Source organism: Acinetobacter sp. WU_MDCI_Abxe161 (assembly GCF_025514355.1).
Taxonomy (GTDB): Bacteria; Pseudomonadota; Gammaproteobacteria; order Pseudomonadales; family Moraxellaceae; genus Acinetobacter; species Acinetobacter pittii_E.
On record NZ_JAHPTU010000002.1, the window covers coordinates 115,344 to 173,014 of the forward strand.

50 protein-coding genes, 2 tRNA genes and 1 other RNA gene (2 of these 53 cut by a window edge) are annotated in these 57,671 nt (G+C 38.4%); 21 read left to right on the forward strand and 32 right to left on the reverse strand.

Annotated elements, in window-relative coordinates; translation table 11 throughout:
- From KTI78_RS02410 to KTI78_RS02445, 8 genes are all read right to left on the reverse strand, one after another.
- Window positions 1–301 carry the 5' portion of a hypothetical protein gene (locus tag KTI78_RS02410; protein ID WP_262445076.1) on the reverse strand. The gene continues 950 nt to the left of window position 1, outside the view, so only the first 301 of its 1,251 coding nucleotides appear in the window; the start codon lies at window positions 299–301; its stop codon lies off the left edge, out of view.
- Window positions 302–303: 2 nt separating this feature from the next.
- On the reverse strand, window positions 304–3,072 hold the full coding sequence (locus tag KTI78_RS02415; RefSeq protein ID WP_410374412.1) for a DUF2345 domain-containing protein: 2,769 nt from the start codon (window positions 3,070–3,072) through the stop codon (window positions 304–306).
- Window positions 3,073–3,372: 300 nt separating this feature from the next.
- Complete coding sequence (locus KTI78_RS02420; protein WP_262445078.1) at window positions 3,373–3,927, reverse strand: TetR/AcrR family transcriptional regulator; 555 nt, start codon at window positions 3,925–3,927, stop codon at window positions 3,373–3,375.
- 595 nt (window positions 3,928–4,522) lie between these two features.
- Window positions 4,523–5,263, reverse strand: coding sequence for a hypothetical protein (locus tag KTI78_RS02425; RefSeq protein WP_262445254.1), 741 nt, complete (start codon window positions 5,261–5,263; stop codon window positions 4,523–4,525).
- Window positions 5,264–5,599: 336 nt separating this feature from the next.
- Window positions 5,600–6,478, reverse strand: coding sequence for a MetQ/NlpA family ABC transporter substrate-binding protein (locus KTI78_RS02430; RefSeq protein WP_262445079.1), 879 nt, complete (start codon window positions 6,476–6,478; stop codon window positions 5,600–5,602).
- Window positions 6,479–6,919: 441 nt separating this feature from the next.
- Window positions 6,920–7,009 (reverse strand) — tRNA-Ser (locus KTI78_RS02435).
- An 85-nt stretch (window positions 7,010–7,094) separates the two neighbouring features.
- Complete coding sequence (locus tag KTI78_RS02440; RefSeq protein WP_262445080.1) at window positions 7,095–9,125, reverse strand: NADPH-dependent 2,4-dienoyl-CoA reductase; 2,031 nt, start codon at window positions 9,123–9,125, stop codon at window positions 7,095–7,097.
- A gap of 127 nt (window positions 9,126–9,252) precedes the next feature.
- Window positions 9,253–9,591: a hypothetical protein gene (locus tag KTI78_RS02445; RefSeq protein ID WP_262445081.1), complete on the reverse strand. Its 339-nt coding sequence runs from the start codon at window positions 9,589–9,591 to the stop codon at window positions 9,253–9,255.
- A gap of 219 nt (window positions 9,592–9,810) precedes the next feature.
- Between KTI78_RS02445 and argG the strand changes: the two genes are divergently transcribed.
- The gene (gene argG, locus KTI78_RS02450) at window positions 9,811–11,154 is read left to right on the forward strand and encodes an argininosuccinate synthase (protein ID WP_016141838.1); all 1,344 of its coding nucleotides are present in this window, start codon (window positions 9,811–9,813) and stop codon (window positions 11,152–11,154) included.
- A 59-nt stretch (window positions 11,155–11,213) separates the two neighbouring features.
- On the opposite strand, the gene KTI78_RS02455 is transcribed toward argG, so the two are convergent.
- Window positions 11,214–12,476 carry a GGDEF domain-containing protein gene (locus tag KTI78_RS02455; protein ID WP_262445082.1) on the reverse strand — a complete coding sequence of 421 codons (1,263 nt, stop codon included), beginning with the start codon at window positions 12,474–12,476 and terminating at the stop codon, window positions 11,214–11,216.
- A gap of 149 nt (window positions 12,477–12,625) precedes the next feature.
- Here KTI78_RS02455 and pyrC point away from each other — a divergent pair, with 149 nt between their 5' ends.
- The 4 genes from pyrC to KTI78_RS02475 all read left to right on the forward strand — a co-directional run bounded on the left by pyrC (window position 12,626) and on the right by KTI78_RS02475 (window position 16,704).
- Complete coding sequence (gene pyrC, locus KTI78_RS02460) at window positions 12,626–13,660, forward strand: dihydroorotase (RefSeq protein WP_016141840.1); 1,035 nt, start codon at window positions 12,626–12,628, stop codon at window positions 13,658–13,660.
- Window positions 13,645–14,307: a ribonuclease T gene (rnt, locus tag KTI78_RS02465; protein ID WP_016141841.1), complete on the forward strand. Its 663-nt coding sequence runs from the start codon at window positions 13,645–13,647 to the stop codon at window positions 14,305–14,307. The genes pyrC and rnt overlap by 16 nt, the downstream gene beginning before the upstream one ends.
- Before the next feature lie 18 nt (window positions 14,308–14,325).
- Window positions 14,326–14,401: transfer RNA gene (locus KTI78_RS02470), tRNA-Glu, on the forward strand.
- A gap of 182 nt (window positions 14,402–14,583) precedes the next feature.
- The gene (locus KTI78_RS02475) at window positions 14,584–16,704 is read left to right on the forward strand and encodes a TonB-dependent siderophore receptor (RefSeq protein WP_262445083.1); all 2,121 of its coding nucleotides are present in this window, start codon (window positions 14,584–14,586) and stop codon (window positions 16,702–16,704) included.
- A 41-nt stretch (window positions 16,705–16,745) separates the two neighbouring features.
- On the opposite strand, the gene KTI78_RS02480 is transcribed toward KTI78_RS02475, so the two are convergent.
- The 6 genes from KTI78_RS02480 to KTI78_RS02505 all read right to left on the reverse strand — a co-directional run bounded on the left by KTI78_RS02480 (window position 16,746) and on the right by KTI78_RS02505 (window position 26,911).
- A complete protein-coding gene (locus tag KTI78_RS02480) occupies window positions 16,746–17,990 on the reverse strand; it encodes an NADH:flavin oxidoreductase/NADH oxidase family protein (protein ID WP_262445084.1) in 1,245 nt (414 codons plus the stop codon).
- Between the two features lie 187 nt (window positions 17,991–18,177).
- Entirely contained in the window at window positions 18,178–19,773 is a 1,596-nt protein-coding gene (locus tag KTI78_RS02485) for an ABC transporter ATP-binding protein (RefSeq protein WP_262445085.1), read from the reverse strand.
- Window positions 19,748–20,758, reverse strand: a complete 1,011-nt coding sequence (locus KTI78_RS02490; RefSeq protein ID WP_262445086.1) for an ABC transporter permease — start codon at window positions 20,756–20,758, stop codon at window positions 19,748–19,750. The genes KTI78_RS02485 and KTI78_RS02490 overlap by 26 nt, the downstream gene beginning before the upstream one ends.
- On the reverse strand, window positions 20,758–21,810 hold the full coding sequence (locus KTI78_RS02495) for a microcin C ABC transporter permease YejB (RefSeq protein ID WP_262445087.1): 1,053 nt from the start codon (window positions 21,808–21,810) through the stop codon (window positions 20,758–20,760). Before KTI78_RS02495 ends, KTI78_RS02490 begins: the two co-directional genes overlap by 1 nt.
- Before the next feature lie 34 nt (window positions 21,811–21,844).
- The gene (locus tag KTI78_RS02500; protein ID WP_262445088.1) at window positions 21,845–23,677 is read right to left on the reverse strand and encodes an extracellular solute-binding protein; all 1,833 of its coding nucleotides are present in this window, start codon (window positions 23,675–23,677) and stop codon (window positions 21,845–21,847) included.
- A 15-nt stretch (window positions 23,678–23,692) separates the two neighbouring features.
- Entirely contained in the window at window positions 23,693–26,911 is a 3,219-nt protein-coding gene (locus KTI78_RS02505) for a LysM peptidoglycan-binding domain-containing protein (RefSeq protein ID WP_224993176.1), read from the reverse strand.
- Between the two features lie 233 nt (window positions 26,912–27,144).
- Here KTI78_RS02505 and dnaQ point away from each other — a divergent pair, with 233 nt between their 5' ends.
- The 3 genes from dnaQ to nudC all read left to right on the forward strand — a co-directional run bounded on the left by dnaQ (window position 27,145) and on the right by nudC (window position 31,044).
- Entirely contained in the window at window positions 27,145–28,527 is a 1,383-nt protein-coding gene (gene dnaQ, locus KTI78_RS02510) for a DNA polymerase III subunit epsilon (RefSeq protein WP_262445089.1), read from the forward strand.
- Window positions 28,528–28,657: 130 nt separating this feature from the next.
- Window positions 28,658–30,301: a chemotaxis protein gene (locus KTI78_RS02515; RefSeq protein ID WP_262445090.1), complete on the forward strand. Its 1,644-nt coding sequence runs from the start codon at window positions 28,658–28,660 to the stop codon at window positions 30,299–30,301.
- A complete protein-coding gene (gene nudC, locus KTI78_RS02520) occupies window positions 30,301–31,044 on the forward strand; it encodes an NAD(+) diphosphatase (RefSeq protein ID WP_005070517.1) in 744 nt (247 codons plus the stop codon). Before KTI78_RS02515 ends, nudC begins: the two co-directional genes overlap by 1 nt.
- Before the next feature lie 28 nt (window positions 31,045–31,072).
- On the opposite strand, the gene KTI78_RS02525 is transcribed toward nudC, so the two are convergent.
- From KTI78_RS02525 to KTI78_RS02535, 3 genes are all read right to left on the reverse strand, one after another.
- Window positions 31,073–31,936: an alpha/beta hydrolase gene (locus tag KTI78_RS02525; protein ID WP_262445091.1), complete on the reverse strand. Its 864-nt coding sequence runs from the start codon at window positions 31,934–31,936 to the stop codon at window positions 31,073–31,075.
- Between the two features lie 3 nt (window positions 31,937–31,939).
- On the reverse strand, window positions 31,940–32,647 hold the full coding sequence (locus KTI78_RS02530) for a BON domain-containing protein (RefSeq protein ID WP_016141852.1): 708 nt from the start codon (window positions 32,645–32,647) through the stop codon (window positions 31,940–31,942).
- 80 nt (window positions 32,648–32,727) lie between these two features.
- Window positions 32,728–33,129: a YraN family protein gene (locus KTI78_RS02535; RefSeq protein WP_224993171.1), complete on the reverse strand. Its 402-nt coding sequence runs from the start codon at window positions 33,127–33,129 to the stop codon at window positions 32,728–32,730.
- Window positions 33,130–33,336: 207 nt separating this feature from the next.
- Between KTI78_RS02535 and rsmI the strand changes: the two genes are divergently transcribed.
- The gene (gene rsmI, locus KTI78_RS02540; RefSeq protein ID WP_081174889.1) at window positions 33,337–34,173 is read left to right on the forward strand and encodes a 16S rRNA (cytidine(1402)-2'-O)-methyltransferase; all 837 of its coding nucleotides are present in this window, start codon (window positions 33,337–33,339) and stop codon (window positions 34,171–34,173) included.
- 2 nt (window positions 34,174–34,175) lie between these two features.
- On the opposite strand, the gene KTI78_RS02545 is transcribed toward rsmI, so the two are convergent.
- The gene (locus KTI78_RS02545) at window positions 34,176–35,066 is read right to left on the reverse strand and encodes a LysR family transcriptional regulator ArgP (RefSeq protein ID WP_262445092.1); all 891 of its coding nucleotides are present in this window, start codon (window positions 35,064–35,066) and stop codon (window positions 34,176–34,178) included.
- 110 nt (window positions 35,067–35,176) lie between these two features.
- Between KTI78_RS02545 and KTI78_RS02550 the strand changes: the two genes are divergently transcribed.
- Window positions 35,177–35,779, forward strand: coding sequence for a LysE/ArgO family amino acid transporter (locus KTI78_RS02550; RefSeq protein WP_016141856.1), 603 nt, complete (start codon window positions 35,177–35,179; stop codon window positions 35,777–35,779).
- A 50-nt stretch (window positions 35,780–35,829) separates the two neighbouring features.
- Here the strand turns inward: KTI78_RS02550 and KTI78_RS02555 are convergent, their stop codons facing one another.
- On the reverse strand, window positions 35,830–36,474 hold the full coding sequence (locus KTI78_RS02555) for a cation transporter (RefSeq protein WP_224993168.1): 645 nt from the start codon (window positions 36,472–36,474) through the stop codon (window positions 35,830–35,832).
- A 65-nt stretch (window positions 36,475–36,539) separates the two neighbouring features.
- Here KTI78_RS02555 and KTI78_RS02560 point away from each other — a divergent pair, with 65 nt between their 5' ends.
- Window positions 36,540–36,941: a Cd(II)/Pb(II)-responsive transcriptional regulator gene (locus KTI78_RS02560; protein WP_262445093.1), complete on the forward strand. Its 402-nt coding sequence runs from the start codon at window positions 36,540–36,542 to the stop codon at window positions 36,939–36,941.
- Between the two features lie 37 nt (window positions 36,942–36,978).
- On the opposite strand, the gene KTI78_RS02565 is transcribed toward KTI78_RS02560, so the two are convergent.
- The 5 genes from KTI78_RS02565 to KTI78_RS02585 all read right to left on the reverse strand — a co-directional run bounded on the left by KTI78_RS02565 (window position 36,979) and on the right by KTI78_RS02585 (window position 41,926).
- Window positions 36,979–37,230, reverse strand: coding sequence for a hypothetical protein (locus KTI78_RS02565; protein WP_002117665.1), 252 nt, complete (start codon window positions 37,228–37,230; stop codon window positions 36,979–36,981).
- A 207-nt stretch (window positions 37,231–37,437) separates the two neighbouring features.
- Window positions 37,438–38,670: an FAD-dependent monooxygenase gene (locus tag KTI78_RS02570; protein WP_262445094.1), complete on the reverse strand. Its 1,233-nt coding sequence runs from the start codon at window positions 38,668–38,670 to the stop codon at window positions 37,438–37,440.
- On the reverse strand, window positions 38,667–39,875 hold the full coding sequence (ubiH, locus tag KTI78_RS02575) for a 2-octaprenyl-6-methoxyphenyl hydroxylase (RefSeq protein WP_262445095.1): 1,209 nt from the start codon (window positions 39,873–39,875) through the stop codon (window positions 38,667–38,669). Before ubiH ends, KTI78_RS02570 begins: the two co-directional genes overlap by 4 nt.
- Before the next feature lie 31 nt (window positions 39,876–39,906).
- Window positions 39,907–41,229 carry a Xaa-Pro aminopeptidase gene (gene pepP, locus KTI78_RS02580; RefSeq protein ID WP_262445096.1) on the reverse strand — a complete coding sequence of 441 codons (1,323 nt, stop codon included), beginning with the start codon at window positions 41,227–41,229 and terminating at the stop codon, window positions 39,907–39,909.
- A gap of 67 nt (window positions 41,230–41,296) precedes the next feature.
- Window positions 41,297–41,926 (reverse strand): UPF0149 family protein, encoded by a 630-nt coding sequence (locus KTI78_RS02585; protein ID WP_005802891.1) that lies wholly within the window; start codon window positions 41,924–41,926, stop codon window positions 41,297–41,299.
- A gap of 64 nt (window positions 41,927–41,990) precedes the next feature.
- On the opposite strand from KTI78_RS02585, the gene KTI78_RS02590 reads away from it, so the two are divergent.
- From KTI78_RS02590 to KTI78_RS02635, 10 genes are all read left to right on the forward strand, one after another.
- Complete coding sequence (locus tag KTI78_RS02590) at window positions 41,991–42,551, forward strand: hypothetical protein (RefSeq protein WP_016141862.1); 561 nt, start codon at window positions 41,991–41,993, stop codon at window positions 42,549–42,551.
- Window positions 42,548–42,832, forward strand: a complete 285-nt coding sequence (locus KTI78_RS02595; RefSeq protein ID WP_016141863.1) for a cell division protein ZapA — start codon at window positions 42,548–42,550, stop codon at window positions 42,830–42,832. The genes KTI78_RS02590 and KTI78_RS02595 overlap by 4 nt, the downstream gene beginning before the upstream one ends.
- Window positions 42,833–43,022: 190 nt before the next feature.
- Window positions 43,023–43,207, forward strand: a non-coding RNA gene (ssrS, locus tag KTI78_RS02600) — 6S RNA.
- Window positions 43,208–43,356: 149 nt separating this feature from the next.
- Window positions 43,357–44,709: a tyrosine-type recombinase/integrase gene (locus KTI78_RS02605; protein ID WP_262445097.1), complete on the forward strand. Its 1,353-nt coding sequence runs from the start codon at window positions 43,357–43,359 to the stop codon at window positions 44,707–44,709.
- A 302-nt stretch (window positions 44,710–45,011) separates the two neighbouring features.
- On the forward strand, window positions 45,012–45,689 hold the full coding sequence (locus KTI78_RS02610; protein WP_262445098.1) for a hypothetical protein: 678 nt from the start codon (window positions 45,012–45,014) through the stop codon (window positions 45,687–45,689).
- A gap of 131 nt (window positions 45,690–45,820) precedes the next feature.
- Window positions 45,821–46,444: an SOS response-associated peptidase gene (locus KTI78_RS02615; protein WP_262445099.1), complete on the forward strand. Its 624-nt coding sequence runs from the start codon at window positions 45,821–45,823 to the stop codon at window positions 46,442–46,444.
- 74 nt (window positions 46,445–46,518) lie between these two features.
- On the forward strand, window positions 46,519–47,913 hold the full coding sequence (locus KTI78_RS02620) for a PIN-like domain-containing protein (RefSeq protein ID WP_262445100.1): 1,395 nt from the start codon (window positions 46,519–46,521) through the stop codon (window positions 47,911–47,913).
- A 141-nt stretch (window positions 47,914–48,054) separates the two neighbouring features.
- Complete coding sequence (locus tag KTI78_RS02625; protein WP_262445101.1) at window positions 48,055–48,549, forward strand: LexA family protein; 495 nt, start codon at window positions 48,055–48,057, stop codon at window positions 48,547–48,549.
- 2 nt (window positions 48,550–48,551) lie between these two features.
- Window positions 48,552–49,850 carry a Y-family DNA polymerase gene (locus KTI78_RS02630; RefSeq protein ID WP_262445102.1) on the forward strand — a complete coding sequence of 433 codons (1,299 nt, stop codon included), beginning with the start codon at window positions 48,552–48,554 and terminating at the stop codon, window positions 49,848–49,850.
- 40 nt (window positions 49,851–49,890) lie between these two features.
- Window positions 49,891–50,511 (forward strand): hypothetical protein, encoded by a 621-nt coding sequence (locus KTI78_RS02635; protein ID WP_262445103.1) that lies wholly within the window; start codon window positions 49,891–49,893, stop codon window positions 50,509–50,511.
- A 162-nt stretch (window positions 50,512–50,673) separates the two neighbouring features.
- Here the strand turns inward: KTI78_RS02635 and KTI78_RS02640 are convergent, their stop codons facing one another.
- The 7 genes from KTI78_RS02640 to KTI78_RS02670 all read right to left on the reverse strand — a co-directional run.
- Window positions 50,674–51,252: a glycoside hydrolase family 19 protein gene (locus tag KTI78_RS02640; RefSeq protein WP_262445104.1), complete on the reverse strand. Its 579-nt coding sequence runs from the start codon at window positions 51,250–51,252 to the stop codon at window positions 50,674–50,676.
- A gap of 42 nt (window positions 51,253–51,294) precedes the next feature.
- Window positions 51,295–51,684 (reverse strand): hypothetical protein, encoded by a 390-nt coding sequence (locus KTI78_RS02645; RefSeq protein ID WP_000433899.1) that lies wholly within the window; start codon window positions 51,682–51,684, stop codon window positions 51,295–51,297.
- Between the two features lie 140 nt (window positions 51,685–51,824).
- Window positions 51,825–53,420 (reverse strand): hypothetical protein, encoded by a 1,596-nt coding sequence (locus KTI78_RS02650; RefSeq protein WP_262445105.1) that lies wholly within the window; start codon window positions 53,418–53,420, stop codon window positions 51,825–51,827.
- Between the two features lie 139 nt (window positions 53,421–53,559).
- Window positions 53,560–56,049 carry a phage tail protein gene (locus tag KTI78_RS02655; RefSeq protein WP_262445106.1) on the reverse strand — a complete coding sequence of 830 codons (2,490 nt, stop codon included), beginning with the start codon at window positions 56,047–56,049 and terminating at the stop codon, window positions 53,560–53,562.
- A complete protein-coding gene (locus KTI78_RS02660; protein ID WP_262445107.1) occupies window positions 56,046–56,471 on the reverse strand; it encodes a C40 family peptidase in 426 nt (141 codons plus the stop codon). The genes KTI78_RS02655 and KTI78_RS02660 overlap by 4 nt, the downstream gene beginning before the upstream one ends.
- A gap of 24 nt (window positions 56,472–56,495) precedes the next feature.
- A complete protein-coding gene (locus tag KTI78_RS02665) occupies window positions 56,496–57,296 on the reverse strand; it encodes a hypothetical protein (protein WP_262445108.1) in 801 nt (266 codons plus the stop codon).
- Between the two features lie 2 nt (window positions 57,297–57,298).
- Window positions 57,299–57,671 carry the end of a hypothetical protein gene (locus KTI78_RS02670; protein ID WP_262445109.1) on the reverse strand. The gene runs 1,478 nt beyond the window's last position, so 373 of the gene's 1,851 nt are visible here — the last part of the coding sequence; the start codon falls outside the window, past its right edge; the stop codon is at window positions 57,299–57,301.

Consider the following 57,671-nt stretch of genomic DNA (forward strand, 5'->3'; position numbering starts at 1 on the left):
CAATTTTATCTGGAATAATATAGCGACTCATTACTAAACTTTCTTGCCCAGAAGTACCTAGTCGATATAAATTAAGAATAATGACACAATCCCTCAGTCTTTCTAACCCTATTTTTGAACTATCAATTTCAACCGATTTAGTTTGATAGAGCTCATTACCTATTTTCTTAAAAGCAGTATCTTTAAAAAGAATAGCTGTTTCAGCTTGGTTAAGTACTGTGTTGTATATATAAATATTATATTTTAACAACTTAGGACTAACATTTGTTTTTAAGACAACGTATGGATAGAATTTTGTCATGGCTAATCTATATTAATTTCTTCATTGTTATACAAGTGGAGAGATATTTCTTCTGGACGTACTGTTTTAATTAACTGAGTATATCCATTCTCATCAGTGATACCTTCCAGCTTTTTCCCATTTGGCATAAAAGCAATATATTTATGATGGGCAAACGGAATACCTTCTTTATCTTTCAAAAGATACCGCAAATTATGCTGATTTAGCTCCCCCAACACAGGTAACTGAGGACTGTTTGCACTCGCACTTGCTCCCGAAGTAAATAAATGCTGCCTAGCCTTCACTTCAAACTTTCCGCCTGTGACAGGGAAAATTCCCGAGCCATTAATCTTGATTTGAGATCCGCCCGCCGTGATAACAATTTCTTTAGAGGCAGTAATTTCAATTCGATCTTCTGTAGAAATAATCTGAACGCCTTTACGTGCAATTAAGTCTGCTCCGTCAGCTTGGGCTTGTATCTCAACTTTACCTTTACCCGCATAAAGCCTAGCTCCCTGTTGGGCTGCAAAAAGACTGATCTTATTTTGTGCGTGTGCGATTATGTTCTTTTGAGTGCTTAAATTAATACTATCGCCGGCACTTTGGCTTAATTGGCCATCTGCACTTAGATGTATATCCTCGTTACTCGCTATAGCCATGCTATTTGGTGCACTCAACACCATAATAGCTTGCTTAAATACAGCTGCTTTGTCTTTATCTTGCTGTTCAATTTGCTCTAAAAAAGTTTTTAGGTTTTCAAGTATTTCCAGTGGATCAGTTTGCTGATTTTTAGCAATCTCACTAAGTGCCTTAGCATTATTTAAGCCATCTTCTATTTGTTGCTTGGCATCGGCTGCGTCTAAATGTGCGCCTTGGGCTTGATCCTGTTTATGAGTAGTGATGAGTAAACCACTTCCAGCTCGAACAGCACCCCATTGGTCCGTTCTGAGTTCAAAACCTTCACCACGACCCTCACTCTCAGCTTTGTCTTTCGGCTGGCTCAAATTACCAAGATTTAACTGACTTGCAGCATGGCTACTTTGGAGTTGCGCACTAATTTGCCCAGTTGTATCATCAAGACGTAACTGGTTAAAGCCTTTTCCACCCACCTCTTCTGAACGAATACCACTAAGCTTTTTGGTATCGGGTAATTGCCCTTTCTGATCAAATTGGGTTGGATAACGTTCAGCCTCATGAATACGGCCTACCACAAATGGGCGATCGACATTACCATCAAAGAAATTAATAACAACGATTTCTCCTACACGTGGTAAAAATCTTGCACCATAGCCTTTTCCAGCCCACGGAGTTAAAACATCGACCCAAGCCGAATCGGTGTCATTGTCATTACTTCCAGCTCCACCATCGTGGCTGTGGTCATCATTTCTGGTAAACAAGAAGCGAACCTTAATACGCCCCCATTGATCAACATAAATTTCTTCTCCTTCTGGTCCTACCACTCTGGCACGTTGTACAGAAGCTTTTGGTCGATCTTGTAATGGCTGGTATTCTGGTACTATCTTAATTTGACGACGTTGTAAAATCAGCTCATTACCTTGACGTTCTTCTGTATTATCCAACTGCCAATCGCTTTTTTGAACCAAAGCTTGAATTTGCTGATTTAAATCTTTGGGAAAATTGTTTTGATTGTAATAACTCTTACCAATAATTAAGAACTCTTTGTCTGCTCCACTATGCAGATCAATTTCTGGATGTTCATTAAGTTCAAACCAATATCCGACTTGGGTATCCCGTACCGTGGTTTGAGCAATAAACTGCTTAGATTGGGTATCATGGTAAGCGCTGAGGTTCTGATTGAACTTTTCTAGTTGTTGGCCACTAGCTGAGGTAGCCCCATCTTCACCGTTTAAATCCTGCATCCATGCTGGACTAAAATGCCATGCATCTTCTAGACTTAAACTTTGGTTGTCATAGTTGGCACTATGCTGATGTGTACTTTGTACACTGCCTGCCCCATCGGTTTGTTGTAGTACATCTGACTGCCAACGCTGCACAAAAACAGAAGTCGGCTGCAAACGACGTCCAGCGATCAGACTGGTCATACTGTCAAATTGTTCAGTTGCATGACTTCGATGGTAACGGATTGTTCTTCTTGTTAGCGCTTGATATTGGCTATTATCATCAATGAGACGTAGCTTTTGTGCATGAATATGATCTGTATTGCTCTGTACAGTAAGCTCTGCTTCATCAATCAGCCAGTTAATGCCTTCACTACGCCATAATCGTGTTAAAAAATCATAGTCACTTTCGTTCAACTGCATAACGAAAGGACGAGTATCATATTGTTGTTTTAAACCACTCAAATCTAGTGTAAGGCTAGAAGTAAATAATGGACTTTTCCCTTGCCATTCTTTAAACAAAATTTCACTAATTTCTTTTACACTCTTGTTCATAAACACACGACTATTTCTGCGTTTATGCCAGAGATAAGTTGGATCATTTATGGTGAGCTTATATAAAGTTAAAGCACCATCACTTTGCCCCTGCGATGCTCCCGTAATAATACCCGTAGTTCGAAATAATTGTCCTTGATCTGTCACCTGATCAACAGCAATCTGTACACCTATAAATTGTTTGAGCGCAATGTGAGCATTGGTTGATAAACAAATCAGCTCTGCTGTCACGCCCTGATTAAGATGATGTTGCCCATCTATACGTTGTAGAAAAACCTGACTATTCAGGGATGCATCTGAAAATTGAAGGTATACTGAACGATGTTTTGAAAGAAAACCAAAATTCTCTAAAATTTGAAAGATATTATTAAACATCACTTTTTTATAAATCTGAGTTATAAACATCAATATTTTATAAAAAATAGACAGATTTGTCTATTTTTAAAACTATCCTATTTTAGTCGACAATATAAAACCCTATATAATAAAAATTTAAAATCAAAAGCTTACAAAAAAACATCTCACAATAAATAGAAAAATAAATTTTAATTCTCTAAAAAATTGTACTAATTAAAGTAGCTTCTTTAATTATTAATAAAAATCACTAATTATTGATATAGAAAACACTATTGCTATAATCAATGTAGTGACAATAACTTACTTCTCTTCTCACTTCATTTACCCCAAAGAAATTAGAAAATATTCCAATAACCGCTCTCTTTCATCGGGTTTGTTTGGGTCTAAAAGCTGAACCATGGCCCCATCAATAGTAAACAAAAACATGTGTACATCTTGTTTTGAGGCATTTGTATAACTCGCTAAAAGCAATTGATAGATTTCATTAATCAGCCAGTTTCGATAGTCAACAACGACCTGATAGGCCTTTGGATACGTTTTCGCTATCTCGAAAATAGCTTTAAACGGCAAATGATAGAGTCCGTCTAAGTCGGCATGTAAATAGTAAATCTTGCGAAGCTTTTCAAACAGCGTTAAATCTTTTTGAACATAGATAATTGAAAGCACCTCATGTTTAAGCCCATCTTTTTGAAAGGTTAGGCTCATTTCAATAAGTCGTTCTTTTGAGTGAAAGCAATTATAAAAAGTTGCTTTTGAAGTTTTTGAAGATTCAAGAATACGGTCCACTCCAACTTTATGAAAACCATATTTATTAAACAAGAATCTTGAAGTATGAAGCACGCTTAAAGCACGACATGGAAGTTCTGAATGAGGCATATTTTTACCGTTTTAAAATAAGTTCTTGTTGTAAGTGAAATACTTTTTTGGGAGAAAAAAGGCACAGCAAAGCCTATAAAGACTGTGCTTGGCACATCTCAAGCTTTATTGTTGCTAAGTTTTAGTCGTGACGATTTAAAGCCTGAAAACCTTTAGGTAATCAAACTGCTTTAACGTTTAAGTTGTGTCCATATAGACTTTGGCAAAGGCTGCCAAGAAATAATGAATGTGCAAAGCCAACTCCTTTTTATTGGGAGTTCTGCCAAGTCATTAAAATTATGGTGGCAGAACGAAAGGGGGTTCGCAGACTGGAAACAAAGGAACCAGCACACCCGAGGGTGTCCCCCTTCCGCCCTACCGTAGAGAAAAAGGGGGCGAACGAGTTCCCGACACACAAAATAAGAATTTTGTATATCGACTTTGTTTTCACGGTCTGCGACAACCGACTGGCAATGTGGCCAGCAGGCAAAGAATAGTGCTCTACCCTTTTACAGTCAAGCACACAAAATGACATTTGCTTTAAATTAGATCATTAAAAAGTAAGGATAAATAATGAATGAGTTATTGTTAAAGTGGGGTTTAAAAAGGGAAATCATTAGAGTTGAAACCAAGGTTTTTTTGGCTTAGCTCCAGTATATGCTGGGCTAACTTTAATTGGCCCCTGACCTTTTTCACATTCTTGCACACCCCACTCACTCGGGCGAAAACGCGCATTAGCTCCATCGGGTTCAGGTTTACCAAATTCTTTTGCAATATCATAATGAATGACTGGAATTTCAAATAACACGACGTCCCCACGAGAACAAGCGATAGTAGGATGTTTTGTGTCGTAAACCCATTTACCGTAACCATTTTCCTCATTAGGGTCAAAGCGCATAACTGGACCTATTTGCTGATCCCACGCCAATTCCATTCGAGGAGGCTCCATCGCGGTTACCCACATTCCTGCGACTTTTACAGGATGAGGGAAACGTACAGCCTGTAATCCCCGTAAACTAAAGGGTACTTGTGGCTCACCGTTGTCAAAAGCATCATAACGACTGATTAAGCTTCCTTTAGGAATCAACAGTTCTCCGTATTGCGCATCTTGAGATAAAACAAAATGGCTTCGACTTTCCTTATAATGCTGCTTAAGTGCAATCTCATACTTTACCGATGCAGTTATATAAAATAAATAACCTGCCCATAAGTCACATATCAATGCCAACAGCGTAATGAATAATATCTTTCGAGAAAAAAACCTTACAGGATTTTGAGCCTTATTTCGCCAAAAGAGTATTACTTTCACCAACAAGCCTAGTGTTAGAACAACACCAATTAATGGAGCAATAAACAATAGAAAAATTGCGAAAAAAGAGAATGGCTGTACTGGTATCATAATTTTTAAATCTTTAACTTCATATTTTTCTAAGGTGGACCGCTAAGAAAATTATATATATGTATATTAAAAAATAGGCATTGCTATTTAGTACTTACATACAAAACAAGAATAGTTGCTTCCATTTTTACTTATGATTTTTTAAAAATATACATCTTTTCTGAATTTAATATGATTGGCCTGATATGAAGTATAAAAATTAAACGAGCCCTATAACACTAATCTAAATAAAAAAGCTAAGCCCCCATTACCGTGACTTAGCCTTTAAAAATAATTTTTAAATTAAAAAATTACTTATTTAATATCTGTAAACTCAGAAACAGGTTTGTTCACTTCAACTTTTGTGCCACCGAATTTTTCGCTCACAAACTTTTGAACTTTAGGTAAGTGGTAAAGCTCACCAAGTTTCGTATAGATTGGGTCATTTTTATTTGCTTCAGCAACACCCAATAGGTTCACATAAAGCTTAGTAGACTGATCAATAGGCTCACGGAAGATTGCATCTTTCATTACATTTAAGCCACCTTCAAGCGCCAATGTATTACCAAGTACAATCGCATCTACATCGTTTTTAACACGAACTGCCGTAGTCATTTGAATTGGTTTTAATTTCAAATTCTTAGGGTTTTCAGCGATGTCGTTCGTAGTTCCTTTTACAGGGTCAAAGTTCGGTTTAAGTTTAATCAGCTTAGCAGACTGTAATAATGTTAAAGCACGCGCTTCGTTGGCAGTATCGTTTGGAATCGCGATGGTCGCGCCTTGTGGGAATTCTTCAACAGATTTAACTTTATTTGCATAAATACCCATTGGCTCTAAGTAAGTTGTCGCAACAGCCGCAACTTTAGCAGTATTTGAAGAATTATAAGCTGCCAAATAGTTGAATGACTGGAACGCATTTACGTCTTGTTCGCCACTTGCTACAGATGTATTAAGCACAACGTAGTCAGTCAAGTTAGTCACTTCAAGTTTAATGCCCGCGTGAGCAGTTTCAGGAAGCGTTGCAACGTATTTCCATACATCAGTATCTGAACCTGTTGAAACCAATTTAATTGTGCGTACTGATTCAGTTTTGTCTTTAGCTGAAGCTGTATTTTCAGTTTGTGCAGGTTGTTTGTTACATGCAGACAGTGTTAGTACAGATGCGCTGAACAGGACACTAAATAATTTTTTCATAGATATATCCTAAACTAGGAAATGCCTACTCTACGAAAGAGTGAGACATTACCAACCATTGGGTCAAATGCAATTTTTGGGTGGAAATAATATCCAGATATAGGGTTTAGAAGACTGAATTCAGCATTATTCCTTCCTTGAACTTACTCGCTGAACGATAGAATTATGTTTTGAATCAGTTTCTAAATATGGCCTCATCATATATCAATAAATGAATATTCTACAAATAACTTGTTTGATTCTGATATATAGACTTCTTATTGCTAAGATATTGAAAACATAAAACATATTATATAAAGATAGTAATTTTGATTAAAATATACACTCGATTGATTTATATGAAATTTTCGGCATTTATTAGCAATATTTAAACTATATAGCGTTGTAATTTTTATTTTAGGCATAAAAAAAGCCCCTGTTTTCACAGGGGCTTTTTGAATTTGGCGGAAGCGGTGAGATTCGAACTCACGGAGGACTCACACCCTCGTCGGTTTTCAAGACCGGTGCATTAAACCGCTCTGCCACGCTTCCATGTGCGTAAGAATACAAAGCTTATTCATTTTATTCAAGAAAAAAATCACCGCTTTGTGTTCAAGTGCATATTGTTTCATCAATTTTACAGTTGGGCAGCCAATTCTGCTCCTTCTTTGATCGCACGCTTCGCATCTAACTCTGCTGCGAGCTTTGCACCACCAATAATATGGTAGTTCGCGATCGTCGACTCCCCTTCTTTTGGCATCAAGTCTTTTACCGACTCTTGCCCTGCACACACCACTACCGTGTCTACACGTAAAAGCTGGTCTTGACCATTATGCTCAATCCAAAGCCCTTCGTCGGTGACTGCTTTATATTGCACACCACGTAACATACGGACACCATGCTTTTTAAGCTGTGCACGATGGACCCAACCCGAAGTTTTGCCAAGTCCAATACCGAGTGGTGTTGTTTTACGTTGCAATAAATAAATTTCACGGATTGCTGGTTCAACGACTGACGGCTGCATCCCCCCTTCAGAAACATAGTTTGGATCTGGGTCCACACCCCATTCACGTTGCCATTCGGCTAAAGGTTGAGGTTGTGGTTGATGTGGCGGTTTAAGTAAAAACTCAGACACATCAAAACCAATGCCACCCGCACCAATCACTGCAACTTTTTGTCCAACTTCTGCTCCTTTTAGAACTTGAGCATAGGAAAGGACTTGTGGTGCATTACTTCCTTCAATTTTTAATGCACGAGGAATTACACCCGTTGCAACAATCACTTCATCAAACCCTTCGCGTTCAAGCTGCTCACGGTTCACGCGAGTATTTAAACGTACATCCACCCCAGTTTTTTCGAGTTGGACTTTAAAGTAGCGAATTGTTTCGTGGAATTCTTCTTTGCCCGGTACGACCTTGGCAAAGTTAAATTGACCACCTACTTCCGCCGTTGCTTCAAATAAAGTAACCGCATGACCACGGCTTGCCGCAACGGTTGCTGCCGACATTCCCGCTACACCGCCACCTACAACTGCAATTCGCTTAGGCTGTTTGGTTTTTAAATAGACCAGTTCAGTTTCATGACCTGCACGCGGGTTCACTAAACATGACACACGCTTATTTTTAAAAGCATGGTCTAAACAGGCTTGGTTACAGGCAATACAAGTATTAATTTCATCAACACGGTTAGTCGCAGTTTTATTTACCCAAAATGCATCGGCCAATAAAGGACGTGCCATTTGAACCATATCTGCTTTGCCAGTTGCCAAAATTTCTTCAGCAGTTTCAGGCATGTTAATTCGGTTTGACGCAATAATCGGTATAGAAATATGCTGTTTTACATGAGCCGTGTAATCGACAAAAGCTGCACGAGGCACAGACGTGACAATGGTCGGAACGCGAGCTTCATGCCAACCAATGCCGGTATTTAATAAAGTGACACCCGCTTTTTCTAAAGCTTTTGCAACAGTCACCACTTCTTGCATAGTGTTGCCGTCATGAACTAAATCGAGCAACGACAAGCGGAAACAGATAATAAATTTTTCACCAACTTTGGCACGAATAGCCTTGACGACTTCGACCGGAAAGCGCATACGGTTTTCAATATCACCGCCCCAACGGTCAGTACGATGGTTCACATGGCTGCTTAAAAACTGGTTAATGAGATAACCTTCCGAGCCCATAATTTCAACGCCGTCATAGCCTGCTTTTTTGGCAATGTCAGCACAATGTGCATAGTCATCGATCGTACTTAAAATATTTTTTTCAGAAAGCTGACGCGGTTTAAATGGGGAAATTGGCGATTTGATCGGACTAGAAGACACTGCAAAAGGTTGATAACCATAACGGCCAGCATGCAAAATTTGCATTAAAATTTTTGAACCATGCTTATGCACAGCATGTGTAACCAGACGGTGCTGCGGAATATCGGTTAAACCATTCATGGTTCCACCCATGGGTAGTAGCCAACCTTGACGGTTTGGAGAAATCCCCCCGGTCACAATCAGGCCAACCCCACCTTTTGCACGCTCTTCAAAATAAGCTGCCAGTTTTGGGTAATTGTAAAAACGGTCTTCAAGCCCCGTATGCATGGATCCCATCACCACACGGTTTTTAATGGTGGTAAAGCCTAAATGTAATGGTTTTAATAAATTGGCGTAACTTGTCATGCTGCGTCCCAATAATTTTTTGCAACTTGTTGCATAGTACTTTAATACTTTTTTGAAATGTTAGGATGACCACACGTATTTTTTTACGTGTTGAAATTGTCAATTATTCGAGCTTGTGACCCTTCATTTAATTTTTTATGGGCAATTGAAACGTTGAAGCTTTTTCCCATTTAAATAAAGAAAAAAATAGCATCACGACAGCAATCACAGTTCCTACAGGAAACATATTAAGCATTAGAATAGAGATCACTATTGAACCGATACGGCTGCTTGTAGTCCCCGTCTTAACGCTTCTAGCGCATAGGAACTGCATAGCGATTGCGACAATACGCCCTAAAAGACCACCAATAAAGAATTTGGGCATATACACAAATATATTGTAAATCGCATAGATAAGATCTGAAATTAAAATAAACCCCGCGATACGATGCAATGTTGATAAAATTTGATTGTGATGAATTAACATATTTATATTTTTTCCTTTTATAGAATTTCTTCTAAATTGACATACTAATCGTAAAACTTTATATTTTTCCAATATTAATCTATTTTTTAAATGAAAAAAAAAGAATTCCTTTCCTAACAGAAAAAAAATCGATTTGAAAAGTGATATAGTACTGAGCGAATAAATTCTCTTGGTCACCGAAGTATTAGGGTGCCTATTTCGAAATAGTTAGGACTAGCAATGACTGATAATGCAACGATCTTGCAGCATGTACCAGTAGGCAAAAAAGTTGGGATTGCCTTCTCCGGAGGCTTAGACACTTCAGCAGCTTTATTGTGGATGAAACAAAAAGGCGCTGAGCCTTATGCATATACTGCGAACTTAGGCCAGCCAGATGAAGATGACTACGATGCAATTCCAAAGAAAGCAGAACAATACGGCGCTGTAAAAGCTCGCTTAATTGACTGCCGCTTACAACTTGCGCTTGAAGGTATTGCTGCGATTCAGTGTGGTGCATTCCATATCAGCACAGGTGGCGTTCCATATTTCAATACGACTCCTCTCGGTCGTGCAGTAACAGGTACTATGTTAGTTACTGCAATGAAAGAAGATGACGTAAACATCTGGGGTGACGGTTCAACTTATAAAGGTAACGATATTGAACGTTTCTATCGTTATGGTTTGTTGACCAACCCGAATCTTAAAATTTACAAGCCTTGGTTAGATCAAAACTTCATCGATGAACTCGGTGGCCGTGCTGAAATGTCACAGTTCCTGATCGACAATGGTTTTGACTATAAAATGTCAAAAGAAAAAGCGTACTCAACTGACTCAAACATGTTAGGCGCAACTCACGAAGCAAAAGATCTTGAATACCTAAACGCTGGTATCAAAATTGTTGACCCAATTATGGGCGTTGCTTTCTGGAAAGATGAAGTTGAAATTACTCCAGAAGAAGTGACTGTACGTTTTGAAGAAGGTGTACCTGTTGCATTAAACGGTCAAACTTTTGACAGTCCGGTTGAGCTTATTCTTGAAGCAAACCGTATTGGTGGCCGTCATGGTTTAGGTATGTCTGACCAAATCGAAAACCGTATTATCGAAGCGAAATCTCGCGGTATTTATGAAGCACCGGGTATGGCCCTTCTTCATATTGCTTACGAGCGTTTGGTTACTGGTATTCATAATGAAGACACGATCGAACAATACCGTATTAACGGTTTACGTTTAGGTCGTCTGCTTTACCAAGGTCGCTGGTTCGACTCTCAAGCGCTTATGTTACGTGAAACTGCGCAGCGTTGGGTTGCTAAAGCTGTTACAGGTGAAGTGACTCTTGAACTTCGTCGTGGTAATGACTACACCATCATGAACACTGAATCTCCAAACTTAACGTACGAAGCTGAACGTTTAACAATGGAAAAAGGCGATTCAATGTTCTCGCCTATGGACCGTATTGGTCAGTTGACTATGCGTAACCTCGACATTACCGATACACGTGCAAAACTTGGTATCTATACAGATGCTGGTTTGCTTTCAATCGGTCAAGGTTCTGCTGTGCCACAACTCGATAGCAAGAAGAAATAATTTTCTTACTTAATAAAAAAGCCACCGACAAAGGTGGCTTTTTTATTTTAAGTGTCTGTTTAAGCAGGTTCTACTATTTCTAAAGGTTGATAATAAATCTGGTTACGACCAAGCTGTTTAGCCCGATACAAGGCTTGATCCGCAGCGTGAATTAACTTTTCCTGATTTACTTTAAAACCTTCTGTATAAACAGTAAAACCTAGACTAATGGTGACCTGCTTAGAAACTAAAGAGGCGGCATGAGGAATTGCTTGGCGCTCAATCGCTTTATAAATATTTGCAGCGACCGCATAGGCACCTTGAGCAGGTGTTTTCGGCAACAGCACCACAAACTCCTCTCCACCATAACGGGCCACAAAATCAACGTGGCGTATCGAATTTTTAATTGCAGAGGCAATAGATGAGATGACCTTATCCCCCATTTGGTGCCCATAAAAATCGTTATAATTTTTAAAAAAATCGATATCAATAAATAAAACAGCCAATGGACGCTTTTCTTGCTTTGCACGATAGTAAAAAAAGTCGAACATCTCATCAAAAGTACGTCGATTTGAGATGTTGGTCAGTGCATCCTGCTGACTTAAATGAAGCAACTCGGAAGCCTCAATTCGTAAAATCTGTTCATTCAGCTCAGCAAGCTGATTATTTAAAAAAAGGCTTCTTTCTCTAGAGGTGAGCATCGTGCTAATTGAAAAACCTAAAATACAGCTTCCAAACAGCGCTCTTCCCAAAGCAATATAATCACAATTTGCTTGCAATAAAATCAGTAGAGAAAAAACACAAATCGCTGCGATCAACCCCACATAGAGCATATGCAAAGGCTTTATACCGCTTAGGATAAAACCTAGCATATATAAAAAAGAAAGTAGCAACATTGACTGGTTTTTAAGGGCGACATTTTCTACGCTAAGAAGCAGCATTGCATTGATAATAATGGTCAAAAATACAATGCCACAGGCAGCGATATAAAAATATTCACTGAGGCCTTTAAACTTTGCAAAAACCCAAAATAGCAGCAGCGCACAAGCAATATTAACTGCACTTAGTAAGCAGTAAAAAAAGTCCCAAGTAATATTAGGCACCCCGATTACCAAGTAGTCAGTCGGTAAAGCCAGTAAAATAAAAATAAGGTAGGTTAAAATGCCACTTGCTAAAAATTTTGAGATATTTTGTTTAGTTCGCTCAAGGTTTAGGCACCAGAATTTTTTTTCTAATTGATGTGGCAAAGGCGTATTGGCATAACGATGGGTATGTAGAGTTACTAAATATTCTATTTCTTCTTTTGCTTTGAGTAATTCATGTACATTTCCCCTATTCGCCACTACTTGATTCCTGCTTCTTACACATTAACAAAATATAACATTATTTTTTAATGCGTCTGGCGCTTTATTTTGCCATTTGTCCGTAATTCTCGTTACCATTTTCACACTTTATCGATTATCATTTGTTTTATTTCGAAGTTTGAACTGCCTTGGACTCTATTACCCTGCTCCAGCCAGATGATTGGCATGCACATTTACGTGATGGTTTAGCATTAAAACGTACTGTACCTGATTTGGCCAAACAATTTGCTCGTGCGATTTGTATGCCAAACCTTGTTCCACCTGTAAAAACTGTGGAAGAAGCATTGGCTTACCGTGAACGTATTCTTGCTCATGTTCCAGAAGGTCTTCATTTTGACCCGCGTATGGTGCTTTATTTTACTGATTTCACCTCACCAGACGAAGTTCGTAAAATTAAAGAATCTGGACATGTAAATGCTATTAAACTTTACCCAGCAGGCGCGACCACTAACTCTGATAACGGTGTAAGTGACATTCGTAAAGTTTATGCAGTCATTGAGCAATTAGAAGAACACCAAGTTCCGTTATTACTTCATGGTGAAGTGACTCATAACCACGTTGATATTTTTGACCGTGAAAAACGCTTCTTAGATGAAGTTTTATCACCGTTATTAAAACAGTTTCCAAAACTTAAAGTGGTACTTGAGCACATCACAACCAGCGATGCTGCACACTTTGTTTTAGAACAAGACCGCAATGTCGCTGCAACAATCACGCCTCAACATTTATTATTTAACCGTAATGATATGTTGGTGGGTGGTGTTAAACCGCATTTCTATTGTTTACCAATTTTAAAGCGTCAAACTCACCAGACCACTTTGCTTGAAGTTGCAACTAGCGGTAACCCTAAATTTTTCTTGGGTACAGATAGCGCACCTCACTCGCAAAATGCAAAAGAAAATGCGTGTGGCTGTGCAGGCTGTTATAGTGCGCCTAATGCAATTGAACTTTATGCTCAAGCATTTGATCAAGTGGGTAAATTAGAGCGCCTAGAAGGCTTTGCTAGCCACTTTGGTGCAGACTTCTACGGTCTACCACGTAATACTTCTACCATTACTTTGGTAAAAGAAGATAACCTCGTTCCAGAATCTTTTGATTATTTAGATGATCAAAAAATTATCCCGCTGCATGCCGGGAAAACGCTGCAATGGAGAAAAGTGTGACACAAGAAACCTCTGTCCCGGTCATTGGCCAACGTTTTCGTGGCTTCTTACCTGTTGTTGTTGACGTTGAAACGGCAGGTTTTAATGCCCAGACAGATGCATTGCTAGAAATTGCGTGCATTCCAATTGTGTATGATGCTCAGGGACAATTTGTCCCTGGTCCAGCATTTCATGCGCATATTAACCCGTTTGAAGGGGCTAATCTCGACCGCCGTTCGTTAGACTTTATTGGTATTGATCCATTCAATCCGATGCGTATGGCAATGGCTGAAGATGAGCGCACCGCATTACGCCGTATTTTTAAATCGGTGAATGAAGTCCGTAAACAGCAACATTGTACCCATGCAGTGCTAGTTGGTCACAATGCGCATTTTGATCTTGGCTTTTTACAAGCAGCAATTGCACGTACAAGCACAAAAAATCAAAACCCATTCCATAGCTTTTCAGTAATGGATACGGTTACTTTAAGTGCTGTAATGTTTGGACAAACTGTGCTTGCTAAAGCCTGTATTCAAGCTGGAATTGATTTTGACGGTAAAGAAGCTCATTCTGCTTTGTACGATACTCAGAAGACTGCTGAACTGTTTTGCTATATTTTGAACAAACTGTCACCTTACCTCCTTGACAGTTTGGTGGCGGCTTCTTAAGATACCGCCATCCTCAACGTCCCTATCGTCTAGAGGCCTAGGACATCGCCCTTTCACGGCGGTAACCGGGGTTCGAATCCCCGTAGGGACGCCATATTCTTTCTTTTAAGATTCCTTTTTTATTTTTAAACGTTCTGTTTATATTTCTAATTTTCTGTATTCCCCCATAAAATACACTTGTGCAAATATATCTCCGATCCAGTATTTCCTTTACATAGATTTACAATATAATAATTCTTATTTCTATACTGATATTTATTATCAACAAGGTTTTAAATGGATCTTAAGCTTCGCCTTCTCTCCCTGAGCATCGCTCAACTATGCTGTATTTCAAGTACTTTCGCAGAAACCAATAGTTCCTCAACGACGCTTGCTACCATTAAGATTAAAGCCCAACAAGCTGCCGACCAAGCCTATAAAGTCGATAGCTCAAGTAGTGCAACACGTAGCGAAGTCGCATTAAAAGATACGCCACAATCGGTCAGCGTAGTGACCCAAAAAGTAATTGAAGATATTGGTGCGACACGTTTAATCGAAGCGCTTGATTTGGCTGGCGGCGTTACTCGTGCTAATAACTTTGGTGGCCAAGGCTTAACAGGATTTAATCTCCGTGGATTCACTAGCGGTGAGTTTTACCGTAATGGATTCCCGATTAACCGTGGTTATCCAAACGCCCCCGATAGCAATACAATTGAACGTGTAGACGTTTTACGTGGTCCCTCTTCTAGCTTATATGGCCGTGGTGATCCAGGTGGTACGTTTAATCTAATCTCTAAAACACCGAAGTCTGAGCAACAAACTACTTTAGGTTCCCAGCTGAACAGTGAAGGTTTATATCGCACTACTATAGACACTACAGGCACTATTCCAAATGCAGAAAATATTGGCTATCGCCTCAATGTGATTGCAGAAGGCGGTGATAGTTATCGTGATCATGTCGAGTCCAAACGATATGGAATTGCACCAGTCATCCAATGGCAAGCTTCTGATGCAACCAAAGTTACTTTTGAAGCAGATATATTACGAAATCAGCATCCACTTGATCGTGGCCAAACACGTTATGCAGGCCAGAAATCATTTAACAGTTCACCCGAAACCTATTTGTGGGAAACAGGTAAATACAACAACCGACTCTACAATGATAATGACATGACTCAATTACGAGTTGAGCATGACTTGGGAAATGACTGGAAACTTAATGCGGGTGTGCAATATCTACATGGCAAATTATATGGCTATGCGGTAGAGGCAAATGGCATACAGGCCGATGGAGAAACTTTAGACCGAAATTACAACTATCGCGAATTAAAATGGCAAGATACCGATGCCCAAATTAATCTAACAGGTAAATTCCAACTTTTAGGTCTAGCTCATACTCTTGTAACTGGGCTTGAATATGAAAACTACGATTACAAGTCATATATTATTCGTTCGGATCCTAAGTCGAATAACTATCCAATCAATATTTATGATCCAGTTTTAGGCCAACCTCTACCCGAGCTTAAAAATATTACGACCCATGACCGCGAAAATCTAAAAACAACTGCTGTTTTTGCACAAGACCAAATCGATTTAAATGAGCGTTTAAGTGCGCTACTGGGTTTACGTTTTGAGCACTACGAACATGATTACAAAAACCTATTACCAAATACTGCAAACTGGAATACCAGTCATGACGCATTTATTCCACGTTTAGGTTTAGTTTTTAAAGCCCGTGATGATCTTTCAATCTATAGCAATGCTGCAAAATCGTTTAAACCAAATACAGGGGCTAGCCGTAATGGAGAGGGATTTGACCCAGAAGAAGGCATGGCTTACGAGTTAGGCTTTAAATGGCAAGCACTCGACAATATGTTGTCGGTTGACTCTGCTATTTTCTATGCCAATAAAGAAAATGTCTTAACAGATGATCCTTTATACCCAAATCAAAATAAAAAAGTCGCTGCTGGTGAAGTTCGTAGCCGTGGTATTGAGCTAAATATTGCAGGGCAAATCACTCCAGCTTGGAAAATTATTGGTGGATATGCCTATACAGATGCAGAAGTGACTAAAGACAACACTCTGCAAAAAGGAACAGCACTGGCCAACATTCCAAAGAATAGTTTTAATCTTTTAAATATCTATGAATTTCAGGATGGCCCTTTACAAGGCTTAGGTCTGGGCATTAATCAAAAATATATTGAGAAACGTGCAGGACAAACAGCCAATAGTACTTACACCATGAAAGGTTATGCAGTTACAGATTTGGTTTCTTATTATCAGGCAACACCAAAACTTCGTCTTAACTTAGATGTGAAGAACATTTTTGATAAAGTTTATGATGAAAGTGCCTTTAATTTATATGCTTATCCGGGTGAATCACGTACGGTTCAATTGGGTATGAGTTATAAATTCTAAAAAAAATGCGCCATTTCAGTTTTTGAAATGGCGCATCTGGTTTACGCAGACTTACGTGAATTTACTTGTCCTTGTATCACCGCCTTAATATTGCCTTTGGCATAGTTCAAAAACACCACAAGTGGTGAAAGTTTTGGATTTGGTTTTTTACCCTTGCCAATGGTTTTAAATTGAGCGGCATACCAAATAATTTCCATAATTGCCATTTTATCGACAAAAGGTAAACCTGTTTTAATTGGTTTTACTGCATAGCGAACATCTTGCCCTGCAATTAAACGTTCTGTTAAATCCGTTTCCACGGCAAATGGACGAGCAATACCAATAAAGTCACATGCGCCACTTTCAAGTGCAGCGTTCATGCCTTCTACAGTACGGAAACCGCCTGTCACCATGAGTTTACACTTAACATGCTGGCGAATTTTCTCTGCAAAATCTAAAAAGTATGCTTCACGTGCAATCGTACTTGCTTTACGTTTATCCGCCTTAGCTCCAGCCATTGCTGGTGCCTCATAAGTACCACCTGAAATTTCAATTAAATCGATACCAGCTTCATCTACTGCTTTAAATACAGAAATTACATCTTCTTCGCTAATACCGCCCCGTTGGAAGTCGGCCGAGTTAAGCTTCACTGAAATGATAAAATTATCCGAAGTCGCTTCACGTACCGCTTTATAAACCTCGAGTAAAAAACGAGTACGATTCTCAACTGAACCGCCCCATTGATCTGTGCGCTTATTGGTTAATGGCGATAAAAACTGACTAATTAAATATCCATGTGCACCATGTAATTGCACTCCTTCAAAACCTGCTTTCTCACAGATTTGAGCTGCTGTGGCAAAGCGTTTAATAATATCTAGAATTTCATCATGAGTTAATTCACGTGGCGTTCCAAACATGGTTGCTAAAGCTGGGCTAAAAGGTACGGCTGAAGGCGCTACGGTTTCTTTATTTAAACCTTTTGGACACTGGCGACCTGGATGCGATAATTGAATCAACTGAACCATGCCATATTTTTTACCTAATGCCGCCCACTCTTTTAAGCGCTCTAAGTCACGTTCAGTTTCAATAACTACAACACCCGGTTCATTTTTTGCACCGGCATTTACCATGACATTACCCGTAATTGCACAGCCAAGCTCACCTTTTGCCCATGCGCCATATAAACCCAAATGTAAGTCATTTGGTTGGCCTTCATAATTTGCAAGTGCTTCACTCATTGCGCCTTTAATAATTCGGTTTTTAAAGGTGGTATTGCGTATCATGATGGGTTGAGCAATCTGGTTCATGGTTAACCTCTTTTTTTGATTTTTAGAGCAATTACTCTAATTTAAATGAGTTATTGGGCATGTCAAGGCATAATCGATAACTGACAATAGCACATGTCAATTTTAAAGAATATAAAAATATGCAACTTTTTGCACAAAATGCAAATTTTAATTTTTTATTTAAAAACAATTAATTAAGATATTTTTTTTAAAGAGATGATCTAATTAATTGTTTGGTATATTTAGTTTGAGGCTTAGAAAATAGGAGTTCAGTTTCCTGATATTCAACAACTTTTGCATGACGTAATACCATCACTTTATGGCACAGTGCTTTCACTATATTGAGATCATGACTAATAAAAATATAACTTAACTGCTCGGTTTGCTGTAATTGTCTCAACAACTTGATCATAGCTTTTTGCGTGGTCCGATCTAAGGCAGAGGTAGGTTCATCCAAAATTAAAAGTTTAGGCTGAACCACCAAAGCTCTAGCTAAAGCCACGCGTTGACGTTGTCCACCTGAAAGTTCATGAGGATAACGATGTTGAAAATCTTCAGCCAATTCAACCTTTACCAATACAGATTCAACTTGCTGCTTTATCTCTTTTTCATTCACAGCTTTTAACTTTAACCCTTCAGCAATAATCTGCCCTACTGTCATACGCGGGTTTAAACTGCCAAATGGGTCTTGGAAAACAAGTTGAAAATCTGATCTCATCAACCGTAGCACTTTTGGCTGTAGCTGATTCAAATCTTGCCCTAAAAAAACAATCTGCCCTTTACTCTGAATAAGCTGAACCAAAGCGAAGGCTAAAGATGACTTACCAGCACCACTTTCACCAACCACCCCAAGCGATTCACCTAGAGCAAGGTCAAAACTCAAATCTTCTATTGCGGTGAAATATCCTTGAATACGATTTAAAATTCCTTTTCTTATTGGAAACTGTACGCTGAGGTGCTGTACTGATAAAACGTTTTGTTGAGCGGATTTAGGCTCTACACTTCCAAAATCATGATCTAATAACTGTGCTGTATAAACTGTTTTAGGGTTTGTAAAAATTTGGCTCAGTTCACCTTCTTCTACTACACGCCCACTTTGCAATACAATAAGTTTCTCAGCATAGCGATGTACTAAATTTAGGTCATGGCTAATTAAAATAAGTGCCATTCCATATTTGCTTTGCAAAGATTTTAATAGCTCTAAAATCTGTATCTGTAAAACCACGTCCAATGCAGTAGTAGGCTCATCAGCAATTAAAATTTTAGGCTGAAACGCCAATGTCATCGCAATCATGACACGTTGTCTTTGTCCCCCAGAAAGCTCATGCGGATAACGTTTTAAAATTTGCTCTGGTTCAACAATTCCCACATCTTTAAGCAGTTCAACTATTTTTTGTCGAATTTCAAGTTTTGAGAAACCCGATAATATAAGGTTTTCCCCTATAATTTTTTCAACACGATGAAGCGGATTTAATGCAGTAGCAGGCTCCTGAAAAATCATAGCGATTTGGCGACCACGTAAATTTGATTGAGCTCTCTCATTTAACTCAAGCATGTTTTGTGAGCCAATCCAGACCTGACCTGTTATTTCTAATTTTTCTTGTAGCAACCCCATTATTGCTAAGCAGCTCATCGATTTACCTGAACCACTTTCACCCACAATAGCAAGTGTTTCCCCTTCATTTAAGTGGAAATTCAGGTCATCCAATAAAACCTTGTGAGCTTTGGTTTGAACTGCAAGATGCTTTACCTTTAATAATGTTGAAACGTTGTTTAAATTATTTTCTTGGGTCAAACGCATCACGGGCCGCCTCCCCAATATAAATTAAAAGTGAAAGAACAATTGCCAGACTAAAAAATCCTGAAATTGCTAGCCATGGTGCATCTAAGTTATTTTTACCTTGTAGCAATAACTCGCCTAATGAAGCTGCATCGGGTGGCAAACCATACCCTAAAAAATCAAGAGCAGTTAAAGCGCTAATATTAGTCGTTAAAATAAATGGTAATTGCGATAAACTCGAGCTTATCGCATTTGGCAAAATATGCCTAAAAATAATCGCGCGATCAGTCACTCCCAATACTTGGGCTGCACGAACATAATCTAGCTGGCGAGCTTTCAAAAACTCTGCTCTAACGATGCCCACCAAAACGGTCCAGCCAAAAAACAACATAATGAAAAATAGCCAATATACGTTTGGCACAAACATACTGACTAAAATCATGACCATAAAAAGCATGGGTAAGCCATTCCAGACTTCAATCAATCGTTGTCCTAATAAATCGACCCAGCCACCGTAGTAACCTTGAATGGCGCCAACGGTAATTCCAAATAAAGCGGAACAAAAGGTTAAGGCTAAACCAAAAAGCAACGACACTCTTAAGCCATAAAGAATACGGGCAAAAACATCCCTGCCCTGATCATCTGTTCCTAACCAGTTTTGTTTGGAGGGTGGTGATGGCACCGGAACGGCCAAGTCTAAATTGGGCGTTTGATAAGAAAACTTAACGAGTGGCCAAACTGTCCAACCTTTAGCCTCAATAAGTGCTTGTACGGCGGGGTCTTTATAATCAGCTTCTGTTTCAAACACACCACCAAACGTGGTTTCTGGATATGTTTTTAGCACAGGCAAATAGTAAGAACCTTCATACTTCACTAACAGTGGTTTATCGTTAGCGATCAACTCCGCAGCTAATGACAAAACTAAAATCAGACTAAATAAAATAAAGCTGGCCCAGCCCAATTTATGCTGTCTAAAACGCTGTAATCGAGTCCGCACAATTAAAGACATTATTTGCCTCCATGTGCGTCAAAATGAATTCGAGGATCAATCCATTGATACAACACATCACAAACGAGACGTAAAATTAGGCTAAATAAAGTAAAGAAAAATAAGACACCAAAAATAACCGGATAGTCGCGCTGAACAAGGGCTTCAAAGCCCAACAAACCCACCCCATCCAAATGAAAGATAATTTCTACAAACAGGTTACCTACAAAGAAAATACCCGCTAACACTTCTGGCAACCCGGCAAGCACAACTAAAATGGCATTACGAAAGACATGTTTATATAACACCTGTTGGCTATTCAGACCTTTTGCATAGGCTGCCAAAACGTAGGGTTTATTGAGTTCTTCTAAAAATGAGTATTTAGTTAAATAAGTTAAACTGGCAAAACCGCCTAATACCATAGTAATCAGTGGCAGAGTCATATGCCATAAGTAATCAGTAACTTTGCCCCAAAGACTCAGTTGATGAAAGTTATCTGAGACTAAATTTTGTAATGGAAACCATTGAAAATAAGAGCCACCTGCAAAAAAAACAACTAACAAAATGGCAAATACAAAACTTGGTACAGCATATCCTACTACGAGGATTAATGAAGTGGAGCGATCAAACCAAGAGCCCTGCTGCCTTGCTTTTTTTATTCCCAGCGGAATAGAAATGAGGTAAATGAGCAAAGTACTCACCAGCCCAAGTGAAATAGAAACAGGCATTTTTTCCCATAACAATTGCACAACAGGTTTATCTTTAAAGAAACTTTGTCCAAAATCTAAAGTTAAATAGCCTTTTAACATTAAGAAAAACCGTTCAGGAGCAGAACGATCAAAACCATATTGTGCCTTAATTTGCTCAACCATTTCAGGGCTTAAACCTTGGGCACCTTGATAATAAGTTTCTGCACTCAATGCACGACCAATTCCCAAATCGCTTTGTGCCTGATGTATTGCTTGCTCAACTGGTCCACCCGGTGCAATTTGCACAACCACAAAATTAATCAATAAAATGACGAATAATGTGGGAATTATTAAAAGAAGTCGCTTGAGAATATATGAACCCATATAACAGGATTTCCTTTATGGCAGATGCTTTTTATTATTGATGTAAATATTTGGCAACTTTTTTGGCTTTATTTGCATCACTCCACCAATATTCTATCCCAGAAGAAAGTGCTGGTTTAACTTTAGGTTGTTGATACATATTCCAATAAGCATACCAGTTTTCACCTTTACCATAAGTCGGGATTTGATAATATCCAGCTCTAAGCAATCGATCGAGAATGCGAGTATAAATAATCTGTTGTTCACGGCTCTTACTCACAACAAGTTTTGAAATCACTTGATCAATTACTGGATTGCGGATTCCCGCATAATTGTAATTCCCATCCTGAGCTGCGGCTACACTTCCCCAAAATTGAGATTGTTCATTGCCCGGATTGAGAGATTGCGGCAGGTTCATCGTGGTCATGTCAAAATCGTAACGGCGAGTCCGTTCTAAATATTGCGGTGCATCAACCTGACGCAAATTAACCGCAATACCTAACTTTTTTAAGTTACGAATAAAAGGCATGAGTGTTCGTTGTTTACCATCTTGCTGAATCAAAAACTCAAGCTGAACTTTTTTCCCTTCAGGTATAAATAGCTGTCCTTCTTTAACTTTGTAGCCAGCTTGTATCAGTAATTGCCGTGCAGTTAACAAATTCTGACGGTTAAACCCACTCGCATCTGAAACTGGGTATTTCCAGTTTGCTAAAACACCTTGCTGCATGAGTGGAGATAACTTAGGCAATAACGGTTTTAATAACTCTAATTCAGTTTTTGAAGGTCGACCCGTTGCTGCTAATTCACTATTTTCAAAATAACTTTGTAGACGTTGATATTGTCCATAAAACAAAGCTTTATTTTGCCATTCAAAGTCATAGGCATAGGTTAAGGCTTGTCTAAAACGAATATCATTTAAAGGTTTTCGTCGTGTGTTAAACACATAGCTTTCAGTGGCAATCGGGTTGTGGTGACGAAACTTATATTGAGTAACCAGTCCCGCTTTTACGGCTGGAAAACGATAATCTGTTACCCATTTTTTAGGATTAGTCTCTTCATGCAAAGTGTATTGCCCAGATTTAAATCCTTCAAAAGCAATATCCCAATTTCGATAATAAACATATTTTAATCGGTCAAAATTATAACGTCCTTTATTAATAGGCAAATCTTTTGCCCAATAATTTGGGTTTCTTTTATAACTAATGCTTCTACCCGGATCGATTCGTTCAACTACATACGGTCCCGAGCCAATAATTGGTTGTAAAGTAATTCGGCTAAAATCTCTTGTTTGCCAATCTGCTTTTGAATAAATGGGTAAGGTTGCCAAAATGAATGGCATTTTAGGGTTGTGCGTAGATTTAAAACTAAACTTTACTTGATGAGCATTGATCACATCTGTTTTTGCCAAATCAGCAAGGTACATCTGTAAACCTAAATTTGACTTCGTCTGATAAGCATCAAAACTAAATTTAACATCTGCCGCAGTGACTGGCTGTCCATTACTAAAACGAGCCTTAGGGTTTAAATAGAAAGTAACAGACTGCGTTTTTTCTGAGTCATAACTCACTTTCTGTGCCAAAAGTGGATATAAAACCCCGACCTCATCTAACGACTGCGTCATTAGAGTATCAAAAAGATAATTAACACCTTCCGTCGTATTCCCTTTCCCATTCATACTATTGAGGTTATCAAAAGTTCCTTGGGCTGCCTGACTTAACAAACCACCTTTCGGAGCGTTAGGGTTTGCATATGGCATAGCCATCATTCCCAAATATTTAGGCTTGGAATGAATCGCTATATATGAGGTGGTTTGCTGTGCAGAAAAAACTGCATGCGAAATGACACTGAGCCCGACTAGCAGGCTCAGTTGAAAAGATGATTTATGCATAAGTTGCTAATTATTTTATAAATTAGGCACTTTAATTACATCACCAATGCGAAGCTGAGTAGAAGGCGTTAAATTATTCAGCTCAGCCAAGAAATTGGTTTCTAAACCATATTTGCTAGCAAGGCCAATTAATGTATCACCACGCTTCACTTTGTATTCCACAACAGTTTTTGGAATCACAATATTCTGGCCGCGCTGTAAATTAGCATTCGCTTTTAATGCATTCATTTCAGCAAGTTCGCGCACTGAAATACCTGCACGGCTCGCAATACTATTTAAAGACTCACCAGATTTCACAGTATATCTTTCAGTATTTTTACCAGCCGCAACTGTTTTAGTTGAAGACTTAGTATCTACTTTAGCTGTTTCTACTGTAGGTACATCACCTGTTAGCTTTAAACGTTGCCCTACACGAACGCTACTGGTACGTGAAAGACCATTTAATGAAGCAAGGTAGTCCAACTGTAAATGGTAGCGGTTAGCGATATTACCTAAGCTATCACCAGATTTGACTGTATAAGTTTCTGGTGTTTCTTCTTTGGTATTTTTAGAAGCTTTGCTTGGTTCTTCTTCTTCCACTGTACCTGTGAGTTTTAAGCGTTGACCAGCGCGTAAGCCAGCCGTACGAGACAAACCATTTAAGTCAGCCAAATAGCTTGTTTGTAAATTATATTTACTCGCAATCGCATTTAAACTATCACCAGACTGTACAACGTATTGTTCAGGAACACTTAAGCCTGCTGGTACTTTTAAAGTTTGACCAAGCTGTACATGGCTATTTGCTTTTAAGTTATTTAACTCGGCTAACTCAGCTAGGCTAATTTTTGATTTGGTTGCAATACTCGATAAAGTATCACCACGTTGTACTTTATAGCCTTCTGTTTTATAAGAAACATTTGCTGACGCTTTCTCAGTTTTAGTAGAGGTCTTAGTTTCAGCTACTTCATCTACAGTAATATCTTGTGTAGGCACATTAATTTTTTGGCCGACCAACAAATTACTACCTGCCGTTAAACCTGGGGTTAACTCAGCAAGTTCCTGATTCGAGAGCGCATAACGATCTGCAATTAATTTCAGGTATTCACCACGCTTCACAGTATAGCTCTTAGTTGCTATACGTTTTGCACTTGCCTGAACTGCTTTTGGCTCGGCTTTAGTACTTGAGCGGCTATTCTTTGGTTCTTTTAACTGTAGTTTTTGCCCTACAAATAAGCCATCTGTCACTGATAAATCATTATATTCAGCCAATTGTCTTACTGACAAATTAAACTGGTTGGCGACACCACTTAAGCTATCGTTAGCCTGAACAACATATACATCAGGTTTAGCTGTGCTTTTCGAAGTCGTTTGAGTTTCTTGTGGCTTAGCGTCATAAAGATAAAGCGTTGAACCAACATATAGCGTTTTTTCAGGGTCAATCTGGTTCCACTTCGCAACATCGCGCCAGTTTACGCCGTTTTTCATCGCGATAACGGCTAAAGTATCACCCGGTAAAACTGTATAGGTACTACGTTTGCCTTTAGGCTGCACAACCACTACATCTGTATCAGTTTTAATGTAAGGCTTATCTTTATTGCGCTGGCCATCTTCAGAGTTAGCTACGGTCACGTCTTCAGCTAAAGTTTTTGGATATGCAAAACCTTTACTTACTTCTTTACCTTGTTGCTCTGCAACCGATTGGCTCGTTTGAATCGCAGTTAACTTAATTTTGCCGTCATAAGGATCAACAATTTCTGTTCCTTGCGGGGCAAGAGCTTTCAACTCAGCAACCACCTGATCTTTTTCAGCCTGTGTTGGCTGTGGTTCTAAAGCTTGCTGAACTGTCTCTTTCTCACCTTCAGCTCGAACTGCCGCTAAAATCTTCTCACGCTCTGCAGCCGAGATTGGTGGCTCCGTCTTCACTTGCTTAATGTTTGCCGCTGGTGTCACAGCGACAGGAATACGTGGAGCACTCGGTACATCAGCTGAAGCTGCAAACGCGGCTAAAGCATCAGACCCGCGAGGTGTTGAAGTTTTTACTGTGCTAGAGCTGCTTGTTGTTTTAGTAGGTGTTGACGGTTTAACAGGTTGAACCTGATTTGCAGGTGTTGTCTTAATTGTTACCGAGGTTGAAGCATTTACATCTGGCTTAGATGGTGAAGTCGCGTTTGCCCACCAGCCTGAACCACCACCCGATTTAAGACGTTTTAATTTATTGTCAATTGAAGGACTTAAATCTGCTGGAATCAAGATACGCATTGGACTTGCAGGGTCCACCATTTCACCACGATATCCCGGGTTTAAGGCATAGAGTTCCGAACGACTTAATCCAGCTACAGAAGCAATTTCGCTTAAAGATAAAGGCGCAGATAAAGTCACTTCACGGAAATGGGGTCTATTTGCAATTGGTGGTAAAGAAATACCGTAAGCTTTTGGGTTTTTAATAATTTGGGCAACAGCCAAGAAACGCGGAACATAATTCATGGTCTCTTGAGGTAATTTTAATGACCAATAATCTGTTGGTAGACCAGCTGCCTGATTTCGGTTAATCGCCTGTTGAATACGTCCAGGACCTGCGTTATAGGCTGCTAAAGCGAGTTCCCAAGAACCGAATTGGTTATATAAGCTTCCTAAAAACTCATACGCTGCACGGGTCGACTCAACAACATCTCGACGCCCATCATACGTACCTGTTTGCTTTAAGCCATAAATACGACCAGTACTCGGAATAAACTGCCATAGACCTGCTGCAGCTGCACTACTTGTTGCAGCTGGGTCATATGAACTTTCAATTACAGGTAATAATGCAAGTTCTGTCGGCAATCCGCGGCGTTCAGCTTCTTTAACTGTATGATATAAATAACGACTTGCGCGGGCACTTAATCGATCAAGGTAAGGCTGACGAGAAATAAACCAACTACGCTGAGCTTCAATACGTGAATCCCAATGGTTCAGATCCATTTTGAACCCCACAGACATACGCTTCCAGACATCACCGTGCTTTAAAATAAGCAGACGGTCACCCTCTACAGCACGCATATCAGTTGCTGAAAGTAAGTCTTCCAACGAATCAAGACTACTCGCATCTAAATAACCTGCACCACTGACCTGTTTTGATTTTGAGGTTTTTGCAGATTGCGGAGTCGATGAACAGCCTGTTGTAATACCCAACGCAGCTAACGCAGAGCTAAGTACGGTAATTTTGAACAATGATGCTGCAGATGGCTGCCACACAAATGTGGTTGGTTTATACATAAAAACTTCCAAACAACTCGCGTAATATTTTTTTGGGGTCTGCCCACAAACCCTGGGTCTTCGATGCCATTGTAGTAAAGCATGCAAGATAGACAAGGCAATAATTTAATGTCATTTGCATGGAAATGTTACAAGAAATTAAAAAAACCTTGCTTTGATACGATGGAACCGAACTTTTTGCGTATACAATACACCATATTCAGTTCTTTTTCTTTTAGTTTAGGTTTCGATTTATGTCTCAAACAATCACACTGTATGTTGATGGTGCATGTCGTGGCAATCCGGGTTTAGGTGGTTGGGGCGCATATGTCATTACTGAGCAGGGTGAACATAAATTATTTGGTGGTGAGCCTGATACGACCAATAACCGTATGGAACTCACTGCTGCCATTGAAGGTGTTTCATTTTGCCCAGCCGATGCTCACTTAATTATCTGGACAGATTCAAATTATGTGAAGCAAGGTATTACTGAGTGGATTCATGGCTGGAAAAAGAAAAACTGGAAAGATGTAAAAAATCCTGACCTTTGGCAGAAATTAGATGCTGTCTGTGCAGGTAGAAATATAGAATGGAACTGGATTAAAGGCCATGCAGGACATCCGGGCAATGAAATGGCAGACCAGTTAGCTAATTTAGGTGCAGACAAAACTGCTAAAGAACTCAAGCAACCACAGCCTGCCACTGTACCGCAAGATATAAAAAAGCCTGAACAGGACTGGTTACTAGACGACCCTTTCGGATTTGATCTGGCAGAAGTAACTGAAGAGGAAAATATTCACCTTGAGGCAACTGAAGAAGTTGAGATGATTATTGAAGATGAAGAAGAAGTTATCGAAGTTGAAACTGCCGAGCAAGAAAGTAAGCAGCTAACCAAAAATATTCATCCTCAAATCGTTGTGACCGAAGCCAAATTAAAATTACAAGGTCCTCGCCAACTGATTCTCGATACGGAAACCACTGGTTTTTATTTCCAAGATGGCGACCGTATTATTGAGGTGGGCGCGATTGAGATGATTAACCGTAAGCTTACGGGTAGCTCAATTCATATTTATATTAACCCACAAAAACCAGTGGGAGATTCAGAAAACGTCCACGGGATCAGTGATGATTTCTTAAAAGATAAACCGCTCTATGCGGATATTGCAGACACCTTGTTTGATTATCTCAAAGGTGCAGAGATTATTGCCCATAACGCAACCTTCGATATGAACTTCCTTGATATGGAGTTTAAACGCGCAGGACTTCCTGCGCTTTCTGAAGTATGTGAGGTAACGGATACTTTAGCTTTAGCGAAGAACAAACATCCAGGGCAAAAAAACTCTCTTGATGCGCTCGTAAGACGTTATGAAATTCCGGCACGTGACCGTACTTTCCACGGCGCATTACTCGATGCTGAAATTCTTGCTGATGTTTATTTAGCAATGACTGGTGGTCAGGTTTCTTTTGATATAGATGCCTTATCTCAGAGTGAAAATAGCCAGCAAACAACCAATAGAAGCAGAGTTCAAATTGACCTTCCTGTAATTTACCCTTCTGAGGAAGAGTTAAATACACATGAGACTTGGGTCAAAGAATATGAGGAAAAACACGGAGAACCTTGCCTTTTTGCAAAATAAATTTTTGATTCTTTAGTGTTTTTAGCTTTTCCCCTTTGCAAGTTAAGTTATATTAGTCGCATAGATTTTTAGCTCAATTTAATGAGCACTACGAATATAACAATTGATTTTTTTGCAAAGGGGAACGTTTATGTCTGAGCATACGTCGATTCATTTCGATCCAACAGCCTTACTCATCATTAAACATGAAATTGATCGTTCAATAAAACTGGTTGAAGGTGCTGTAAGTACCTTAATTGAAGAACAAACTCTCCCTTTTGGTATTGATGATGCATTAGAACAGTTTAAGCAATGCACTCAAGTACTACGCTTAATTGATATCCCCTATCTTGCAAAAATCACTCAATATTCAACTGAGTTGATGCAAAAAATTATTGCGAATCCAGCACAAATTAATACTGATGATGTCGTTGCCTTAAGCGAAGGCACGACTATGGTAAAACGTTATATTGAATTTATCTGTTTGCGCGAAATACAAGTTCCACAGTTTCTTCTTACGACCTTAAATAATTTAGAATTAGCTTTAAATAAACCACTGACTACATCAGGACAGGCTCTTGTTCCCTTACTTGCAGATACTTCGCTCGAACTGCCTTCGCCTGAAATATTAATTAGTGAAAAAACTCAGTTCATCCATCAACTCTATAAATTATCTCTACATCAATTTTTAAAAAAGACAGCATCAGCTCAGAATTTTCAAGCCTTTAAACTTATTGCAACCTATTTGCTCAGCATGGCTAACACTCAGCCAAGCCAACAATATTGGCAGCTCGTCAATTATGCTTTTAACCATATTGATGACCTACCTTTAAATGATTCACGCCTACGTGTACTCATTAATATCGAAAGTCAGATTGGTCAGTTCCTAGCAAATCCAGAAACTTTCAAGCCTGATTTAGCTGCACTTGCAGATGTTTTAAGTATTGTCATTGCTCAAGAAGATGAGATTGCCCACCATATTCGCACCCAACTTCATATAGGTGAGGAAACACCAACAGACACTCAGTTACTCGTTCTCAGCCGCCATCTTTTTGGTCCCGACTTTGACACGATGCACACCGTCAGCCAATTAATCTTGGATGAAATGAATAAGGTGCGGAACGATATTGAGTACAACTATCAAAATATGTCGTCTGAAAAAGCACAGCAACTCCAAGCGAGCCTTTTACAGCTGGCCTATACCTTTAAACTTCTTAATCTAGATGACGCCTCATCTGCACTTTCTCAGCAAGCTACTAGTTTAAGTCAACTTAACATTTTAAGTGATGAGAACTATGCGCAGCAGCTGATGAACAGTATTTTGTCGGCCATGAACTCAATTGGTATTTTAGTACGTCAATTCACCTCGAATCGTTTACAACTTAATGTGAACAATACGGATATTTCTTTAGATCGTCTTGATGAAGCACACCAAGCCTTGCTTATTGAGACAAAAAATTTAATTGATTTTATCTGTCAAAGTCTGACTTTGTATGCAAATGATCAAACACAAAATATTGAAGCAATTGCAGGTTCGTTAAAAGAGTTAGCGGGTGCAGCCGAATTTTTAGGAAGCACGATTCAACAACAAGCTTTACTCCAAACTGCTCAATTTGTTCAAGAGCAACTTGAACAAAAACAGCCTTTTAATACAGACCAAATTCACTGTATTTTTAACGTATTAGCCGGTATTGACATGTTAGTTGACAATTTAAAAAATAAACAACCTGTTCTACAATCCATGTTTAATGTAGCATTGTCGAGTAGTCAACAACTTCAAAAAAAGGCAGCTTAATGTCTGAATTATCACTTGCTTATATTTTCCATCATCAACAATTACTGGTTGACCAGAACCTTCAATTACCCAAAGTCGAAAAGTTAGCAAGTGATTTACTTTTCACTCATGATGAGCAGGTCATTGCGCGTGACTTGCTTGCTGAGGAACCTATTCCCGAAGGTTTACAACTTGTCCCAATTCGCCAGCTTATTACCAGTTGGTCGAAAGAACAGTTTTTGCAAGCGAGCCGAGCTGTTCAATTACTTGAATGGCGACGTAACCATAAATTTTGTAGCCACTGTGGACATCCGACAGAAGTTCATCCAACCGAATATGCAATGGTATGCCCTTCTTGTCGCTATCACCAATACCCTCGTGTAAACCCTTGCATTATTACCGTCATTACTCGTGGTGATGATGAAATCTTACTCGCGAAGTCAGTTCACAATAAAACCAACATGTATGGTTTGATTGCAGGTTTTGTTGAGGTGGGTGAAACACTGGAAGAAGCAGTACAACGTGAAGCCTTCGAAGAAGTCGGTTTAAAACTCAAAAATATTCAATATATGTCAAGTCAGCCTTGGCCATTCCCAAGTAACCTTATGGTGGCTTTTCGGGCAGAATATGAGTCGGGTGAAATTAAGCTTCAAGAAGAAGAAATTGCAGATGCACAATTCTTCAAAATTGATCAATTACCTGAGATTCCATTTAAAGGAAGTATTGCTCATTCAATGATTATGCAGATTACCCAAGCTGGGTAATCTGCTGTGTTTTAAACGAGACTTTCGTTTAAAACACTTCTTCAAGAAAATGTAAGATCGTTCTTTTCGTTCTGAAATAATGGCTAATAAAACTAGAAAGACTGGCTAAAATTGTAATATGGCCAGTTTTAGGAATCACGGCGATATGGCTGTGATTTCCACTTTGTCTTAATGCACGATCCAAATCTAATGTATTTTCTTTGCCGACAAGCTGATCATTTTCAGCCATGAGCAAGTAATGTTTAATACTATTTTGGTTGACGAAATAGTATGGCATCACCTCTTGATAAGAAATACTTTGGTCAAAAGCATCTTCAGCTAGTGGGTCACCCTTATAATCAAAATGATAAGGTCCGGCTAAACCAAAAATTGCCTTAATATTGCCTAAACACTGAATAGGGTTTGGTTTTGGATGATAAACAGCAGACATGACATTAAATGCCCCTGCCGAGTGCCCCATAAGTACAATATTTTCTGTAGAGATTTCCAGCTTTTCTTGGTTTTGATGTAAATAATTCAATGCCTGAGTCAAGTCATCAACAAAACTTGGAAAAATATTTTTAGGCGCTAATTGATAGTTAATAACTGCAACGTCATAACCTTCTTTAGCAAATGTTTCGCCAATAAAAAGATAATCTCGCTTATTACCATGCTGCCAAGCACCACCATGTACAAAAACGATAAGCGGCTGATGTGCTAGTTTTTTAACAGATCGGTAAATATCCAAACGGTGACGCGGTTTTAAACCATAACGGACATTGGCAACCTGTTCAAAACCATCTTTAGGCGTAAAACGGTTTAAAACAAAACTCCCCAAATCATAAAGGCGGAACTCTTTATAAAGAGTTCGCGCCTGTTCAATTTTGCTTTGTAGTTGTTCAATCAGATTCATATATTACTGTGCATTCGAAGCTGGATCTGTTTGGTCAGGATCAATTGCAACAGGAGTTTGAACTGTTGGTTGAGCAATGACGTTATTAATAACCGGAGTAGCCGTTGCACTTGCAGTACTCGCTGCTGGTGCAGGCGCTAAGTCAACGTTATCAATTAAAGTAACAATTTTAGTTACGTTACCCACATTTTGTAAGACACTATTCAAATCATTAATTTCAGCAGTATTTAAACGTCCCATGACATAAAGTACGCCGTCTTCGGTATGTACGAGAACCTTACTATCAGAAACTACAGGTGCCTTCATTAAAAGCGCACGTGTATTGGCAGTTACACCCGCGTCTTGCATAATCGTGTTGTAGCTGACTTTATTACCAACGGTAATGTAGTTATGTACAGCTTTCACATCGCTCATGGCTTTAAGATTATCTTCTGCCAATTGTTTTAAATATGGGTCTGGCACTTGTCCTGTTAATAAAACAGTGCTGTGGAAGCTTTCGATATTAATACGTGACTGCTTAAAGCGTTGATCAAGTTTATAAAGGTTGATATTTGCTGTACGTTTAATTGAAGAGTCAATGAACACTTGGCCCAGACTGCGGACACCGCTATCTGTTCCGACTGGAGCTGTGCCTGTTCCACCAGAAATAAAACTTGCGCAACCCGATAAACTTGCGACACAAAGCATTGTTACAGCAATACGGTTTAACACTCCACCAGACTCCTATCAATCTTTTCTTGGCTTGATCATAAAGCATCAGACTTAAATTTGCTCAAAAGAGTAATGAACTCTTAATCCAAAGTAAATGCATTTTCGATCCATTGCAGATCATAATGGAATTTCGAAAAGTCTTGCTGTACTGTTTTTGCAATTTTCTGTGGAAAATCAAAACAAATCACATCAAAACGACAATAAAATTCCTGATAAGATGGATAGCGCTGTAAAAAACGCATCGCAGTTTTGATAATTTTCTTCCGCTTTGTCCATGTCACCATTTCACAAGCTTGTCCATAATTTCCTATAGTACGTGCCTTTACCTCCACAAAAACCAGTTCTTGTCCTCTTTTAACAATCAAGTCTACTTCACCACGGCGTGAATGGTAGTTGCTGGTCACCCACACATAGTTTTGTGCTTGTAACAGGTTTAATGCCGTTTGTTCTGCCCATTTACCCAACTGCTGTGCTAATAACATTTTTATCTTCCCCAAGTTAAAAGTAGCATCACATATTTTTATGCTTAAGTTTTTGTTAAATCTCTCTGTATTTTCTGACTTAAATTGAACAAATGAAAATCACTTCATTTTCGAAAAGCCAAGGTTAGCAGACATTGTTCACGCCCAAATCATAATTTCGGGTAAACTACCCGATTAAAATTGTTTATCTGTACGGAGTAAAACCAAATGAGTGCTCAGTTATTCGTTGTAGCCACCCCAATCGGGCACTTAGATGATATGACTTTCCGTGCAATTGATATTTTAAAATCAGTTTCTATTGTCGCTGCCGAAGATACACGTCAATCAGCACAACTATTTAAGCACTATAATATATCGACTCAACTTACTGCATGTCATGATCATAATGAAAGCAATAAAATTGAGCAGTTAGTTCAAAGATTACTTGCGGGCGACAATATTGCTTTAATTAGTGATGCAGGTACGCCGCTTATTAGCGACCCCGGTTTTAAATTAGTTCGTGCTGCTCAAGAACATGGTATTAGAGTTGTGCCTGTGCCTGGTGCATGTGCGGCAATTGCTGCTTTAAGTGCAGTTGGTTTACCAAGTGACCGTTTTAGTTTTGAAGGCTTTTTACCATCAAAAGCTTCTCAACGTATTTCTCAATTGGAAAAACTCAAAAATGAAACTCAAACCTTAATTTTCTATGAAGCACCCCACCGTATTTTAGAATGTGTAAAAAATATGGCAGAGGTATTTGGTGAAAATCGCCCAGTTGGTTTCGCACGTGAAATCACTAAAACCTTTGAAACGATCAAAAAAATGACCTTAAAAGACTTGGTCAGCTTTATTGAAAACGACCATAACCAAGAAAAAGGTGAAATTGTACTTGTAGTTGGCGGCGCACCAGAAAAAACAGATCTTGAACAAGAAAAACTAGATGAGCTTTTAAAACGCTTACTTCAAGACTTATCAGTTAAAGCAGCATCTCAACTTGCTGCCGATTTAACAGGTATTAAGAAAAAAGTTGCTTATCAACGTGCGCTTGAGTTAACCCAATCTTAAACTTATCTCAATATTTGTTTTGCTGACTGAACAATCGTTTCAGTCAGTGCATCAAGTTGCTTCGACTGCCTTTTCCAATGATGCCAATATAAAGGAATATCAAGTTGCGCCTCAGGCATAATATCAACAAGTGTTCCATTTTCGAGTAATGGTTGAACCTGTAGCTCGGGCACCATGCCATACCCTAAACCTAGTTGAATTGCTTTAACGAAAGCATCTGTTGCTGGAATAAAACTATAAGGATAACTTTGCATCGGTAAACCGTATCCTTTTAATAAAACCTCCGAATGCATTAAATCTTTATGGTTAAAAATAACTGCCGGCGTTTTTCTTAAAGCTTCTCGGTTAATTCCACCACTAAACCACCGGTTTACAAACTCGGCCGATGCCAGCATTTTATAGCGCATTTTACCAAGAAGCTGAGCTAAGCAACCCACCATAACTTGCTCTTCTGCTGTAATACATGCATTGACCTGTCCCGTTTCAAGCAAAGTATGTGTGTGAGATTGATCGTCAATTTTTAGTTCTAATACAATTTTTTCTTTAAAAAGCGTTTGCTGAATACATGGTAAAAGCCAAGTGGCTAATGAGTCTGCATTCGAAGCCAAAGCAATTTTATAAAATTCAGATTCGGAAGATTTCCCCATTAAACCTTGTAATAAATTTTGCTCCATCAGTCTGGTATGACGTAAATGTTGCAATAAAGTTTGCCCTGCTTGAGTGAGTACGCAGGGACGCCCACGTATGATTAGGATCTGCCCTAAATATTTTTCTAAGGCCTGTACACGTAACGATACTGCCGACGGAGTAATATATAAATGCTCACCTGCTGCATCAAAACTCCCTACTTCTGCTACAGCCAGAAAAGCTTCACATTGTTTACTATCGAGCATATCAAACCTAAATTATTTTTAGCCAAACCTAAATATTCTTAATTTTACTTATTTTTTAATAAAAAGACAGATAATTCCCCCATCTGATTTTTTCAAACTTACTTATTGTCATGTTATCTCTTAGTATATTTTTTAAAGGTTTCGGTATTGGTAGCGGGCTTATTGTCGCCATTGGAGCTCAAAATGCTTTTGTTCTAAAACAGGGTCTGAAACAACAATACGTATTTTGGCTATGTTTAATTTGTGCATTGTCTGATTCGATTCTAATCGCTTTTGGTGTATTAGGTTTTGCCGAAATCATGACTGCATCACCAATCCTAATTACTGTTGCCAAATATTTAGGGGCAGCGTTTTTATTAGTCTACGGTGCAAAAGCATTCTATGCTGCATTTAAAACTACCCAAGGCATGGAGCTTGATAACGGTCAAAAACAGACTTTAACCCAAGCATTAGTGACCTGTCTTGCCTTTACTTGGCTTAACCCCCACGTCTATTTAGATACTATTGTTTTGATTGGTTCTGTAGCAACCCAGCTAGAAGATAAAATTAGCTTTGCTTTAGGCAGTATTCTTGCTTCTTGGATCTTCTTTTTCAGTTTAGGTTATGGTGCAAAATTATTGAAGCCGTTATTTACCAATCCTAAAGCTTGGAAAATTTTAGATTTCATTATTGGATGTATTATGTGGTGTATTGCCCTAACACTTTTGTTTTAATGGCTTAAAAGTAAAAAAGGATCCTATAAAAGATCCTTTTTTATTGCTCTTTATGATGCTTCACTGCCAAGCACAACTCTTGCCTGTTTTCTTTCTTGCTGTGACTGTTTTATAACAGCGTAGCCGGAGGATACTCCCAAGTAAGCAATGACAAAGGCAACCAATAAATCGGGAAATACACTGCCTGTTCCAAACACTCCAACCGCCGCTAAAATTACAGCAATATTGGCAATTGAGTCATTTCGACTACACAACCAAACAGAGCGCATATTGGCATCACCATCACGAAATGCATAAAGCATAAGGGCGACAGAAACATTAGCAATTAAGGCTATTACTCCAATTGCCCCCATGACCATTGGTTCCGGTGGAACTCCATAAAAATATGACCAGACCACTTTCGTAATGACAAAAACACCGAAAGCTGCCATCGTTATTCCTTTAAGTAGTGCCGCTGTCGCACGCCAATATAAACTCATCGAAAGAACGACTAAAGATAATGCATAGTTTGCTGCATCTCCGGCAAAATCTAATGCATCTGCCCAAAGTGAAACAGATTGGGCTTTGTATCCCCCCAAGATTTCAACCACAAACATTAAGGCATTAATTACAAGCGCAATCCATAACGCTTTTCTAAAACGTGGACTGACTTTCTTGGTAGGAGAGCATGTTGAAGCACAACCACATCCAGCCATTTTATTTCCTCAAAAACTCTTTTATAGTGATTAAAAACCCTTGAGTAACTCCAGAGTCAAGTCTTATGAGTCTTTCTATTGGTCAATTATCAAAAAAAGCGGGTATTCCAATTGATACGATCCGTTATTACGAAAAAGTAGGTGTGCTGGACCATATTCAGCGCTCAGAAAATAATTATCGCGTTTATACAGAGCAAACCCTTGCGGACCTTTTATTTATTAAGCATTGCCGTGAATTAGATATTTCTCTCAACGATATTAAAACGTTAAAAGAAATGAAAGCTCAACCGAAACAGGCTTGTACAGAAGTTGATAATTTGGTGAATAAATACTTGATTGAAGTATCTGAAAAAATCGAACGATTATTACTTTTAAAAGAATCTTTAATTGATTTAAAACAACACTGTTCTACCAATCGAACAGTAGATGAGTGTGGGATTTTGAAAGAACTTCAAAGCGCTCCTTAAAAATAAAAAAGCATCACTCTTGTGATGCTTTTTAGAATTAATGGTCACTATGCTCATCTGGAGGAACTTCGGTAATTCTTCCCCCTCGAGCTAGAAATGCGGCAACTTCATCTTCCAACGCTTGGCGCTGTTTTTGTTTAGCAGTCACAGTCAGCGTTTCTGCCTCCGCAATGTCAGTATCATTAATACTGCTTGCTTCTTCATCAGCTGCACCGCTTTCGGCCGCTTTCGCTTCATCTTCATCTACAGCAGAATCTTCTGCATCTTCATAATCATTGATATCTGACATTTCACACTCCCCACAATGACTTTTATTGCATCATCGCTATGGTCCCAAGACCTCAGAAATTTAGCAATCTCTTTGCATTTAGCAAAGAGCCAAAATGGTCAAATCCGTAGTTTTTTTGACCGAATTGGTAATGATATATAAATGATTGTTTAAAAAATATCTACTGATATTTTTTTAGACCAGTAGAGCATAAACTACGTAATTATTTTAACGACTATACTGGGTGTTTTGTAAAGCCCCTAAACCATTTGCTTGTTGCATAAAACGCTCCTTTAGGAACGAAATTTGTTCAACTTGCTTGAGTCCCATATTTCGAACCCAAATAAATGGAAATAGCTCACTGCTTTCTAGCCAGCCAATTGCTGACATGCTATGCATCATTGCATCATTCTGGCCTTTACGGCGATGTTCATAACGCAACAATGTCTGTTCATTTGCCCATACACCACGTGCTAAGTCATGTAGTAGTGCATCACAGAGTACAGCTGCATCTAGACAGCCAATATTTACCCCTTGTCCAGCAAGTGGATGAATAACATGTGCTGCATCTCCAATTAAAGCTAAACCAGCTTTAACATATTGTTTTGCAGCGCGAGCTTTAAGCGGGAATTGTGCTCTTGAACGAACATCTAACACTTCACCTAACATATGTTGGCTTTCTCGAGTTAAAAGCTGCATAAATTCATGATCAGTTAAAGCTGAATATTCATCGGCATAATCATCAGGTAGTGTCCAGACAATGGATTGCCAGTATCCATTCTCACTTTCTTCAAGGCTAGCCATCGGCAAATATGCTAAAGGGCCGGTCGGTAAGAAAATTTGGCGAGCCACATAATTGTGGGGTTTAGACGTTTTAATGGCACAACTAATCGCTGCTTGCTTGTAATCTAATACGTCTAGATCAATAAAAGCCTGTTCTCGTACAAATGAATTGGCGCCATCAGCACCAATAAGCAGCTTAGTTTTAAGTGTAGTACCATCTGCCAATTGAATATGCCAACACCCCACACCCTGCTCAATACGAGTCACACGAACCTGAGTGCGATAATCTGTTAGTTGCTCAAGCATTTTTTGTTGAATAGCAACATTCAATACACTTGGCTCAACCATAGAACCCAAGGACTGCTCCGGCATTGGTCTTTGTATGGACTCATGACCAAAATTAATTTCACCATAGCCATTCAGATTCCACACCTGCATGCCCGTATAAGGCATTTGACGTGCCAGATCATCCCAAACATTGACAGTTTTAAGTAAATGAATGGTCGCTTGGCTGAGGGCTAAAACACGCGGGTTCATCACACCCAGTGTCTTTTCAACATCCAGTACAGGAGCAGCATCAAGCACAGTAGGCTGTACACCGCCTTGGGCAAGCAATAAAGCAGTTAAACCACCAACCAGTCCACCACCAACAATGACAACATCTAAGATTTCACTCATGCTTTTAGCCCCATTGCATAGTTCGCTACCAGTGGCTTAACACCCGGAATGACATCAAATGCAATTAATCCCGTATTACGAATTAATTTTAATAATGGATTTTGGTTACTAAAACCACGAACCACAGTGTCACAGAACTTAATCACTCGTTGTTGGTCTGACAAACGGGCTTGTTCATAGGCAAGTAAATTATCAGGGTTACCAATATCATCAGAAGCGGTTAGCTGGTTCACTAAATAACGCACCAAAACATCCGCATCACGTAGGCATAGGTTAAAGCCCTGTCCGGCAACAGGATGGATGGTATGCGCTGCATTACCCATTAAAATAACGCGACCTACAGCTTGTTTATGTGCAAGCACTTGCGAAAGTGGATAACTAAAACGTTTGCCGGTTTTTTCAAATTTACCCGCTCGGTCACCGTAAGTTTGTTGTAAAGCATTTAAGAAGTGCTGATCATTTTCATCGCCTAACCACTCACCTTCTGTGCCTTTTTTTACAGGCCATACAACCGAACGGCGGTATTCACCCGGTAAAGGCAATAAAGCTAAAGGACCTAATGCACTAAAACGCTCAAATCCTACTTGGTCATGAGGTTTTGAGGTCTGAACAGTTGTAACAATTGCAACCTGATCATAATCATGAACATCAACACCGACGCCAATTGCCTGACGACAAAAAGAGTCACGTCCATCTGCTGCGATTAGTAGTTTTGACTCAAGTTTTAAGACTTCGTCTCCACGCTTGGCTTCAATATGTACTTGTTCAGCATCTTGAGTTAAAGCAGTCACCTGTACGCCATCAATCAGCTCAATCAAAGGCTGCTGACGTACTTGAGTCAATAAAACACGGCCAAGCCAAGCATTTTCAATCACTTGCCCAAAGCTTTCGACTTTTTCTTGTTCTGCAATTAAGCGCGCCTTACCAAAACTACCTTGTTCAGTAATGTGAACTTGTAGAATTGGAGTCGCATGTTGCTGTAATGCATCCCACAACCCCAGCTTTTGGTAAATCTGTACACTACGACGCGATAAAGCGGTATTACGCGCATCAAAACTAGAATGATAAGGAGCAACATTTTGATCATCATAGTTTGGGTATTTCACAGCCTCTAACAGCTTTACTGCAATATTAGCCTTCGCCAGCATGAGTGAAAGGCTAAGTCCAACCATTCCCCCACCTACAATAATCACTTGTTGTTGCATCGAGTTGTGCTCCTTTGGCGAATACGTTTAATTATGATTTAGCTTGCGCCATTAAATGTTCAATATCTGCAATATTTTTAACTACATCAGCAGTTAAAACTCGTGGACCTTTCGATGTTGCGACTACATCATCTTCAATACGAATACCAATACCACGCCATTTTTTATCTACAGTTTCATCGTCTGGTGCGATGTATAAGCCTGGTTCAACGGTAACGACCATACCTTCTTCATATTGACGCCAGTCTTCACCTTTTTTGTAAGATCCGACATCATGTACATCCATACCTAACCAATGGCCTGTACCGTGCATATAAAATTGACGGTATGCTTCGGTTTCGATGAGTTCTTTAACATCCCCGTTGAGCAGACCTAAATCCACTAAGCCTTCAGTTAAAATTTTAACTGCTACTTCATGGGGCTCACGGTATGAATTACCAATACGTACTGCATCAATGGCAGCGTATTGGGAAGCCAATACAACTTCATATAATGCTTTTTGCTCAGCACTAAACTTACCATTTACCGGGAAAGTACGGGTAATATCTGACGCATAGAATTCATATTCACATGCAGCATCAATTAAGACCAAATCACCATCTTTGAGTGATTGGTTATTTTCAACATAGTGCAAAATACAAGCATTGGCGCCGCCACCGACAATACTGTTATAAGACGGGACACAGCCATTTTGCCCAAAAATATAATTGAGTTCGGCTTCAAGTGCATATTCCATCATACCTGGACGCACCATTTGCATCGCACGGGTATGTGCCTTGGCACTAATTTTTGAAGCAATCTGCATCAACTCAAGTTCTTGTGGTGACTTGATTAAACGCATTTCATCCAAAATACGGTCGAGCTGAATCAGTTGAGCCGGAGCACCTTGATGTCGGTGCTCAGCATCTGCTTTTTTAATCCACTGACTTACCCGTGCATCAAATGCAGCATTTTGCCCAATCCGATAATAAAGACGCTCTTTATTTAATAACTTTTCAATAATTTCTTCATCAAGCAGATCAATTGCATAGGCTTCATCTGCATCATAGTCTTCAATCGCGCCATCAATTCCGGCACGGTAACCATTCCAGATTTCCATCTCGCGGTTACGTTCACGGCAGAAAAGACTATAACTATAGTCAGTTACATCCTCAAAGGTTTCAATAACTGCAACTGCTTCAGGCTCAGCAAAGCCCGTCAAATAGAAAAAACTACTATCGGCACGGAATTTATAATCCGCATCACGATTACGGTACATCTCCTCACGCGTTGCAATAATTGCAATACTGTTAGGACCCATTTTTTCTGCCAGACGGTCTCTACGATGTTGAAAATCAGCTTGAGGCAATTTCATAATGATCTACTTGATTTAGAATTTTAAAGTCAAAAAATAAAATACAACCAATAACACATCGCCTCAATTAGCTTGGGCGATGTGGTGTGAACATTTCTACAATATTCTGATCTGTACCTAGAGCAGCAGTTTTACTTTTTGCATGAAAGTTTTTCAATAAAGAACTTTCAGCTACAGTGATTTTTTTTCTGCCAATAGACAAGCTCACCGGGATTAAGCGTACAAATTCATACAATTCTTCGTAACTGCTTTCGCCTTCCTCATCATTGTCAGAATCTTCAAATTCGACTGCTGCAACATCTTGAAGGTGTTCGATCAATTCGCGCTCATCACCGCGCACATGACCAGATGCTAAACCGAAACCTAATACAACACCTGCACACCAATCAGATAATGCTTGCACACGTTCTTGAAGTAGATGTTCATCGTCTGGAAGCATTGGTAGATAATCTAATTCGTCTTCCGATAAAGCATGAACTACATCTTCTGCTTCGTCAGTTAAAAGTGCTAAAGCATCTTCACTTAACTCTGGCACATTAAGGGTTGTTAAAATTTGTGACCATTCTTCACGCGTAGGCGCTTCTGTCACACAAACAATACCTGTTAACAGACCATGTAACTCACTAGGGCTTGAAATTTCTTCAATTCCTTCAAAATGAGCGTTCCAATCTGTCCAGCCTGAAATATCGTCTTGCATTCGTTTATCCAATCTCTATACTTTGTATATATTACCTTTGATTGCAATTCTGTGCGACCTCGTTATGTTAGAACAATTACAGCGGCTACAAGCGCATATTAGCGTTTTAAAAACACGCTTACATCATTTAGAGAGTGAACATGCGGCCCTCTCAGAAGCTAAAGAACTGGCTGAAACAGAGCATCACGCACAAGTTGTGCAAAAAAATAGTATTATCACTAAAAAACAAGAGGAAATTGAGTCGGTAACTGAGCAACTCACTCAGTTAAAAGGCCAATTTCAACAGTTGAATCAAGATGCTAACACACTTGCTGAACGTTATAGCCGATTAGAAAAGAGCACGACTGATTTAAAAAATCGTTTTCAGGAAATTCTTGCTGAACGCAATGAATTACGTGTTGCAAAAGAAAAGTTACAAGCCCACCAGCGTCAAACCCAGCAAGAGCTGCATGATTTACAACAAGATCGTGATCGTTTGTTACAAAAAAATGAGCTTGCCAAATCAAAAGTTGAAGCGATCATTCAACGTTTGGGAATTTTAGGCACCGCTCAAGATCAACATGCCCAAGAAATCCAGCAGCTTGCCCATCCTAATGCTGAAACTGGTGAGGAGACCCAATCATGAGTGAACAAGTCATGGTAGAGCTTAGGCTGATTGAGCAGACTTTTAGACTCGCTACTACCGCAGATAAAAAAGATGAACTTGAACGTGCAGCACAGCTACTCAATGAGAAGTTTAATGATATGCGCCGTAGTGCCCCACGTGTTGAGCACAACAAACTAGTCATTATGGTTGCCCTACAGTTAACTCAAGAAGTGCTGAGCCTTAATAAATCTTTGCAGGAATACACTCATTGCGAACGCCTCTTGCAAACAATTTTAGAAGAAGTTGAACAAGTAGTTTAATCAACTTCTATCAATACAAAAATGCCTTGTATTCTAAAACATAGATGCAAGGCATTTTTATTGAGAGTAAAACTCCAGTTGAATATGATTTTCTGTACTCTAATGTACAAAGCTTCATCAAACGCAAACTAAGTTTACAGTTCCATAAACTCAAGTGATTGCCATCAGGGTCAGATCGGTTATACTTAAGCTATCTCTGGGATGTTCGCCAGCGGGTCTATTCCCCTGCCGATACTTAAACTTATGGATTGCGTTCTGTATATTTAGAGTGTATGCCTACCTTCGAGTAGGAAACCCAGCAAGTATACGTCGCGTCCACCTTGAACTCATCGGGTTCAGGGTAACGACACATGCAGCGGCATCTTCGGAGCATTTATTTTAATATAAAAACAATAACTTACGACAAGACGTATCAATTTAAAAACCTATTATTTTTCACCCAATTAATCAAAAATAGGCTTATAGTAGGCTTTAAAAATATTGTGGTATATTGCTGCGTATCGTTTCGTACTTTTTAAGTCATCATGACCCAAAGATATAAGCTTACTAAAACATTTATCGATAGCATCCCCCTCGAAGAAAGCGGAAGTAAATTTTATCGTGACTCAGTTACTATTGGTTTTGGCTTAATTGCAACAAAGTCAAAAACCTATTTTGTTGAAACGAGAATGCCTGACGGCCGAAACAAAAGAAAGTCTATTGGTAAACATGGTGTATACACACTTGAGCAAGCACGTACAGAAGCTAAAAAGATATTGTTAATGATGCACCAAGGCATTGATCCGGTTGCTCAAAAAAGACAATTAAAGAATGACTTTAAATCCGAAAAAGAAGCAAATGAATTAATCCCAACGCTTGAACAAGCCTATGAAGTCTACAAAAGTAAAAAGAAGCTAAGCGCTAATACGATCAATGCTTACGACCGATGTGCTAATGATTATTTTAAAGATTGGAAAGACATCAAAATTACTGAAATTTCTCAGAAAATGACTTTAAACAAGCATATGGATTTATCTGTGCGGAGTTTAGCGCAAGCAAATCTTGCAATGAAGTTTCTATCTGCTGTCTACAACTTCAACGCTTCAATTCTATATAACGATAATGATGAAAAAATTATCACAGAAAAAAGCCCTGTTGGAGTTATTTACAAAGAGAAGAAATGGAACAAGATAAAACGTCGTAAGGGATATATTCGAGCAGACCAAATACACGACTGGTCACTTGCCGTGTGTACGACTTGGTGGGCAGGCAATCAAAATTTAAATCATCGCGCCTACACAAATCAGGACTTCTTACTCCTATTGATCCTAACCGGATTCCGAAGAGAAGAAGGTGAAACACTAGAATGGGCAAATGTTGACTTAAAATATGGAACTATAAAAATTCAGGATCCGAAAAATCATGAAGACCTTCTCCTACCGATGGGAGAAATGCTTTGGTATGTCTTGGCAGAACGTAAAAAGCTTGCTGGCAATAATAAGTACGTTTTCGCTGGAGATACCCTAGATTCACATATCGTTGATAAGCGGGAAGCTCGTCATACGATAACTGAAGCAACTGGTATTGAATTTACATTTCATGATTTGCGGAGAACCTTCGGAACTATTGCAAATAGTCTAGCGATTGGTAGTTACACAATTAAAAAACTCATCAATCACATGGTTGGTGATGATGACAACGATGTAACCGATGGATATGTTCAAGTGACTTTTGACGATCTTCGAAAAGCTATGAATATGATTGAAAATGTTGTGTTATCTGATATTTCAAAAGCTTTGATCAAAAACCGCATTTACTTTGAACAAAAATCAATAAGGAATATGCAAGAAAAGTGGATTGAGCATAACAATATTATTATAAGCAGATATCATGAATAGCTAGGCTTAAGATAGCCCTAAATATTAAATCACTTACTAGACATTGAGAATTAGCAAATGAAAGATTGGGTTTACTTTTATATCCAGCACACAATTAAATATGGTGAACCATTTTATAAAGAGACAGGCTGGTCCTTGGGCTTACAGAATAATTATATAGTTATGAGTGTGGTAAGAAGCTAAATAAAGAGAAACTTTGCATATAGCAAGTAGTTCATGTTAATAGTTAAACGATATAAACAAGTATAGTTTATCCATTTCATTAAACATTATTATTCATAATTTTCAAAAAAGGCATATTTATGAAAGGCGCAATAAAAGTTTATTTAAGAAATTTAGCAAAAAATCATCTAATAATCTTTGCTTTTGGCTTTCTTGGTTTATTAATTTTAGCAGGAACTATCATTATTAATGTGTTCTGGGGCGGTTGTGTTAGGCTTCCTTTAGCACAAGACAATGCAACAATTAAAGATTATATGACGTTATATCTATCAATGTTGAGTGTGGTTGCAACTTTATTTGCAAGCTTTGTAGTTATTTATGCCTATGATATTTGGAAAGAGCAACACAATAAAACTGTATTAGCAGAAGAGGCTAAAATAATTTGGAAAGAGATCAACGAAGCTTCACATAATTTCACAGCAATTAGAGGTTTAAAAGACTTAAATTTTTTAACTGAAACGTATGTTAACGATAGTCAAAGAATTAAAATACATGTTGATAGAGCAATGGAAACAATTATAAATTCTACTCAGAAGACTATCTATCTAGGGAAATTATCAGATAATCCTCAATTTAACGAAAATTTACACTCAATTGCTCCGCACCTAAAAACTTTTGGTGAAAACTTCAAACATGCCTATACAAATAAGGTAACTGTTGATGATTTTTATAAGATGCAAGAAGAAAGTTATAAAAACATTTTAAGAGAATTGAATAAAACTTTAAAAGAATTAGAGGCATACATACTCATAAAATAGATTTGAAACTTTTTTATTAGATATGCTTTCTTAGTTAACAATTTAGCAAATGTTTTCTATGAAACTGTATTGTTTTTACAAAACTTCGATGGGAAAGTATATTTAGAAGTAGACTTGAAGAAGAATTAGACATGTGCGCAAACTACGAACCTATTTCAAAAGACCGGGTACACCTACTAGATCTCTTCGAGCCTACGTTTGACTATAAAGCCGATATTTATCCGGGTTACGACTGTCCTCTTATATTTTCTAAAGATGGCCATATTGAATGGCGACAAGTAAAGTTTGGCATGATTCCACCTTGGAATCATGACCTAAAGTTTTCAAAATATACATATAACGCTAGAACTGAAACGGTAGATAAAAAGCCGAGCTTCCGACATGCTTGGGCTAAAAGCCAATTTGCACTAATACCAGTCGAAAAGATTTATGAACCACGTTATGTGAATGGGAAAGCTGAACGCTGGGGAATTTATCGTGAAGACGGCTTACCTTTTACAGTTGCTGCTATTTATGATTCGACTGTGATTGATGGTCAACAAGTTAGATCAATGTCTATGCTTACAATCAATGCTGATAATCACCCTTTCATGTCGCAGTTTCATAAACCAGAAGATGAGAAAAGATCTATCATCATTATTCCTGAAGAGTATCGAGAAGATTGGCTAAACTGTAAAAAAGAAGAGGCTGATCAATTTTTCTTTGAGCTGCCTCTAGGTGAATTTACAGCAGTTAATTGCATGCGAAAAAGATAGGCTTTCCTTCTTGTTGATTTTCAAAAAGAAGTCATATAAATTATTTTTCTAAACTTTAGAAAAATCTATTACTTATGAAAGACGCTTTTATTTCTTTTTACGAAAATCACGAAGATGATTATTTAAAATCTATTTGGAACAGCCCCAATACAAGATTCATTTTGGATACTAATGTTTTATTAAGCCTTTACTCATTTCAGAAAGAATCTAGAGAAGATTTTATAAATATTTTGAAATTCTTAAATTCAAGACTATGGATTCCTTACCATGTTGCACTTGAGTTCCAAAGGAACAGATTGAAAGTTATAAAAAATCACAGAATTTATATTCAAGATATGCAAAAAGAGACCGATGATTTTTTAGACTCAATTTCATTTGATGATAAAATTCTCCATACATTTAAAAATAAATTTACTAGTAAAACCAAGCATCTAAATATTTACACTAAAATAGAGGATATAATTAATAATATCTCATCAGAAATTGAAGACGTTAAAGATTTACTCAAAGAGGAAGTCGGTAAGATTAGAGACTTAATAACTGATATAGATCAAGATAAAATTTACTTAACCTCAAAAGATTATATAAGAGAAGAGTTTGACTACATTTTTAGTGGAAATAGTCTGGGTAACAATATTTTTGATACTCAAGCTAAACTGGATGAGATCTTCAGGAATGGTGAGAATCGCTATAAAAATATGACTCCTCCTGGTTATAAAGATGAAAAGGTCAAAGAAAATGAAGTTTTTACATTTAATGGCTTAACATATAAGTCTAAGTTTGGCGATTTATTAATATTTAAACAAATTATCGAATATTCAAAAGACCCCAACATTAAAAATATAATTTTTATTAGTGAAGATGTAAAAGAGGATTGGAGAATAGTCGAGAATTTGAATGGAAAGAAAATTCTTGGCGCTAGACCTGAATTAAAACAAGAGATATTTATAGAATCATCTGTAGATGACTTTTATATTTTCGACATCAATAATTTTTTAAAATATACTACTTCATTCCTAAACGTCGGACTAAACCCAAGTTCAGTAGATGATATCAAAAATTCACTTTCAGTTAATGAAACTTATCAAGATGTGGAAGATTTTTTTACTGAAAATTCAGATATAAATAATATATTAAAAAAAGAAATTAAAAATATTATTCAAAATCATCCTAATCTTAATCTTTCATTTGATCCTTTATTACTTAAAGATTTAAGTGATTTAAATTTAAAAATTGAGAATTTAAATAAGTTAGAAATTATTAATTTGGAAAATATAAAATTACCCAATTTTCCTTTTTTCGATAAGAAGTACGAAGAAATTAAAGAGTATGTTATTAAGTGTAATGCAGTAATTGAACATATTAATAACCCATCTAATAAACCTAAAATAGAGGGATTTTTAGAGTTACTTCAAAGGCTTATACGGGTCGTCAACTTACTAATTGACATAGATACTAATGCTAGATGATGAATTTCCGACCAAATGCACAATAATGTGCGACAAGTTGTGACTAGTCATTATTTATCCACAACTTTTTAAATTTGAAATTTAACTAAGCTCTAGCATATCATCTTGAATATGTTACAAATTCAAGTTAGGGGGTATTCTATGAGCGAAATTGCACCATCCATTATCCAGATAAAACCGTACCTCACACAAGGGGCTGTTTTATCTGAAGCCTTATTAATCAAGCAAGTTATACCAACTACTCACATGCTTGTCCCCTATGCTCTAGAGAAGATTTCAGCAGGTTTTCCCAGCCCAGCACAAGATTACATCGACAAAGCTCTCGATATGAATGAGCACCTAATTAAAAATGAAACTGCAACTTTTATTGTCAAAGTTGCTTCCCTTTCAATGCTGAATGCAGGTATTGATATTGATGACGAACTAATTGTCGATCGCAGTCTCGATGCAAAACACGGCGATATTGTCGTGGCACTAATCGATAATGATTTTACAGTTAAGCGCCTAATGATTGATGAAAAAGGCAAATGGCTAAAAGCAGAAAATCCCGACTATAAAAATATTTATCTATTGGATGGCCAAGAATTAATAATTTGGGGCGTTGTTACCTACATCATTAAAATGATAAGAAATTAGTCATGAAACATGAGAACAAAGTCTTTTTCCTGATTGACGTCAATAACATGTACGTCTCTTGTGAGAGAGTCTTTGACCCGAGTTTAAACAACAAACCCGTTATTGTGCTCAGCAATAACGATGGGTGTGCCGTTGCTCGTAGTAATGAATCAAAAGCTTTAGGCATTAAAATGGGTGTGCCTCTTTTTCAAGTTAAAGACATTGTTCAACAACATAACGTACTTGTACTTTCAAGCAACTACGCAATGTATGCAGAAATGTCACGGCGCTTTCATACAATCCTTGCTTCGTATGTTACAGATGAAGAAGTAGAACCGTACTCTATAGATGAATGCTTTGTTGATTTCACAGCTTATGAAAAGAACTTTGATTTAGAAAAAGTCGGTCAGCAAATGCGCCAACAAATATGGAAATGGTTAGGTTTACCAGTTTGCGTCGGTATCGGTAGAAGCAAAACAGAATCGAAGATTGCCAACCATATAGCAAAAAAGAACTCGGGCTTTAACAGTGTGTGCGATCTCGCAAATATGGATCCTTGCAACAAAGAATATTACTTCTCATTAATTGAAGTATCTGAAGTTTGGGGTGTAGGCCGTAAGCACTCAAAAAAGTTGCAAAGCATGGGAATTAATACAGTGCTTGATTTAGCCTGTGCTGAACCTCGAGAGATGCAAAAAAAGTTTTCAATTGTGATGGCTCGTACTATCTATGAACTACAAGGTATTTCATGCATTGAGATCGAGCACACCCCACCCTCAAAAAAGCAAATAGTAGCAAGCCGATCTTTTGGCGGTCGCGTAACTGAACTGAATGACTTAAAAGAAGCAATCTCAATGTATGCACAAGATGCATGTAAAAGGCTACGTGATGAAGAGCTTTTATGCGGATGTATGATTGCTTTTGTACAGTCAAATCCTTTCGATTCCAATGTGCCGTTCTACAACAAATCAATCACAGGTTCGTTTTTTGAGCCCACGGATTGCGCAGTTGATTTTGTTAGAGCAGCGACAAGGATGTTGAACGATATTTATAAAGAAGGAATTAAGTATAAGAAGTGCGGAGTAATATTAACTAGTTTAGAACCAAAGTCTGGCCATACTTATGATCTCTTAACCGACTTTGAGCACATAGAGAAAAAGGAATGTTTGATGCAGGCTATGGATGGTATCCATAGTAAGTTTGGAAAGAAAAAACTGGGTGTCGGACCTTGCTTTATACCCAATCGGAACTGGTCAATGTCGCGGGATAAATTAAGCAGAAATCCGTTTAGATGGGATGAATTATTAGTAATAAGAAATTAAAACAAATATAATAATCAAGGACTAAAAGAGTAGTATTAAAATGGACCTAGAAAAAAGATTAGAACTTTACAAAGCTGAATATTTATTCCAAATTGACATGAAAGAAAAAATATATACGAGAATGGCTATATTTTCCGTATTTATAACAGCCTGCATAACTGCAAATTTTACAATGTTTGATGCTTTATTAAAATTATCACAAACTCAACTTGCGTTAGTTGTCGGCTTGTGGATATTTTGTTTATTCTATTTAGTGGCGATTATTATTAATTTTTATGGTATTTCAAAACATAAATACGATAAATTAGTAAATTCTAATATTGAAATGGAGCAATATAGAATAGTTTTAGAAAATCATTTCACAACTAATAGTGCCACTCCACCAAGTCAGCAAGAAATTGAAAAATATGTGAGGGAACAATTTAATCTATATCTTATAAACCAATATGCGGAATGCTCTTCAGCATATTATTTAAATAATGTAGATCGTCAAACAAAGCTGACTAAGATTGCAAGCAGCTCCTACTCGATTTTAGTCTTAACTCTAATTGTTAGTTTATTTTATGTTGGTCACAAACTTGAAGGGAAATTCGATGAGTCAAAATCAAAACATTCCACCACCACCACCACCGCCGCCTGTAAGAGTAATAAAGGGCGATAAATTAATTATTGATAAAAGTCCTCAACCACCTCAACCTCAAATTAAAGCATAAAGCTATAGGCCCTCCTCAAAGGGCTTTCACACAAATACCTACATTCACATTGCTATTGATCGTATGAGCTGTGCATCCTGATAATAGAATGCACAGCAGAGCTAAGATTCTCATGTCATCCAGCTCTTAATTTTAGTTAGTTTGGCTTTACGATCATCCAAACCATTTGTACCACCATTAATACGGCGAGTAATAGTTAGTAAATCATCACGATCAGCAAGCTCATTAAGGCCATTGATTGCCCAAAACTTACACGCAACCAGTAAACCAATACTTGGTATTGCGACAAGTTCGGGGTGGGATTCAAAATCAATACCTAATGCTCGGCTATATTTTTGATAATTATCACGCCCAGTTAATTGGATTGGCCCACGTCCCTTAAAGCGAACTCCATCACCAGCCATAATATTGCCTAGATCCTTACGCCCTTCATATGCTGCACCGGATGCGATTTCTTCCATATAGCGAAAGTTACCTGACTCATGTGCAAGCTGAGCTATGAAATGCGCAAAGCGTAACTCGTTGTACAAAATTGCGTATTCTTTTAAATGTACATTTGCAGCTAAAGCAAGTTCTTCAGCTCGACTTTGATTTGCGCCAAGTTTCTTAAATAAGGCAGTAAGAGTGCCACGTCCAATCTTTCCATCAACTACAACACCAAGTGTTTTCTGTAAATTACAAAAGTTCATTTCGGTTTCCTTTAGATGTAAAAAAACCGCCCGAAGGCGGCATTAACTGTTCGTAATATCGTTTTTGGCTTTCTTAACTTCTTTAAGTACTTCAATAATCGTCTTACCTTCCTGTTTGTTAATAAAATTAAAGATCCAGCGAACTAAAGCCCAACCGGGTAAACCACAAACGAAGAAGAACCCACCAAGTGCAATCATCCCCCATATATCAGTAACCCATTCATGAAGCCCCCACTTCACAATAATGAATGAGCCACCTGCAAGGCTTGAAACAACCGTACAGATCAAACCTACAGCCCACTCTTGTGGTGAACGTGGCATACGCGTCATTAATACGACTGCTACAACCAAGCTGGCCGCCAAAGCCACTACAATTGCAAACCCATAAAATTTTAATAGTGCTGTAAAGCCGCTAGTGGAAACTGGTTCCATTTGTTTCTCCAGAAAATTTAGACAATAAAAAAGCCCTAAGCTAGTGAAGCAAAGGGCTTGGTTTTAAGTAATGAGATCAGGACTTCATTATTAAATTAAAAACAATTAATTGAATGGCTTAACAATTAATTTTATTACTGTTATGAAGCCTCCCAAAAATATATGACATTTTCTTTGTTAGCATTTCCTGTTAGTGTCGCAATTCCATTTATATTCACCCCTGTTATGCCATTAGCCATTGAACTTGTTCCATAAGGCAATAAACAAACCGTTCCATCACTGGCTTGAATTTTGAGTAATCTCGGCTCATAACCAATCAGTAACTCCTTTGTTGTGCTACTCCCTGTTCCAACATAGACTCCTTGCTTATAAGTAGAACCCAAACTTACTGCTCTTGATAAGTTGTGAATAAAGGAACTACCAATAGCACTCACTTTTATCAGATGGTTTATTACGGAAAGTCCCGCATTACGTGTTACCGCTATCCAAGTATCATTCGGAGCAGATAAAATTTCCTCAACTTCTACTTGGTCAAATTTACCACTTTGCATATTTAACAATGGCGCACTTGAATTAAAGCATTGTTCATAATGATTATTTTTGATAGTAATATTTGAGTTCAACGTATTTGAATCAGTATAAATACGCACTAAACTCTGACCAATACGCTTGAAATTATTAGAAGTAATCGTAATATTCTTAGCAAACTTGTTAATAGTTATAAACTCGCCTGAGTCTGGAGTTTCTGGGAAATCTGAATCTTCATATTGATAAAATGTATTTCCCGAAATTACAATATCTTGCAAAGATGTGGCCTCGATATATTTCCAATCTGCCGTCCGATGATAGGAAATATTTCCAGAGATTGTAGCCTCGCGACAAGCACCAAAAATTAAACGACTCCCACCTTCCAGCTGATTTCCCGTTATCAAGAAACCTTTAGCATTCTCTGAATTCCAGCCAATATTCTTAACCATATAACAAGGTGAATAATGGTTACGATTATTTCTAAAAATATAGCCCCTCATACCCTGTCTGGCATTCATATTATTGAAAGGGCCAGGCTCAAAAACATCTTGTGCAGGAAATTCTAAATCTAGCCATGCAATACGAATGTTAAAAAAAGAACTATTATCAACTATAACTCCACGTCCAAAAATTCGAATTGCGTATTGAGATTCTGATAAATAGCAATCATTTATATCAACATCTACATCTGCTCTATTGTGATCTTTTTCATCAAGAATTAATACATCATGATTAAATACGCCAGTTCCAATAATACTAAGATGATGAAATCCACATGCTTCTTTTATTTTTATACAATCATTAACTACTCTAAATTTTAGAACTGTATTTATACGGTCTTTTCCAATAAATCGAATGCCAAGCTGCTTTATTTTAATTGTATTAATTAGAAACGTTCCAACTGGAAAGTTTAAATTAGAATAAGCCGGCATAATATTTAAAACTTTTTGGATTCCATCTGTCGCATCGGATACTCCATTAGGGATTGCTCCACCCCACGTCGCATCATATTCCTTCTGGTTTATAAATTGACGAACCCACCCATTAAAAACAACTACATCATCTTTTTGTGCAGCCTTACTAGAATCATATATAAAATGGCCTCCTCCAATCGCTAAACCATTATGGTAAGACTTCACATAAACAGTTTTCCCATTCACAGGATTTTGAATATTTAATAGGTCACTAATACTTTCATACACTTCCATTTCTTTCGCCTTTTTAAATTAAACTTAACTTTTCTTTTGAAATCAGTAGGTTTTGAAATTAATTAATATTTACATCATTCACCCTCCTTAAATATGAAATAAAAAAGCACCCAATTGGGTGCTAAATAAGTAATTAAAATTAAGCTTCAGAAGTACTTTGAGTAATCTGATTTGAATAGTTCCAGACTGTGTTTTCCCATACATCACGTACAGCAACACGGATGTAATATGTGGTTGTTGGTTGTAATCCTCCGATTGTGGTTGTTAATTCTGTGCCGGTCCATGTAGGTGGTGTTTGTGTTGGATCAAAATTAGATGTACTGCTTAGCCAAACAGCATAGTCTTTCAGATCCGGAACCTCACTAGGGACCCATGTCACTGTGACTGAATCAATAGTTGCTGAGGTATAAACATTCAGCAGTACTGGCGGTACCGGATTACTAATACTTAATTCAGCATAGGTGCTGATCTGGTCGCCATTCTTACTTGCCACACGTATTGTATAAGCTCGGCCTATACCGTCCTGTTTCGCCTCTTCTATCGAATAGCTGTAATCCGTATTGGTTGTATCAACCTCACGAATCATTGCGCCATTCGACCAGACTTGCACACGGTAGCCATCTGCACCGGTTGAGCTTTGCCATTGAACTTTAAATGTAGTTCCTACAAACGGCGATTGAAGTGATAGACCTTTCACACCTGCAGGACGTCCACCAGATAATGTATAGCTGTATGCCGTTACCTCATCTAATGTTTGCTCTTTACGTTCCAAACCGTTAAAGCTTGTGAACTTCAAGAAGATCTGTTTACCCACCAGATTTTCATTGAAAGGATAATTAAAGATAGCCCGATCAAGACGCACAAACGGTTCACCTGCACTATGATTTTGTGCATCATCAAAACGTCCACGTAAAACATCACTTAAGGTATAAAGCCCAGATCCGTTTAAAGTAGCCACTTGATAATTAAAATACTCATCACCAACTTTACAAAGTGTTTGGTCAGCTTGAGCATCTTCTAATGTGCCGCTAAAAATCTGGCTCACCGTATTGAGTTCAACTTGTAGCGCTGTGTCATCGGCATCAATCGCCGTAACTAATTGGCCATATCTTGCAGAACCGTAAATAGTTCCAATCATTTCATAAGTTGTATTATCAAGACTGGCCCAAACGTTGCAGCCACCCCAATTGATACCACCAGACACTGCAACCCATACCTGATTTTTACCATCTGTAAGATCCAGCGGAGGCTCAAAAATAACTGGTGCATTCACATTACCCGGTTCTTCATTTCCGCCTTGGTAACCGTTAGAGGCTTGTGAATCATATTCAATTGCCGATCTTGAACCTATGGCCAACTCTTCTGCTGTGATAGTAAGCTCGCCGTCTCCATCTTCTTCTATGCGTGTAATACGTACAGGAAATTGATTTAAGCCCAGTGCTTCATCCGTAATGGTGACAATATCCATAGGTTCCAATCGGCAGAACTTCCAGCCCAAATTAAACTCATATTCGTTACGCACATAGAGCAAACGTTGTAAGCGAAGCTGTGCGGCATGACGAGCTATTTTGGGCTCACAAAAGAAATGGTTTTCTACTGGATCTTCAGTACGTAAGCCGAACATTTCAATATTTGCTTGGTCCTTCGCTTCAGTAGTCTCTGTGTTGTACTGGTTGTATCGATTGATGTACTCGATCTGAACATGATTATAAGCATCTGTATCACGGCTACGGCGTACTCGTACCGGTTCATCATCACTTATAAAATCATCATCTGTTAAGTGATAAACAGGTGTGAGATCTGGAGTAAAAGTTACACCGTTACCAGTGATTGCTGAGTCACCAAAAGAGCGGATCTTTAAACCGTCTGGACTTGGTACCACAGCACAATTTACAGCTTCTACAATTTCATTAATCGTTTCATAAGCTGCACGTTGCTCTGTGAATGCAGGACTAATTAAAAGATTGGCAGCACGGCAATAAGTACGGAACTCTTCTAAATCGGCCATGTTTAGATTAGGCGCGGCTCCATGACGTGGATGCGTAATAAAGTCTTCAATCACATCTGCTGGATTAGCATCATCAATAGTATCTGACAAAGTAATTGTACTAATCACTTCAAAGTTATGATTTGAAAGGCTTGCACTATTGCCCATCTCATAATTTGCAGCCGCCACATACCCCAAATATGGATAGTTAATTGCCTGATTGGGATGTTTTGAAACCAACCAACCCCACGGCGGGTTATTATTTCCATCAAATAATTCAAACTTAAGCTGATCAATTGGATCTAAAACAATGGATCCTTCTTGCTTGGAAACAAATTGCTCTTTATCAACCCATATCAAGCCAATCTTTTTAATCTGATTTTCACACAAGCCAAGCATAAGTGAGGCACTATAACTAAATGTTGTGTTACTGGTTTTCGTGCCTCCGCCCTTACCTCCAGACTTTTGAACCGTTGTATGAGGAGTAGCTGTAAAATCTCCATACCAAAACATATTGGCCGCTACCCGGGTTTTTCCGTAAACCAAAGGCTGACAAAGCCCATAGGCTGATTGCTGGATACGCATTGAATTAATACGTGTATCTGACGTACTAATTGTTGTACTACCAAAAACACCACTCATTCTTTTAGCCTCTTCATACGAAAAAACCCGGCAATTCGCCGGGCTAAACTTCCTTTAGTTCCATCTTGGATAATCACTCCCTGATGGAGATAACTGTGAATGACTTGCGGCCATTCGATGACAATCGCACCATGACTAATGCACTTGCCAAATTGATATAAAACGATGTCACCCGGTTGAGGTGGTCCATCTACTGCATCACATACACCTAAGATAAGTTCTAAATAACGTTGCCCCATCTGATGCAGGTGCCAGTCTGGTGGATATGGCCGTGGATCTAAATGATCCATGAGGCCTACTTTTTCGTAGACCTCACAAATCAAAGTCCCGCAATCTACCCCAACCCCTTTAACACGGCCTTGGTGGTGATAAGGAGTACCAAGCCATGTAAGAGCCTCTTGAACTGCTTCAATATTTTTCATAATGAAAGAAACGCTCTTTAGAACTTAGATAATGATATTTTTCGCGGCTAAACGTAATTTACAACGTTGAGCTACGGCTTTGATCTGATTTAATCCTAAAGCTTTGTTGTAAAGGATAGCCTCTGCAAAAGTGGTTTTAGTGCTACTCTCAACTGCATCATAATATGCATTACCAACAGCAATCTTTTTAGACGACTGTTCATAAGCGCCTGTATATGTGGTTGAAATAAAAGACTCAACACCATTTTTAAGAGTGTAAAGCAAAGCAGTTTTCTTAGTCTTATCAACGCTTACCGCCACAAGGAACGGCGTTGTAAAATCGATGACTTGCCCACTGGTTAAAGCAGAAAAGCCGCCAGCTTGACTAGCTATAGCAGGCTTCATATTCATGAATATCTTAGGTTTATTACCGTCTTGAGAATCCACACCAGCATAAGCACCAAAACCATTTTCAGTAGTTTTAGAACCGTTTGTTAACGATGCTCCCATCAAATAAAGGCCTAAACTAGTTGTTTTAGCAACGAGAATTTCAGTAATACTCGTATCAGTGCTATCGATTAAATCACTCAAAAAAGCACTTCCTTTTGCGTTTGTTAACGCTACGCCTTGAGGTGAAAAGATTGGCTGGATAGCAGCATTAGTCTGTAATGTAAGTAAACGGCCATTAATCTTATCTTTTAATGGGTTATCACCATAAAATGCCCAATGACCATATGAATCCGTTTCAAATCGAGTAGAAGGCATAACATCTGTAACATTTTGAATAATCGGCAGGTCAGTACGAGATGAAATAAAATCTGAATTTTGAAAAGTTAAATTAGGCATCTTTAAATTCCTTTATTTAGGTATGCAGTTAATTCAAAATGTGGGCAAACGTGATAAAGGGGTTTTTCAACCCCTTCAATTAAGACAGTTTCTTTAGTGGAATCTCGTAAATTACCGCTTGCCCCTTCCGTAAGAATCAATCCAGTCCCTTGATAATCAAGACCATATCGAACCAAGGCACCCGCAGTTAATGGAGCAGCCAACTTCAATAAAACCATGTCATCCTTAGTAATGACTTCTGTAATATCAGCTACTACTTGCTGCCCATTGGTATCTAGTTGAACTGCACCATTTTCATCAAGCAATAAGACTTTAAAACCGTTGTCGGTTGTAACGGCTAATGAAGTGGTATCAATTTGAAGGGGTAAAGCCGGT

What these genes read in the sequence shown, in the direction of transcription:
- argG (WP_016141838.1), top strand. Translation starts at nt 9,811, where the DNA reads ATGACTGATAATGCAACGATCTTGCAGCATGTACCAGTAGGCAAAAAA.
- rsmI (WP_081174889.1), top strand. Translation starts at nt 33,337, where the DNA reads ATGAGTGCTCAGTTATTCGTTGTAGCCACCCCAATCGGGCACTTAGAT.
- rnt (WP_016141841.1), top strand. Translation starts at nt 13,645, where the DNA reads ATGGAGAAAAGTGTGACACAAGAAACCTCTGTCCCGGTCATTGGCCAA.
- KTI78_RS02650 (WP_262445105.1), bottom strand. Translation starts at nt 53,420, where the DNA reads ATGGAAGTGTATGAAAGTATTAGTGACCTATTAAATATTCAAAATCCT.
- KTI78_RS02615 (WP_262445099.1), top strand. Translation starts at nt 45,821, where the DNA reads ATGTGCGCAAACTACGAACCTATTTCAAAAGACCGGGTACACCTACTA.
- KTI78_RS02630 (WP_262445102.1), top strand. Translation starts at nt 48,552, where the DNA reads ATGAAACATGAGAACAAAGTCTTTTTCCTGATTGACGTCAATAACATG.
- KTI78_RS02420 (WP_262445078.1), bottom strand. Translation starts at nt 3,927, where the DNA reads ATGCCTCATTCAGAACTTCCATGTCGTGCTTTAAGCGTGCTTCATACT.
- KTI78_RS02535 (WP_224993171.1), bottom strand. Translation starts at nt 33,129, where the DNA reads ATGTTATTAGCACAGCAGTTGGGTAAATGGGCAGAACAAACGGCATTA.
- dnaQ (WP_262445089.1), top strand. Translation starts at nt 27,145, where the DNA reads ATGTCTCAAACAATCACACTGTATGTTGATGGTGCATGTCGTGGCAAT.
- KTI78_RS02555 (WP_224993168.1), bottom strand. Translation starts at nt 36,474, where the DNA reads ATGGCTGGATGTGGTTGTGCTTCAACATGCTCTCCTACCAAGAAAGTC.
- KTI78_RS02640 (WP_262445104.1), bottom strand. Translation starts at nt 51,252, where the DNA reads ATGAACTTTTGTAATTTACAGAAAACACTTGGTGTTGTAGTTGATGGA.
- KTI78_RS02660 (WP_262445107.1), bottom strand. Translation starts at nt 56,471, where the DNA reads ATGAAAAATATTGAAGCAGTTCAAGAGGCTCTTACATGGCTTGGTACT.
- KTI78_RS02635 (WP_262445103.1), top strand. Translation starts at nt 49,891, where the DNA reads ATGGACCTAGAAAAAAGATTAGAACTTTACAAAGCTGAATATTTATTC.
- KTI78_RS02665 (WP_262445108.1), bottom strand. Translation starts at nt 57,296, where the DNA reads ATGCCTAATTTAACTTTTCAAAATTCAGATTTTATTTCATCTCGTACT.
- nudC (WP_005070517.1), top strand. Translation starts at nt 30,301, where the DNA reads ATGTCTGAATTATCACTTGCTTATATTTTCCATCATCAACAATTACTG.
- KTI78_RS02610 (WP_262445098.1), top strand. Translation starts at nt 45,012, where the DNA reads ATGAAAGGCGCAATAAAAGTTTATTTAAGAAATTTAGCAAAAAATCAT.
- KTI78_RS02430 (WP_262445079.1), bottom strand. Translation starts at nt 6,478, where the DNA reads ATGAAAAAATTATTTAGTGTCCTGTTCAGCGCATCTGTACTAACACTG.
- KTI78_RS02515 (WP_262445090.1), top strand. Translation starts at nt 28,658, where the DNA reads ATGTCTGAGCATACGTCGATTCATTTCGATCCAACAGCCTTACTCATC.
- KTI78_RS02440 (WP_262445080.1), bottom strand. Translation starts at nt 9,125, where the DNA reads ATGACAAGTTACGCCAATTTATTAAAACCATTACATTTAGGCTTTACC.
- KTI78_RS02605 (WP_262445097.1), top strand. Translation starts at nt 43,357, where the DNA reads ATGACCCAAAGATATAAGCTTACTAAAACATTTATCGATAGCATCCCC.
- KTI78_RS02500 (WP_262445088.1), bottom strand. Translation starts at nt 23,677, where the DNA reads ATGCATAAATCATCTTTTCAACTGAGCCTGCTAGTCGGGCTCAGTGTC.
- KTI78_RS02505 (WP_224993176.1), bottom strand. Translation starts at nt 26,911, where the DNA reads ATGTATAAACCAACCACATTTGTGTGGCAGCCATCTGCAGCATCATTG.
- KTI78_RS02490 (WP_262445086.1), bottom strand. Translation starts at nt 20,758, where the DNA reads ATGTCTTTAATTGTGCGGACTCGATTACAGCGTTTTAGACAGCATAAA.
- KTI78_RS02565 (WP_002117665.1), bottom strand. Translation starts at nt 37,230, where the DNA reads ATGTCAGATATCAATGATTATGAAGATGCAGAAGATTCTGCTGTAGAT.
- KTI78_RS02595 (WP_016141863.1), top strand. Translation starts at nt 42,548, where the DNA reads ATGAGTGAACAAGTCATGGTAGAGCTTAGGCTGATTGAGCAGACTTTT.
- KTI78_RS02645 (WP_000433899.1), bottom strand. Translation starts at nt 51,684, where the DNA reads ATGGAACCAGTTTCCACTAGCGGCTTTACAGCACTATTAAAATTTTAT.
- KTI78_RS02620 (WP_262445100.1), top strand. Translation starts at nt 46,519, where the DNA reads ATGAAAGACGCTTTTATTTCTTTTTACGAAAATCACGAAGATGATTAT.
- KTI78_RS02475 (WP_262445083.1), top strand. Translation starts at nt 14,584, where the DNA reads ATGGATCTTAAGCTTCGCCTTCTCTCCCTGAGCATCGCTCAACTATGC.
- KTI78_RS02495 (WP_262445087.1), bottom strand. Translation starts at nt 21,810, where the DNA reads ATGGGTTCATATATTCTCAAGCGACTTCTTTTAATAATTCCCACATTA.
- ubiH (WP_262445095.1), bottom strand. Translation starts at nt 39,875, where the DNA reads ATGCAACAACAAGTGATTATTGTAGGTGGGGGAATGGTTGGACTTAGC.
- KTI78_RS02525 (WP_262445091.1), bottom strand. Translation starts at nt 31,936, where the DNA reads ATGAATCTGATTGAACAACTACAAAGCAAAATTGAACAGGCGCGAACT.
- KTI78_RS02480 (WP_262445084.1), bottom strand. Translation starts at nt 17,990, where the DNA reads ATGAACCAGATTGCTCAACCCATCATGATACGCAATACCACCTTTAAA.
- pepP (WP_262445096.1), bottom strand. Translation starts at nt 41,229, where the DNA reads ATGAAATTGCCTCAAGCTGATTTTCAACATCGTAGAGACCGTCTGGCA.
- KTI78_RS02445 (WP_262445081.1), bottom strand. Translation starts at nt 9,591, where the DNA reads ATGTTAATTCATCACAATCAAATTTTATCAACATTGCATCGTATCGCG.
- KTI78_RS02570 (WP_262445094.1), bottom strand. Translation starts at nt 38,670, where the DNA reads ATGAGTGAAATCTTAGATGTTGTCATTGTTGGTGGTGGACTGGTTGGT.
- KTI78_RS02655 (WP_262445106.1), bottom strand. Translation starts at nt 56,049, where the DNA reads ATGAGTGGTGTTTTTGGTAGTACAACAATTAGTACGTCAGATACACGT.
- KTI78_RS02625 (WP_262445101.1), top strand. Translation starts at nt 48,055, where the DNA reads ATGAGCGAAATTGCACCATCCATTATCCAGATAAAACCGTACCTCACA.
- KTI78_RS02590 (WP_016141862.1), top strand. Translation starts at nt 41,991, where the DNA reads ATGTTAGAACAATTACAGCGGCTACAAGCGCATATTAGCGTTTTAAAA.
- KTI78_RS02550 (WP_016141856.1), top strand. Translation starts at nt 35,177, where the DNA reads ATGTTATCTCTTAGTATATTTTTTAAAGGTTTCGGTATTGGTAGCGGG.
- KTI78_RS02545 (WP_262445092.1), bottom strand. Translation starts at nt 35,066, where the DNA reads ATGCTCGATAGTAAACAATGTGAAGCTTTTCTGGCTGTAGCAGAAGTA.
- KTI78_RS02560 (WP_262445093.1), top strand. Translation starts at nt 36,540, where the DNA reads ATGAGTCTTTCTATTGGTCAATTATCAAAAAAAGCGGGTATTCCAATT.
- KTI78_RS02585 (WP_005802891.1), bottom strand. Translation starts at nt 41,926, where the DNA reads ATGCAAGACGATATTTCAGGCTGGACAGATTGGAACGCTCATTTTGAA.